This is a genomic window from Lacticaseibacillus pantheris DSM 15945 = JCM 12539 = NBRC 106106, from assembly GCF_001311175.1.
GTDB classification, from domain to species: Bacteria; Bacillota; Bacilli; order Lactobacillales; family Lactobacillaceae; genus Lacticaseibacillus; species Lacticaseibacillus pantheris.
Map to the genome: position 1 here is coordinate 1 of NZ_BBAI01000018.1, position 49,545 is coordinate 49,545.

Genomic DNA, 49,545 nt, shown 5'->3' on the forward strand with positions numbered 1-49,545 from the left:
GGAGGCCGGCACGGCCGGAGCGTGCGGGTGTAGCAACCTACGGCGTAGGCACGTAAGCCGCAGTCCCAAAGGCCACCCGCGCGTTCGCACCCACCCATCCTTCGCCCTAGCAGTGGTTACCATGGAGTACCCCACGAAAGCCGCAGCTCACCACTACGGCCTACGCTGCCGCCCACCATCACCACAGCAGCCCCCCCCCGCAACAAGGGACCATGGACACCGTACATAAGTTTGGTTAAAATCAAGGTATGTCTTCAATCTGTAACGCTGTCACACAAAGGGGTGCACAATGAAGTTTATTTCTTGGAACGTCAACGGTCTCCGTGCCGTACTCAAAAAGAACTTTTACGACGTAATTTCCGCACTTGATGCAGACTGGTTCTGCCTGCAAGAAACCAAAATGCAGGCTGGCCAAGTCGAGCTTGAGCTACCCGGTTACCACCAATACTTTAACTACGCGGAACGCAAAGGCTATTCCGGAACCGCCATCTTTACCAAGCACGAACCTGATAACGTAACGTACGGTATCGGGGTGCCCGAATACGATACCGAGGGCCGCGTGATTACCCTCTCGTACCCAAACTTTTACGTGATTACCGTGTACGTTCCCAACTCCGGAACCGAACTTAAGCGTCTGGATTTCCGTCAGGGCTTTGACGTGGCCTTCCGGGAATACACCAGCAAGCTGGCTGCTGAGAAACCTGTCATCTACTGCGGTGACCTCAACGTCGCCCACCAGATCATTGACCTGAAGAATCCCACCAGTAACCACCATAACGCTGGTTTTACCGACGAAGAGCGCACCGACTTCACGGCCCAACTCGACGCCGGTTTCACCGACACCTTCCGCTACTTTTACCCGGAACAAAAGGATATTTACTCTTGGTGGAGTTACCGTTTCGGAGCCCGTAAACGCAACGCCGGTTGGCGGATTGACTACTTTGTTACTAGCAAGGATTTGGATGACCGCATCACGGATGCCCAAATTCATACCGATATTTTGGGCTCCGACCATTGCCCAGTTGAGCTCGATACGGCCAACCTACTGGAGGGATAAACGTGAATTTTATCGCCATGGACTACGAAACCGCCACCGGTAAGCGCGCCTCTGCGTGCTCGGTCGCGATTGTCGTCGTGCGCAACGACCGCGTTGTCGATTCGTTCTATAATCTCATTAACCCCGAAACTGACTTTTCGCCGTTCAACATTCGGATTCACCACATCACGCCGGCAATGGTTGCGGACGCGCCCACCTTTCCCGAGCTGTGGCCGCACATCGCCCAATTCTTCACGCGCACCCAGTTAGTGGCCGCGCACAACGCGCAGTTTGACGTCAGTGTGCTCCGTAAGTCTTTGGAACGGTACGGCATCCCCACACCCAAGTACCAGTACATCGATACCGTCGCCACCTCGCGTAGCTTTCTGCCCACGCTTGCCAACCACAAACTGGATACCGTCAGCGACGCGTTGGGTATTACCCTCAATAACCACCACAACGCATTGGCCGACTCGTACGCGTGTGCCCGAATCCTTATGACTGAAAAAGTTCAGTTTGGCAGTCAAGCACTTGCCAACTTTATTAAACTCGCCTAAATTCGCCCAAAAATGGCTCCGCCTCTCGCTAACGCAGCTTGCGTTGTTGGAGAGGCGGAGCCTTTTCTATTACCGATCCCAAATAACGATGCGCTTATCCGGCTCAAGGTACTCCCCGTCGCTAGGCTGCACGTCATATGCACGGTACCACTCGTCAAAATTCATCACGGGCACATTGACCCGTAACGTTGCCGGGGCGTGCACATCCTGACTGAGCACCGTTTTGGCTCGCTCTGGACGCATCTTGGTTGCCCACGATTTGGCGTACGCGTGAAGAATTCTTGTAGTTCCGTTGGCGTAGCTGGTCGCCCAGCACCGCCAACGCGACATCCATGCCGGCGTTGTCCGCAATATTTTCGCTCACGGTCAGCCGACCATTAACTTGAGTACCCTCGTATAAACGGCCATCAAACTGTGCCGCCACCTCATCAACAATGTGGTCAAACGCTACTTTGTCCGCATCCTGCCACCAATTATTCATCGTACCGTGGGCGTCAAACATGGACCCGTTGTTATCAAAGGAGTGTGAGATCTCGTGCCCGATGGTTGCACCCGTTCCGCCAAGTTTAGCCGCACGGGACCAGTCGAGTGCATAAAATGGCGGCTGCAGAATACCCGCGGGAAAGGTGATGTCGTTCATCGACGGATCGTAGCAGGCGTTAACCAGGTGTCCGGGCATCTGCCACTCTGACCGGTCAACTGCCTGACCAACCGTTGACCACCGGAACTGACGGGATGCGCTAACCAGTTGCACCATTGCCGTCAGCAAGTCGTCCTCTGGATCCACGTGCAGGTGCGCGTATACCGCCGCGGCGTGATCCGGATACCCCATCTTAATGTTCATGGTCGCTAGTTTCGCAACGGCTTTGTCGCGGGTGGCTGGGCTTAACCACGTATTGTGGCGGAGCTGCACCTCGTATTGTTGAATCAACTCCCGGACCAGCCCGGTGATATCGTCCTTCGCCGCCTGGCCAAAATAAGTCCGCCCGTAGTAGATACCGATGGGCTCCGCCAGCACGCTGTTCGTCACTGCAAAGGCGTGCTTATGCCACTCTGTGGGCTCTGGTTGACCCGCAAGAAACCGCTGGTACGCACCGGCCAGTTGCCGCATCTCATCACTCAGGTAAGTCCCATTGGTAATGAGCTCCTGAATCACGGCCATGTGCTGCCATTGCTCGAAGTTGTCCTGGTTCACCAACTGGTTGAGGACGGTCACATACCGGACCGTGGGTGCATTGACGAACTTGGGTTGAACGGGCAACACCGCTCCGAGCGCGTCGCCCAAACCGGTCGCCTTGATTTGCTCAACAAAGTCGTCCCAGGCCACCGGGTGGTCCCAGTTGGTGTCAACCGCATACTCTTCGTTTGTCGGCAACACCGCACCGGCCCGCCGGTCAAAGTCGAGGGCGTCCACAACGTACTGATCCGCCTCCACGTCCGTAAAGCCCACCGCATGCAGGAGCCCGCGGGCCATATCAGACCACGCATCAAACATCGCTTGCGTGTCGGCGTTCTCCTCCGCGTACATGGCTGCATCGGGCAAAATGGTATCCGGCCCACTAACGTTCAACATGTTGACCTGAGCATCGTGGAAGTCCGGCATTACAAAGGTGCTCAGCGGCAACGGATAATCTTCGCGGAACAAAGTCGGTAACGCCAACCGCCATTGGTCAAAACTACTCAGCCGGGTCAAAGTTGCCAACCGCGCCCGAATCGGCTCCACACCCAGACGGTTACGTTGCTGCCGGTCGTCAGCCTTCACAAATAGTCGCGCCGCCGCAAGCAGCGGTTGATCAACAGTTGCCATACTGCCGTCATTGATTGCTCGCAAATCTTGCACTAAACGTTCCCGAATGTTGTCACCCAGGTCACTGTCGGCCCCAATGACCGACTTTTCGGGTGGTATCACCGTTTGGGCCTGCCAGCGCCCGTTCACCGCCATGTATAAATCATCTTGTGGTCTTGCTGTCATACCCAATCCTCCGCTATAGCCGCAGCGGTGGCAATCACCTCGTGGTTGCCACCGCCCTAATTAAGTTAAAATTCCTCGTACTTACTTGGATCCTGATCCTTGAGTCGGCCATCCGGTGTACTCAGGGCATTAATCGTCGCCATTTCCGCATCGCTTAATGCAAAGTCGAAGACGTCAATATTCTCCCGCTGTCGACTAGCATGTTGCGACTTGGGAATCGGCAGCGTCCCCAGCTGGATGCCCCACCGTAGAATGACTTGCCCGACACCTTTGCCGTGCGCATCCGCAATGGCTGAATATCCGGGTTGTGCAGAACGTCGCTGGCGCGCCCCAGCGGACTCCAATCCTCCGTGAGGATACCGTGAGCCTCGTCATACGCGCGCTGTTCGGCCTGGTTAAAGTGCGGGTGCAGCTCGATCTGGTTAATCACCGGCATTACGCCAGTTTCCGTATCCAACCGGTCTAAATACTCCGGCAGGAAGTTGCAGACCCCAATGGACCGCACCAACCCGAATTGCTGAGCGTCAATCAACGCCTGCCATGCCTCGACGTACATGTCTTTGCTTGGGTTCGGCCAATGCAACAGGTACACATCAAAGTAATCCAGGCCGGCACGAAACAGGCTTTCCTTCAAAGTGTTGATGGCGTCCCGCCGGTGGTAGTACCGACCAGGCAGCTTAGACGTGACCAACAACTCTGAGCGCGGAACTGATGACTGGCGGATTGCGGCACCCACCGTACCCTCATTCTCATAGTTATACGCCGTATCAATTAAGCGGTAGCCCTGATCAATGGCGCTACTGATGGCACGGACACCGTCCGTACCGTTGAGTTTATAAGTACCAAAACCTACTTTGGGTAGTTCTAAACCATCACGTAACGTGTAATATTCCATGAATAATCCCCCCCGAAATGTCTAGCTACACTTACTAGTTATTAGTATAGCACCACCAACCGGCATGGTTTGCGATGATAATCAACTGCGGACAAATCTTTGGCAATCATTAAAGAGGCCGTGACGAATCAACCGTCACGACCCCTCTTAAAATGCTGTTATTGTGCTAATGCGCTAATCGAAGCCAACAGGGCGTGGCCCCGCTCGCCCTCCGCCTCGGCGGTAATCGTGCGCCGATTATCGTCATGGTCGTCCTTGTGGAAATGTAGGGTTACATAATCGTACGGTGCACTAGCGCCTAAATAGTCAGGCCATTCCACCACGCTGACACCGTCACCCTCGAAGTATTCCTCCAAGCCGAGGTCCTCCGCGCCGCCGCCTTCCAGCCGGTAGAGGTCCATGTGGTACAACGGAATACGGGCCGTCGGATACTCATGGATGATGGTAAACGTTGGGCTTTTAATGGGTTGGTGAATACCCAGTGCTAGCCCCAGCCCCTTTGTAAAGCTGGTCTTGCCCGCGCCCAAGTCACCATCCAGCAACAGAACATCCCCCGCCTGTAGCAGCGGGGCAATCTGACCGGCAAAGCTCCGGAGCTCATCTTCATTGTTAAAGGTCCACGTGTTAGTCATTTTTGCTTGCCAATACTTGGGTGGCGGTGACCAAAGCCGTTTGGTATACATCTTCAGTTGACGCACCACGTGAAAGGTCGGACACCGGTTGGTTGAGTCCCTGTAAAATCGGACCAACCGCCTGGAAGCCACCTAGCCGCTGGGCAATCTTGTAGCCAATGTTGCCAGACTGCAGTTCGGGGAAAACAAAGACGGTGGCGTGCCCGGCAACCGTTGAGTCCGGGGCCTTCTGCGCACCCACGCTCGGAACGAACGCAGCGTCAAACTGCAATTCACCGTCAATCGGCACGTCCGGAGCCAACGCTTGGGCCTTGGCCGTTGCCTCCTGCACCTTGGTCACCATATCGCCCGCTGCGGAACTTTGTCGAGAAGGATAGCATCGCGACTTTGGGATCAATACCAAACGCCTTGGCCGTGCCCGCGGATTCAACCGCGATTTCTGCCAATTCGTCAGCACTGGGGTCAATGTTAATCGCAGTGTCGGCAAAGAGGTAACGCTCATCACCGCGTTGCATAATAAACGCACCACTAGTCCGGGACACCCCGGGCTTGGTCTTAATAATCTGTAGGGCGGGACGTACCGTGTTGGCGGTGGAGTGTACGGTACCGGATACTAACCCATCAACGGCACCGGTGTATACCAACATGGTACCGAAGTACGTGGCATCGCGTACGGCTTCGGCGGCCTGTTCAGCAGTGGCCTTGCCGTGACGGCGTTCCATAAATGCCGCCGCCAATTGATCATGCTCCGGGTCATCTTCGGGGTTCCGGATGGTCACACCCGTGATGTCAAAGCCATTGTCAGCAGCCACCCGCTGAATATCATCCGGATTGCCCAGCACAACGGCATTCAGAATGCCTTGCGACTGTAGTCGGGCCACGGCTCCCAGAATTCGTGGTTCTGTGCCTTCCGGGAAAACAATGCTGACGCCTTGCCCCTTAACGTTTTGTTCCAAAGTTGCGAATAAGTCCACGATGGTACCCCCTATTTTATGCGATACTTCATTTTAACAAGGCTAACCACTAAAGCCAACTAAGTTAATCGGCACGTTCCACGTGTTTGGGTAGTTGCCAGTTAATTGGCTGCTCCCCCATCTGCACAAGCGCTGCGTTGGTCCGGGAGAACGGCTTACTGCCAAAGAAGCCCCGGTACGCCGACAACGGGCTCGGATGTGCCGACGCAATCACCACGTTTTTACCCTCATCAATGAAAGGACGCTTATTCTGAGCCGAGCGTCCCCAAAGGATGAACACCACACCGCCACGCGCGGACAACGCCTTAATGGCCGCGTCGGTCAAATCCTCCCAGCCTTTGCCCCGGTGGGAGTTGGCCTGGTGGGCGCGGACGGTCAGGACCGCATTCAGCAAAAGCACCCCCTGTTCAGCCCACGACTTCAGATAACCGTGGTGGACGGGGGCAATGCCCAAATCACTTTGCAGTTCCTGGTAAATATTCACTAATGAAGGTGGTATTTGTACACCCGGAGACACGGCAAAACTGGCACCAACGCTTGGTGTTCCTCGTGGTACGGATCCTGCCCCAAGATGACCACACGGGTGGCACTGAACGGCGTCCATTCAAACGCCTGAAAAATGTGGTACATATCGGGATAAACCGTTTGACTACCGTATTCTGAACGTAAAAAAAAGCGTGCAATTGTGCATATGTAGGACTGGCAAAAACGGGAGCAAGTACCTCCTGCCAATCGTCGTGAATAATCGTTTTGGTCAAATCCATCATCCTTATTTCTTCAAACCCATAATTGGAGGGGTTATCCGGCCCCACCAAAGGAATATTGTAACGGCGGCTTCTTTTGGGCATTAGTGACAATCCTCACGCGATCCAGCGCGGCGGCCAGCAACACACCCGTCACCGCATCAGCTTCCTTGGATACTTGGACGCGCAACGTCCGGCCACCGCTAGTAATCACGGGGCCCATGCTAAACACAAAGCCGAATCCCTGAAAACCGCGATAAGAGTCACTTTTTTTCAGTGCCAGCAATCAGCCAGCCACCGTGGCGCAACAAGTACAGAGGGTGCCCACCACCGCGGGCCACCCTAACTAGGGTATTGGCGTCGTCACCAACGCGCAGTTCAAAGCGGGCCGCCTGCTCATTTTCCGCACTAATCGTACCAATCACGTCATGTTCTGGAAACGAAAACACACGAAAACCGATGGACGTGCCAAAACTACGCCGTACCCCGAGCACCGTGGCGTTATCCGCATCGCGCACGCTAGCAATACGCCCAGCTTGCAACGGAGCGGTTTCAAAGTACAAATCCACGCGTATCCGCCTCCTAACTTGACCCAATGGTGCTACTTTGTCATTGACGCCTCTTGTGCATTGACTTCAATGGCCTTGTAGATAGCCTTGGCGACACCGTCATGCACATTCGAATCCGTAGTAAACCACGCCAAATTTTTGATGGGCTGGACGGCGTTACCCATGGCGACACTATACTTTGCATCACGAATCATGGATTCATCATTAAAATTGTCACCAACCGCCATCACGTTGTCCATGGTCCAACCACGTTTTGCGGCGTAGGCGGCCACTGCCAATCCCTTTTGCGACTTAATGTTGTTAATTTCGATGTTATTGCGTGAGCTACTCGTCACCATCAACTTACCCGTCGCCAACAGGAGCTTCTTGGGTTCACTTAAAGCAACCGGGTCGGCGGTGTTAAAGGCAATAATCTTCATGACGTGGACGTTCTCGTCACCAACGATTTCACCGTAGTCCTCGACGTAATTAATATTCATAATTTCCAGGCGGGCTGAGGCCAGGGCACCGCCATTTTGTAATCAGTGTCGGGGTTCAAGTTCACCAGTAGGTCGGCCACGTTTTGAATCCGCCGCACCCGGCTGTTAGAAAAGATGCCGTGATCGGTGACCAATTCGTAGTAGAGGTTACGGTCATCGAGGGTCTTCATGGAGAGTGCGGTCATGTCGTCGTCGAGGGGAACGGAAACAACCAGGCGGCCGTCCTCGTCAAAGACTTGCGCACCATTCAGCGTGATGTATGCGGTGCGAAGTTTTTGTTCTTGTAGGAGCGGTTTAGCCTCGGTCAGGCCGCGCCCGGTGGCAACCATAAACTCGATGCCGTTTTCCTGAGCTGCACGGATGGCGGCGGCGTTAGCGTCGGACACCTGCATCTTGTTATTGAGCAGGGTACCATCCATATCGGAAGCGATAATTTTAATCATACTGGCCTCTCCTTCGTCTGTACGTTTAGGTTTATTCTAGCATGAATACGGTTACGGGGGTAGAGAGCGGAGCAGGCCGTTTAGAAGGCAGAGCATAAGTAACTCTAACCGAAAGGCCCGGGTTTGGCCTTTTGGTTAGAGTTGCTTATGCGGCGTCTTCTGGCCTGCGCAGCTCGTTTAGAGAGCGGAGCCCCGCGGTTAGAAACCAGAGTATAAGTAGCACCGGACGAGAATCCCGCACTTGGATTCTTGTTCGGTGCTACTTATACGTCGGTTTCTGCGGGGCGCAGCTCGTTTCCATACGCACGAATAACGCGGGAGCACCGTAGCATTGGCCATCAACTTAAAGGAAACCCGCACTTGTCCTTTTGGTTAGAGTTGCTTATGCGGCGTCTTCTGGCCTGCGCAGCTCGTTTGCATACGCACGAGTAACGCGGGAGCACTGAGGCATTCCCAACCAAACCAACGTTAACCAGTTTGGCCTTTTGGTTAGAGTTACCCATGCCTCGTCTCCCAGCTCTGCACTCCCACCACTACTTCAATTCCCGACTCATATGCCGATACTCATGCGTAAACAGCTGCACGCGACCATCCTCAACGAATCCTTCCCGTTCGTACAGGCTGGCGGCTTTGGGGTTGTCAAGATCGCACAGTAGCCCGACACGCAGGGCGCCATTGTGCTGCTGATGACGGCATGCGGCGCGCAGCAATTGCGTACCCACACCACGGCCGCGGGCACTGTCCTTCACCGCCAGCAGGTCTAGGTACCATTCTCCCGGAAAGCTCTCGTGATCTGGAAATAAATCCCGTCCATCGGTAATCCCAACTTCAGGCAAAAATGGCGCGAAGGCCTCATCGATATGCTCTTCATCTTCGGCAGGATACCCGACGCACACGCCCAACACTTCGTCGCCCGACACCGCAACAAGCGTGTGGGCAAAGCTGTACCGGTACGGCGCCACGCTAAAGGCGCGCGCAAACACCGCGTTGACGTCCGCATCCGCCATCGCCATAATCTCCGGTATCTCCATTTCATCAAACACCACCTTAATGAGTGGTGCGGCCTGAACACCATCTGCTGGTGTTGCTGGTCGAATCTGCATACTACCCCTCCTGCACCTTTGTGCCATCAATACTGGTAATTTGGGGCTCCACCCCGAGATTGCGTAAAAACCGTAACAAGTCCGCCGAGCTAATCACCGCAGTTCGTGCCGGGTCCCCAAAGTGGAACCCCAGCGCGGACCGGCCGGTTAGCTGACGACTGATAATGACTCGTACCGGCGTATCCTCAGCCAGTACCAGCGGACTTACGAGTCCCGGCGCTACACCCATAGCTGCGGCCAACTCCTCATTAGTAGCCATCCGGACGCGGCTGCGACTCACGCCCATAACGCTAGCCAACGTGTGTACATCAACACGGTTCTGGTCGTCCTGGAGTACCAAGACCAGTTTGCCATCCACACTAAACAGGATGTTTTTCACCACAATTACGCCCGCAAATGCCGCTTCTTGATCGTCTAGCATCCGCCGAACGGGCGCGTGCTGGATAACGCGATATTTAACTTGCAGACTGTCTAATCGCTGTAAGTATTGCTCTGGTAATGTCATTATGTTCAACCACCTATCCTTACGAACCATTTTTCACTATCAGCCGGACTGGGTCAACGGCCGAAAGTCCTAGTTTGTTAACCGTTACCTTGATCACCATTGCCGCAATTTCCTGCACCCTGCTCCCGCATCCGCACCACGTAGGCATCCAGCAAAATACGGCAAATAACCTGCAGGGGTAACCGGGAATGGACCTCGTAATCCGGGAAGTACGACTCCGCCGACTTAAACCCGGTCAACAAGATATCGGTGGAATGAGCCAGTGGTGCGTCGGGGTTCGTGGTCACCGTGACGATGGGCACCCCGCGCGCTCGCAGTCGTCGGGCTGCCGTCACCAGCTCCGGTGTTTCACCGTTGAGGGAAATAAAGATTGCGCACGCCGTCGTCGGTACCCGCTCCGCGAGCGTCACGATAATATTGGGATCATGCAACGTCTGCGTATACTTCCCCGCGAGCTGAAACTTGAGCGTCATCTCGTCAGCAATCATCTCCGAGAGGCCACGGGCAAAGATGTACAGCATCTGCGCGCCAGCAAACTGCTGCACACTGTCCTCAATGGTGGCAATATCCAGCTGGTTGATGGTTTGTTGAACCTCCCGCAGGTTGGCGGTAATCACCTGACGAATGTTGTCGTCAGCCGCCCGCAACACGGCGGGTTCCTCGTCACCTGGGTGCCCCGCCGAATGCCGAAAATCAGTGTACCCGGAATAACCCATTTTCTTCATGGTGCGGACGATGGTCGCCGTCGATACGTTCGCAAACTCAGCAAACTCAACGATCGACATCCCCATAATTTGTGCACGTTGCCGGTCAATCAAATCAACCACGTATTGTTCGCTAGCGCTGTATTTACCCATTTTGATTCCTTCCGTAAACTTTTTCAGTCATTTAGCGTGTAATCGCTGCCATTTAGAAAACATTTTCGGTCCGACCTGCGTTATTCTCAGTATGTTAACAGGAGGTGCAGCCATGATTTATACATTAACTTTGAACCCAGCAATTGATTTATTCATTGATACGCCCCGCATGGATGAAGGCGTGGTGAACCGGACCAATAGTTACGACGTCCAGGCCAACGGTAAGGGCGTCAACGTTTCATTCATTCTACAACGGTTACACGTCCCGAACCAAGCCTGGGCATTGGTGGCGGCTTCACGCTGGACTACATAAGTCAGCAGCTAACCGCCGCTGGCATCACTAACGACTTTGTCGATAGTGGTGGCACCACCCGCATTAACGTCTTTGCCCACGTTCAGGATGGCCACCGAGAGTACAAGTTGGTGAATCCCGGTCCGGTTGTCGCCAGCAGTGCCCGCCAACAGCTGGTGGACAAACTGGCGCGGTTAGGCCATGGGGACGTCCTCATTATTTCGGGTAGCTTTGCGCAAGGTATCGAGCCGGATTTCATCACTAGCGTCGGGCGCATGTCCGCCCAGCAACATTTCCGGCTCGTCATTGATACCTCTTACCCCACGGTGCTCGACACGTTGCAGTACCACCCGCTGTTAATTAAACCCAACAACGCGGAACTAACAAGTTGGTTTGGCCTCCCAGCTGATGCTGACACCGACCAGTTGGTCCGCCTAGGTCACCATCTCAGGGATCGGGGCGCACAAAACGTGCTCATTTCCCGGGGCGGTGCGGGTGCCATCCTGATTGGCGAGCACGACTACACCGGGTCGGCCCCCCGCGTCAACGTCCTCAACTCGGCGGGTGCGGGCGACACGATGCTTGGGACGTTTGTAGCGGGATTAGTCAACGGCAAAGACGCACCGGATAACCTCCGCATGGCGCTGGCAGCCGGAAGCGACACGGCCCGTTCCGCATGGATTACTGATTTCCAGCACGTTGACGAATTAGCTGAACAGGTACAAATCAAGCAACTGTCATGATCGAGTTAACTTACGGACAAGGAGGAAAAAAAAGATGGCAAATTATGATTTAATTGCCGCGACCGGTTGTGCAACGGGGATTGCGCACACCTACATGGCTGAAGAAGCACTAGAGCAGGAAGCCAAGCGCCGTGGCCTGACCATTAAGGTGGAAACGCATGGACAAACGGGGGTGGACGACCCGCTAACCCAGGAAGAAATCGACAACGCACGGGCAGTCATCATCGCTTCGGACATCGATGTGGACGCTGACCGCTTTGCGGGGATGCCCCTGATCATGGTCCCCGTCGCCGCAGGGATTCGTGATCCCGGTAAACTATTTGACGAGGCGTTAGCCAAAGACGCACCCATCTACAAAGCTAACCAATCCGCTAAGGCTGCTGCCACCGGCAATACACAAGGCGGCGGTCTGGGGCACCTAATCTACACCAGCCTGATGAACGGGGTATCACACATGTTGCCGGTTGTCGTCGCCGGTGGTGTACTCACCGCCATTTCGTTTTTCTGGGGTATCTATTCGGCTGACCCCAAGAGCGACCAATTCAACGCCTTTGCTGCCATGCTTAATTCCATCGGTGGCACCACTATGGGACTCATGGTCCCCGTACTCTGTGCCTACATTGGTGAAGCCATCGCCAAGCGTAGCGGGCTGATTGTCGGCTTTGCCGTGGGGATGATTGCCCTGAACGGGGGTACCGGCTTCCTCGGTGGTATCGTCGGTGGTTACATCGCCGGGGCCGTAGTGATTTTGCTGCAGTATTTGCTCAAGCCCCTGCCCGATAAAGAATTTCGGGGACTCAAAGCTATCTTTCTTTATCCCGTTCTCGGGGTTTTCATCGCCGGAGTAATTATGTGGGTGATTACCAAGCCAATGGCTGGCATTAACACCGGCATGATGAGCTTCCTGAAGGGGATGCAAAACTCCGATCCCATTATTCTGGGCCTCATCGTGGGGATTATGTGCGCATCTGACTTTGGTGGACCCATTAACAAAGCCGCATACCTTACCGGGACGGCGCTGTTGGCCCAGGGCAACACCCTGTTCATGGCTGGTGTGTCCGCTGCCTGCATCGCCCCACCGATTGCGACCGGTATTGCGGTCTTGCTCAATCCCAAAGCATACACAAAGGACGACCGCAGTGCGGGCTACGTCAACTTCCTGTTGGGTTCCACCCACATTACCGAAGGCGCCATCCCCTTTGCCGCTAAGAATCCGTTACTGAACATCCCGTCATTTATGTTGGGTTCCGCCATTGCGTCAATCCTCACCTACATGAGCCGCATCAAGTGCCGGCACCTCACGGGGGCTTCATCATCCTGCCGCTGGTTAACCATCCCATTTTATGGGTAGTCTACATCCTGATTGGGGCCGCGGCTTCCGGTGTGCTACTAGCGCTAATTGCCGGGCACTCCGCAAAGAAGCACGGTGTGAGCCAGAATTCCGTATCGCTAGCCGGACTTACTGGCGACGAGGCGGTCGCCGCTATCGCTCCGGAAGCGGCCACAGCAGCGCCTAGTGATGCTGAGGCGACTAATGCTGACAATAATCTGGGTGATATCCTTACCGCTGACGACGTGGTGCTGAACGTCCAAGCCGCAACCCGAGACGACGCCCTGCACCAGCTGGCTGAACTCGCGGTCCGGAACGGTATCGCCGCGGATGCGGAGGCCGTATACCAGAAGTACCTTCACCGTGAGAGTGAGGCTCAACCGGTATGGAACAAGGTATCGCCATCCCCCACGCACAGGACGCCACCATTAACCGCTCGGCCATGCTGGTAGTACGATTGCAGCAACCCGTTGAGTGGCAAACGTTCGACAATCAACCCGTCGACACCCTGATTAGCTTTCTCATTCCGGAACATGACAACGGTGCACATCTCCACTACCTGAGCAACACCGCTAAACTCTTGACGCACCAGAGCTTTATCAAGCAACTCAAAGCGGCGCACACACCAATGCAAATTTTGACACTGTTTAAGGAGTAGCACGCCAAGGTTAATCCGTAATACGCAAACACGACCCAGTGGCATTTACCCCAAAGCGGGGAACTGTTACTAGGTCGTCTTTGTGTGCTTCAAACTGGCGTTAACTAATATAGCCCGTGTACGAACGGAGTATTAGGGACATCGTAAAAACTTCCCGCGTGCAGTATAATCAGCGGGTAAGCACTTTCACGTAACATGGAGGGGAACATTCATGCCTAAACAACGGGTAATAAACGGTTTAACGCTTGTTTCGCTGTTAGTCCAACTAACCTTAATGGTCTCACTACAGGAGCAATTAGTTGCTACCATGCCTAAGATTATTACTATACTCACGGGCAACATCATCAATACCATCGGCGGCACCGGCAGCATTCTTGCGCCTGCAAGCATTTTCTTACTGCTGATGGCCGTGCTCGCGTGGGCCCTGACGGTAATTGCTCACGAAATTGCCGGACGGCCTGAGCCAAGTATCAGTATGTGGTCCGGCTTAGTCGCTGTGCTGAGTCCCTATGTAATTGCGTTATCATGGTCGGTTCTGCTTACCTTTTTCGATTTACAAAGTGGGGGCACCATCTTAGCAATCATTAGTACGGCTGTGCTGTTCGTTTGTATCTTACTCAAACTGCTGCACCACCCGACGGCCACTCAGAACGGCTAACGTGCGCACAACCGTTCCAACACCATAGATCAAACCGACACACTTACTGGGAGGCTCGCCATTGACCGAGTTTATCATCAAACCTACTGAACCCTCAACCGACTTTGCGGCCATCGCGCAAGTTTACTACCAGACCTGGATGGCGACATACCGGGGCCTAATAGCGGATGGCTATTTACAGCAGCTATCCCCATCTACGTGGCACCCTGAGCGCCGCTGGCGGAACACTATCATTGCCAGCACTACCAAGGGCGAGATTGTTGGCGTATGCAGCTTTGGGCCTAGCCGCATGGATACTCACACCGGTTGGGGTGAAATATACTCGCTCTACGTTCTGCCCGCTTACCATGGGGCGGGTTTGGGCCGGAAGTTACTGGATGCCGCCATGACGAGGTTACGGACAAAGTACGACCACATTTTCTTGCTGGTGCTGGTTGGCAACCAAGCAGCACAGGGTTTCTACCGGCACGTAGGATTTGGCGATACGGGCAAACGGCGTACTGACCAGGTTCCTGGCGCCACGCTAAAGGAAGCGTACATGGAGTGGCGTGGTGAACTGTAGTCAGACTAGCGCGAGCGCTTGCCCTGGAAAGCAGGCCACGCAACCGCGAATAGTAGCAATGCACCAACAACCCAACACAGCAATCCGCCATACGGAATTACCGGCATCAAAACTAGTACAACAATTTGCAAAATAATTAGGCTTAGCACCAAAAAGTTAATGCGCATGTTGCACCCCCAGGTCTCGTTCCAGCATCGACGACAAAACTACGGTTAAGTGTATAATGTGGTGCCAGATTCGTAAAGCGTTTTCACCGAGGACGATCAAAAAGGGTGTTCACACGCGCGGCCACCCACTTTAATTTTATAGAAACGCCGTGACGACACTACCAACAACCACCAATAGCAGTCCTAATAGCGTGAAGGTCATTGCTCGACCACGCCGCGCTTCATGCAGAACGAACATTCCACCCAGAGTCGAAATCACCACGTTCAGCTGGGTGATGACGTACGCAGTCGCCACACCGTTGGCCTTAGCAGAAAAGATGTAGGCCAATGCAGACAAGCTGAACACAATCCCGACAATTCCGTTTTTCCACGTTGCCGCCTCACTGAATGCCTTTCCCTTAGACATTACCAGAGCGTAGACCGACGCACCCAGGAAAATTCCGAGCATTTGCGGGAAGAAGTAGCTCATGCCACTCTTGTCGGCCAACAACGGTATTTTTGGGAGCACACTGTAGATCCAGTACCCGATGGTGGTAGGTAACAAAGTTGTCAGTGCCGCAGCCATAGTGCTGTTGTCCTTACCGTCCGACTTTTCACCCACAGTCGTCATCAGCACCCCAACGATAATCAGGGCAATCGCTAGGAACCCGAACACACGAGCGCCAGCTCCCTTCCACTCACCAAACATCAGCACCCCGATTAAGGAAGTACCAACAACTGGAACCCAGTGGACAAGGGCATGGTCTTCGAAACGCCGATACGGTTAAAGCTGATGTACTGACCGGTTTGCCCAATTACCCAAAAGGCACCGGACAATAAGCTCATCCAGAACGCCGCACCCGTGACCATGTTGGTCAACAGTAACGTGACTAAACCGACCAGCAACGCGCCCAGGCCGGTCCCCAAGATCTGGTTAGTTTCCCTGCCACCCATCTTGCTGATGATCATCGGCTGAATGCCCCAACCAATTGCTGGAATCAATGCAATGAGAATGTTCATTTGAAGTTTGTCATCCTTTCTGAAATTAACGTTAAAGTTAACGGTAACACTAAAGCGTATCAATGTGCCACAAAGATACCCAGGTGTCATATTTTCACAATGTCATGAGGGCCGCGTGTACGGCCCACTATTAATGATTAACCATACAATTGTACCGGAAAGGTGTATACCAATCAATTCGGTTAGCACCGTATCTGGACAAAGCCGTTATGTTTACCAATGTAGTTAACAATGTAAGCGCATAACGTTTGAACCATTGCTATTCTGAAACGGACCTGTATACATGCGTTACCAAACATTACCGCCAAAAATATTTACCGAATCGTTAGCATATAAAAAAAGCCACCGCCATCCCGGACAACATCCGTAATGACGGTGGCTTTAATTCTAGTAGCGTTCCTTTATGGCCCGCGCAATTTCCCGGTCTTGGTCCCGCCGCCTGAGCGTTTCCCGCTTATCGTAGTTGTGCTTACCAGCGGCAATGCCTAGCAACACCTTTGCGTACCCATGCTTCAAGTAAACTCGTAAAGGCACAATGGTTAGACCCTTACCGGCCGTGGCCTCGTCCAACTTACGAATTTCCTGCTTGTGCAGCAATAACTTCCGGTTACGCAGCGGATCCACGTTGAAAACGTTACCCTCTTTGTACGGGCTAATATGCACGTTCTCCAACCACGCTTCGCCATTCCGAATGCGGGCAAAGCCATCCTTAAGGTTCATCTTGCCGTCCCGGACCGATTTAATCTCGGTGCCTGTAAGCGCCAGACCCGCCTCGTACGTGTCGCCAATATTGTAATCGTGTCGCGCCTTCTTGTTCTGCGCCAGCAAGTTTGCCGGCTTCTGTTGGTGCTTTTTAGCCATGTTGACGCCCCCTTCCGGCGAAACGAGTGTATTACTTACGCTTCATGTGCATCTGGTTAAACGGTTGCTGACCCTTCTTCTGGCCACCGCGCTGCTGTCGCTGACCACCGTTGCGGTTGTTACCGTTACGGTTATTACCGCCAAAACTAGGCTTGCCACCATGGTTGTTGTTCCGTCGCGGCTGCGGCTTCTTGATGTCGCTAGTGTCAAAGTTGGCTTCAGGCGCCTTGTCGGGATCGACAATGGCAAAGTCAACGTTATGCTGTTCAACGTCCACGTTCTCCAGACGTACCCGAATTGGCTGGCCAATACGGTACATTCTGTGAGAACCAGCACCAACCAGCGCCATTTGTTGTTCAACGAACTGGTAGTAGTCGTCGGTCATGTTGCTAATGTGCACTAGGCCTTCGACCGTATTCGGCAGCTGTACGAACATCCCGAAACTCAGAACGGACGAGACCACGGCATCGAATTCCTGGCCCACTTTGTCCTGCATGTATTCGGCCTTCTTGAGGTCGTCAACCGCACGTTCGGTATCGATGCTCCGGCGTTCGGCAGTGGACGTCTGGACCGCGATATCTGGCAGTACCTGCTTCCACTTGGCCTTCACGTCCTCGCTGGTGCTGTGGGCGTACTGGCGAATCATCCGGTGCGCGACCAAGTCGGGGTACCGGCGAATTGGCGAAGTAAAGTGTGAGTAATACTTTGCCGCCAAACCAAAGTGTCCCAGTGGGTCCGGTGAGTAACGCGCCTGCTGCAGGCTCCGCAGCAACTTCACGTTCACCATGGCCTCTTCGGGTGTGCCGGCAACGTCCGTCACCACCTGCTGGAGCATCCGTGGCGTCACGTCTTTGCCCTTCACGTTATGAATCTGAATCCCAAAGGTGGCCAGGAAGTCCATGAATTCCTTCATCGAATCCTTGTCTGGCTGCTCGTGGACACGGTACAGGAACGGCAGGTGAGCATCGTAATAGTGCTTAGCCACCGTTTCGTTTGCGGCCAACATGAAGCTTTCAATCATGCGTTCCGAGGTGCCGCGTTCGCGCAGCACGATGTCGATAGGGTGACCATCATCGTCCACCACAATTTTGGCTTCGTTTTCTTCAAAGTCGATGGCACCGCGCTCATGGCGCATTTTGTATAAAATTTCGTGCAGCTTACCCATCTCGGTCAACATGGGCATCAATTCCTGGTGATCACCCAAAACTGAGGTGTCCCCATCCAGGGCCTTGTTGACGTTATTGTAGGTTAAACGCCCGTGAGAACGGATCACGCTCGGATAGATATCGTGGTTCACCACGTGCCCGTGTGCATCAATTTCCATATCACAGCTCATTGCCAGGCGGTCAACATCAGGTTCAACGAACAAATACCGTTACTCAAACGGAACGGTAGCATCGGAATCACCCGGTCCGTCAGGTAAGTGGACGTCCCACGATCGTAGGCTTCGTCATCAAGCGGCGTGCCCGGCCGGACGTAATAAGATACGTCCGCGATGTGTACACCCAGGTGGAAATTACCGTTGTCGAGGCGCCAAACCGTGACGGCATCGTCAAAGTCTTTGGAGTCATCCCCATCGATGGTCACCACTGCCTGGTCGGTAATGTCGCGGCGGCCGGCCCGGTCCGTATCCAGCACGTGGTCAGGCGTACTTTGCGCCTGATCCAGCACCTCCTGGGGGAAGTTGGCCTTCACGTGGTTGGACATCACGATGCTCATGATGTCGACACCCGGGTCATTCTTGTTTCCCAGGTTCTGGCTCATCATCCCCGTCATGCTTGCTGGATGAACGTTATCCGGGTAGTGGGTGATTTCCACCATCACCATGTCGCCCGCCTGGGGGTGCATGCCGGTGTCTTCAACCAAGATTGGGTACTTGTGAATTTTCTTGTCTGGGCTCGTCACGGTCCCGATAAAACCAGTTTGACGGGCTTCCTTGTCGGGCAGTGGCTGGAATTCGCCCACTAAGGACGTGTACTTGTGACCCGTAACCTTAGTGACTTCACCGTCAGCCCCCCGGGTATCGCCCGGTTTAGCGGGATGGAGGATGTTAATCTCCACCGTGTCCCCGTCAATCGCGTTCTTGGTGTTCGGCGGCGCGATAAACACGTCGGGATCCGTTGAATCCTCGACGCTCACAAAGCCGAAGCCCTTATCGTTACCACGGAAAGTCCCCACGATGACCGCTTTAGGGGCACCCAGCGAGTACAGTTCCTGCTCGTTTTGATGAATAAAGCTATCCTTCATCAAGCCGTTGAGCGCGGTGACCATGTTCTTGATATCGGCACTATCCTTCAACTTGAGAGCTCGTTGTAGCGAAGCGACCGAGTAGTTAACTTGGGCGTTACGTCGAAATAACCCCAGTAATTCATTACGTATGTGACCAACAGTGGTCATGTTCTACCTCCACGTGGGTCCGGATGAATCGGTACCCACTTCTTCTTTTCAAAGTATTTGATTAACAATTTTAAAGTCGCCCCAGAAAGCCCAGCACGTCGCGGCCTAACTGCACCTGACTCCGCGGATCAGCAGTCAGAATGTGATCCGCCTGCGGATACCAGACCAGGGACGCGGGTGCATGACGAAACAAGTGGAGCGATTTGAGTGCCGTACCCGGGGTAATCACCGAGTCTTGACCACCCTGGGCGAAAAATACCGGCACGTGTACGGAGCCGGCAGCCTCAATCGTCGCGTGTGCAAAGTGGCGCAGGGCCTGCCGCTGGGCATCGATTGCCGACGTCACGTCACCGTCAGCCCTTTGGCCCGACTCACGCTCGATGTAATCCACGTAGCCGTGCACGGTCCGCGCAAAGTACGGCGACCCATCCACAAGCGGCGTGGCGAAGGCTCCGCCACCGATTACGTTCGGCATGGTCTCTAAGGCACGCAAAGCAAAGTTGCCACCCATGGACAGCCCAAACGCCGCCACATAATGGTGATTGCGTTGCATAGCAGTAATGGCCGCTTGCGCCTCCCGCCACCAATCGGCGGGATGGTAGTTGAGCGGACCCAACGGGGTTTTCTCCGCATGCCCGCTAAAAATGGGGGCACTCACCGCATAACCGGCCGCGTTGAGGTCACGCGCTAATAAGCGCATGTCCCGACTACTGCCGGTAAACGAATGGAATAAAACTACACCGGGCAAGTCTGGTCGCCCAGGCAAAATAATTGGTTCGGGGTAATTCAGCAAGTGTGGTACTCCTTTCGCGTAAACACCAGTTTAAGTGAAACTCATGGGGGACGAACACCTCGTGCATGTCGGCCCCATACCCAGATGTTTAGTTATGGACGCACCTCTTCCGTTAAACACCCCACTCACCAGACCCGCTATTGCGCAGGTACCGTATCCCTAGCGGACAATATGGACGGAAATTAGCACCGTTAGTATAACAAAAGTCCCCCGGTCATAAACGGGAGACTTCGGTCGTGGCACTTAGTTTAGTGCGAAGCAATGTATGCTAACGCAATGGCCAACCCGAAGAAGACCACACCTAAAACCAACGTGACTTTTTCCATAAATGCTTCAAAGCCCCGGGACTTGGTGTGCCCTGATGGGTCCATTGACCCACCCGAGAGCGCTCAAGGCGTCCTGTTGCTTGGATGGTTGCATCATTACCGCGATAATGATCAGAACTGAGTCCGTGATCAGCAGTGTGGTCAATAGTGATTGCACGATTATTCCTCCGTGTCCGTTCAGAATACTAATAACATGCTACCACAAATGCCTTTGGTTGCATAGATAAAACGGCTCAAGTTTCCTTACAGTTCTAGGTGACTTGTACAAAATATTCTGTCTAAATCTGTAAAGACTAGTCGGCAAGTGGTTGGGCAGCCGCTCCGCCAACCACCTCACGGACGTGAACTTGGCGACTAGTGTCGGTCATCACAACGAGCGTATCCCCCGCACGAATCATGGCCGAACCTTGCGGAACAATGCGGTGCTCGCCTCGGCGAATTTCAACCAGCAGGCTTCCACTCGGCCAGGTGAAGTCACGGACCTGGTGCATGTCCAAAGTTGAACCGGCAAAGACGGGGACTTCAAACGTGACCGGATGGTGGAGGCGACTGAGATTATCCGGAACCGTCATCCGGCTTAGCAACGCGGCATATATCGGCTCCCCGCCAAAGATATCCGTGGTCACGTATGCCACCAACGCCACAACGGCGAGCGGCAACAGGTGTCCCAGGTTGCCAACCATTTCGGTAATTAACAAGATTGCGGTAAACGGGGCCTTACTAATACCGGCAAAGTAACCGGCCATGGCAAAAATCACCAGGTTAATCACGTACTGACGTGGCAGCAATCCCATTCGCGCCATCGCCACCCCGTAAATGGCGCCGATAACGGCACCCAACGTCAAAATGGGAAGAAAGATTCCACCGGGCAGGCCAGAGCCATACGCAATCATCGAGTAAACAAAGCGGACAACGAACAGTAGGCACAGTGCCGACAACACTGGCATTTTCCCGCCTAAGTTCAGAATAACGGCGTTCCCGCCGCCTAACACCCGTGGCATCCAAAACCCTAGTGGAATAATCAGCAATAACGGCACAATGCCGTGCGCCACCCTGGGCAAGGGAATGTGCGCATACCAGCGTGGTAGTGCCAATAACACCACGTTGTACAGGAGCCCGAGTAGTCCCAGGATGATTCCTAACAGCACTAGGTGCCAATACAGGTTAGCCGGTAAGCTGTGCGCGTACGCAATATGTAAGACTGGCGTGAGCCCAAACACCCGCATGGACACGTAATCAGCAGCCACTGCCGACGCCAGACTACTCATCCATACCAACGGGCTAAAGTTGTGGTAAACCTCCTCCAGCACGAACATTACGCCCGCAATTGGTGCATTGAAGCTGCGGCCAATCCTCCGGCCGCGCCGGCCGCAATGAGAACCCGGCGCTCACTGCCGCTTTCATGTCGTCCTGCGGCCACACCTTGGCCAACCGCGGCGCCCAGTTGAATTGAGGGACCCTCACGGCCTAAAAACAGACCGGAGCCAATGGCAAGGACACCCGCAACGAACTTGCGCCATAAAATCCGCCACCAGTGGAACTCCATCGTCCCCTGCAACTGGCCCTCAACTTGGGGGATACCGGAACCGCTAATGTTTGGCTCCTGATGCAGCAGTATGGCCGCAATCACGGTTGTGAGTACCCCAACACCGACTACAACGCCCACGGACAGCAGGTTCGGGTGCATATATACCGACTGAATCCACTTCAACATGGTGGCAATACATAACCGGAACGTTGCGACCACCGTGCCGGATAGAACACCGACCACGAGACCCCAGCCAATAAAATGTAATCGTGAGCCATCAACCAAGCGTCGCATCGTCACCATCATCCCCCATGAAATGTTCAATGATTTTAGTATATGCCTTGCGCGGTAGTTTAGTCGAATAAGTTAGCGAGTTGCTGCGGTAGTGGTTAGCGGCCGCGTTGGTCGAACCGGTAAGCTGCGGATTACCGATCCGACCGACGCGGCCATACGCTACTGTGGAAATTGCTTCTCTGGGCGCGGGACCAGCCCTCCAACCGGAGTCACCCCGCCAGTACGGCCAGAGCCGTCAACCAGAATCACCGCGCAAGTACATCAAGCACCCCGGTCTTAGAGGATGTTTGACCGCAAACAAATAGGCATCCCCGTTACAGTGACGCCCATCATCTATTGGAACAATTATTCGCTGTCAGCAGTAATTACTTTTGCTCACTGCCCATAAACCGGCTAGCAAAGGCTGCAAGCACCGCACCGACTTCTGGTGCCAAAATATAAACCCACAGGTCGCCTAGCGAATTCCCCTGCGCAAACAGCGCTGGGCCGATTGAACGGGCCGGATTCAGCGAAGCGCCAGTGAGGTTCAAAGCAACGATGATGAACAGCGCCAGGCTGACACCAATCACCAAACCAGCAAACTGTCCGTTGCCATGGTCGGCACTTGTCACGTTGAGGATGATGAGAACGAACAAGAACGTCATCAACGCTTCAACTACAATCGCCATCCACGGGTCAATGACCGTGAAGTCCGTCTGGCCCAGGTTGCTAACTGGTTGTCCTAACGCGTTCACGAACAAAGCCACAAACGCGCTGGCCACAATCCCGCCAAAAATCTGAGCGATGATGTAGCCCACTGCGTCTTTGCCACTCATCCGCTTGTTGATCAGCATAGCCGTCGTCACAGCTGGATTAAAGTGGCCGCCGGAGATACCCCCAAAGGCGTACGCCGAAATCGTGATGGCCAACCCAAACGCGAGGGCAATAGTCAAAACCTTGCCGTTAGCGATTACCACCGCACTGGTACCAATTAACACCAATAAAAAAAGTTCCAAGAAATTCTGCCGTATATTTACGCACAACGTTCACTCCTTCCAAAGCTCAATGAAACAATAATTGCAATTTGTGATTGCATATACATATATCATAGCGGATTACACTGGGTCACTACAAGGAATTCGGCGTTATTTATTGCGTTACACTTGACGCACGTGTTTTCGCGTGCAAAGAATCGTTTGCCACGCCCGGCTAACGATAACCCCAGTAATAAATTAAGTCTGCCCCAAAAGCCTAGCGGGACAATGGCATGATGACTTAATATAAAAATATAATTCTTACAAATAATGTTAACCATTCACAAAAGCAGTTTTATTTAGGAGGCCAATATGCCGTCATATAAACACAGCAATTTTAATAAGCATGGTCAAAATAGCCACGGCCAACGTAAGGTAGTCACGACTACTACCGCCCTAGCTACCCTATTCACCCTCGCCAGTGGCATTAGCCAATTCAAATCCACCACCGCTCACACCGTCAAGGCCAGCACGAGCAAGGAACCGAAACGGGGTCCAGTGCTACTTTGCGGGTTGCGTCAAATAGTAGTGCCGCTACTTCCACAGCTACAAGTAGTAGCGCCAGCTCAGCTGCGGACAGTGGTAGTACCGCGGCCGCAGCTACTAGTGACACCACATCTAGTGAGACGTCAGCTACTAGCAGTAGTGCGGACAGCCGCCAAGCTGCCTCGACGGCCACCAGTGACACCGATACGGTTAGTGATCGTTCCGCTGCCATTAGCGCAAACGTCCCTGACAGCAGTAGTGCCGCTACCAACAGCACAAACACCCCGGCCGCCAGTAGCGCTGACGACAACACAACCAAGCCGACAACCAGTAGTGTTAGTGTGAACGATACTGCCACGACAGCCGCTACCAGCAGCACCGCCACTACTAGTCCGGCCTCCAGCGCAACGAGTAGTGCCGCAACTTCCACTCATAACACCGCATCCAGTGGTAGCGTCGCTGTCACCACGGTGAGCGACGCGACATCCTTGACCACCGCTAAGTCTTCAGCAGCAGCCACTTACGCTACAACCGGGGTTAGTCAGGAAGTGGTCGCAATCTCCGCAACAACCGCTACCAGTACCACGGTTAGCCAACCGGTTTTCAGCTCAACTGCTAGCCTGCAAGCATTCATTGAAAGCATCGAGGACGGTGCCATCGCGGGATGGTCAGAATATGGCGTGTTACCGTCAGTCACGGCTGCACAAGCCATTTTGGAGAGTGGCTGGGGTAAATCCTCTCTGTCAACTTTGGCGCACAACCTCTTTGGTATCAAAGCCGATGCTAGTTGGACGGGAAGCTACGTTACTTACCCGACCCAGGAATACGTTAATGGTGCATACGTGACCGTGAACGCCAAGTTCCGTGAGTACGCCACGAATTCTGACAGCGTTCAGGACCACGGCGCATTCCTCGCCGAAAACTCACGGTACAGCAACATTATTGGCAACACAGACTACGCGTCAGTAGTTAACGACTTACAAAGTGATGGCTACGCGACGGATCCAGCATACGCGAGCTCGTTGCTGAGTATCATTCAACAATATAAATTAACTGCGCTCGACACGATTGCGTTTAATAATGAAACTATTAGTGGTCACCCCGCCAACAGTAGCAGCAACTCGTCATCCACGAACACCGCGACTAATGGCGGTACTGGTACGGGGCCGATAAGCACGAATGTGTATTACACCGTGAAGTCTGGCGACACGCTCAGCGCAATTGCCGACCAGTACAGTACCACGGTTGCCACTTTGGCCAGTCTCAACAGTATCAGCAACCCCAACTTGATTCACGTTGGTGACGTCCTGCTCGTTCAAAGGGGTACGAGTAGCTCAACCACCACAGCCAACACGAGTAGCACTAGTACCACGGACACGTATTACACCGTGCGGTCAGGCGACACGCTCAGCGCAATCGCGGCTAGCTACGGAACCACCGTCGCCACTTTGACATCCTGGAACGGGATCAGTAACGCCAACCTCATCATGGTTGGGCAGAGACTACTGGTGACCAAAGGGGCAACCACGACGACGGCCACCAACACCAATTCAACGAGCAGTACGAACGGGCAAAACTACACGGTCAAAGCCGGTGACACGCTTAGCGCGATTGCCAGTAAGTTTGGCACCACTGTTAACACTATCGCCACGTTGAACGGCATCAGTAACGTTAACCTTATTCACGTCGGCCAAGACCTGGTGATTAGCCGCGGAACCACGACGAGTACAAGTTCAACCAGTACCAGCACGGTGACAACTAGTAACACCACCCATACCAGTACTGGCGTAACCTACACGGTCAAGTCCGGCGACACACTGAGCGCGATTGCCGCAAAGTATGACACCACGGTTGCCAGCTTGGCCGCCAGCAACGGCATTCGCAATGCGAACCTGATCACTGTTGGCGAGCAATTGAAGGTCCGTGGCGGTACCACCTCGACGATGACCAACAACACGACCACCACAACCTACACCGTCAAATCCGGCGACACGCTGAGCGCGATTGCTACGAAGTACGGCACGTCCGTCAGCCGCTTGGCCAGCCTTAACAATATTACTAATACCAACTTGATTATCGTCGGCCAAAACTTGCGCATTAAGTAATACCAGGCGTACCAACTGTCCATGCCTAATTAAAGAATAAAAATACACGCTTGATTCAGTAGACTTTCCTCGGAGGGCTTCTACTGGACCGAACGTGTATTTTTTTTACGAATGTTTGGACTTGCGTTCAGGGGATTGTTGATGGCAATAACACATCTAGACACAATCAATAAGAGTTTGATATACCCGTAAAAAGACGCTAAAAACGAACAAATTAATTGGCCATGAAAATCTGTAATTAAATTGTAATATTGCCATTAATTATTACGCGCGCGCGGACCAAAACGTACGTTTGGTCGAGATATCCCCGCCAATTCAATGTTTTAAAAAAACAATATGGTTGTGAAATACGGAACACAAGTGACCACCAATAAATTGGGACGGTCCATTTGGTCAGAAAAGTTAAGAAAGTGCTAACGTGATTCGACTGGATGTTGTACAATTACTTTGACTATTTCTACGCGAAATGAGTTGAGGAGGGAAATCCACATGGAGAAATATAAACACGCATTCACTGGGAACGCGCACGTCCCCGACAAGAACGTTATTGCCACTACATCAACTATCGCCGCAGCTTTGGCTGTTGCTAGCGGACTCGGACTCAATCAGGTTAGTGCGCACACCAACAATGCCAGCGCGGCCACCACTACAAGTGCTTCTAGCGCTGCAACGAGTACCAGCACACTAGCAAACGCCGAAACCAGTAGCAGTGCCGCGGCCGCCACTACGGACCCGACCAACGATAGCCTTAGCACCAGCGCTAGTTCTAGCACCGCTGCAAGCGAAGCTACCAGCACCGCTACGAGTGATGCAAAGAGTCAGGCTTCTAACGCTAGCTCTAGCGAAGCAACCAGCTCAACGGCTACTACTGAGTCCAGTGCTGCTAAGAGCCAGGCTTCTAGCGCTAGCTCCAGCGAAGCTTCTAGCTCAACGGCTACTACTGAGTCCAGTGCCGCTAAGAGCCAGGCTTCTAGCGCTAGCTCCAGTGAAGCAACCAGCTCAGCGGCTACTACTGATTCCAGCGCCGCTAAGAGCCAGGCTTCCAGTGCTAGTTACAGCGAAGCTTCTAGCTCAACGGCTACTACTGACTCTAGTACCGCTAAGAGCCAGGCTTCCAGTGCTAGTTCCAGTGAAGCTTCTAGCTCAACGGCTACTACTGATTCCAGCGCTGCTAAGAGCCAGGCTTCTAGCGCTAGCTCCAGCGAAGCTTCTAGCTCAACGGCTACTACTGAGTCCAGTGCCGCCAAGAGCCAGGCTTCTAGTGCAGATTCAAGCAATGCGACTAGCAGCACCGTGACTACGGTCGTCACCAGCGACATTAGCGTCGTTGATGCCGCCAAGTCAGCGGCCGCTGCGACTTATGCTGCTACTGGCAAAGCACAAACGGTCGTAGCAGTTGCGGATGCTGTCACCGCAGCACAACCGACATTCAGTTCAACGGATCGGCTCCAAGACTTTATTGAGAGCGTCGAATCTGGTGCGATTGCAGGTTGGCAAAAGTACGGGGTACTACCGTCCGTTACGGTAGCCCAGGCCATCTTGGAAAGTGGTTGGGGTTCCTCCTCCCTTTCCACACAGGCACACAACCTCTTTGGTATTAAGGCTGACCCTAGCTGGACTGGTGCCAAAGTTAACTACCCTACTCAGGAATACGTTAACGGCCAGTACGTGACAATCAACGACTACTTCCGGGCCTACGCCAACAACTCTGATAGTGTTGAAGATCACGGTGCCTTCCTTAAGGACAACTCACGGTACAACAACCTGATTGGTAACACTGACTACCGATCAGTGGCCAAAGATTTGCAGGCCGACGGGTACGCAACCGCCCCAACATACGCCCAGTCACTGATTGGACTAATTGAGATGTACAACCTCACTGCTTTGGATAGCATCGCCCTGAGCGGTAACAGCGTGTCCGGCCACGCAACCAGCAGTACGAGTGCCAACACGGCGACTAACAGCGCTACTAATGGCGGTACCGGTGCAGCAGGTTCTGGTAATGGCAATGGCTCAACCAATGGTAACTATTACACGGTACAGTCCGGTGATACACTGTCAGGAATTGCGAACCAGTTTGACACGACGGTTGCCACCTTGGCCCAGTTAAACAGCATCCAAAATGTCAACCTGATTCACCCGGGCGATTCACTCTTGGTCAAGCAAGACACGAACGCCGCTACTACTGCTCCCTCTAGCGCGGCCACGACCACCAAAGCAGCGGCAACCGCACCATCTACCGCTGCTAAGACAGCGGTAGCGACTACGACCGTGGCAACGACAACGTCGACTACACCGACCGCCACAACCGCAAAGACGAGCGTGACTCCGGCTGCAGCCGTCACACCGCAAGTACGCATCTTCGTTGACGCAACTTCCACTACGTCCGACGCAGCCAAGTCTACTGATTCCGATTCAGCAGCAAGCACGACACCAACTAGTAGTGCGGCCGCATCACAGTCCAGCGAAGCACCATCGTCCGCAACAGACACTACGGATAAGACACCGGCTTCCTCTGCGGCCTCTAGTGCTGGTAGTAAAGCAACAGACAAAGCTACTGATGGTACCGGCGCTCCCGCAGTTAAGCCTCTGACGCAAAGTGGCACGCAGGGCGACACCACCTCTCAGTTGGACAACAAGAAACCTGAATCCACGGACGGACCGTCTGCTCAGGTAGTTCAGACAAGCAGTCGTTCATCCCAAGCAACTTACCCCCAGACTAACGACGATACGAATCGCGCTGCGGCCCTTTCCGGCGTTGGGGTCTTCCTCACCCTCTTCGGACTTGGTGCTATTAACAAGAAACGCCGTCAGGACGATTAATTCATTACATTAGTTTAATAATCTTGTATCATGTTTGGCCACGTCGTTGAGCGACGTGGCTTTTTTTTGGCCGTGCTAAAGCATTGACACCCCTGTTTCTAGGCGAAGGGCCCAGGACATGGTACATATCCCGCTCGATCTGACTACGGTGAAACCAGTAAACACTACAGTCTCTCGCACACGCTCAGCGGGTGCCCCGAGTATCAGTGAGTATCTGCTAAAGCACTAACTCTCTGCATAAAAAAAGCGCCCCGTCACCATTTAGGTGACGGGGCGCAGTCGTTAAGGATTAATCAGTGATGAAGTCTGAGACTACTTCACATTCAAGTTCTTAACGTTGTAGAAGGAATCGATCCCACGGTACTTAGCAGACTTGCCAAGCTGGTCTTCGATCCGCATCAACTGGTTGTACTTAGCGATACGGTCAGTCCGGCTCATAGAACCAGTCTTGATCTGACCCGCGTTAGTAGCAACAACCAGGTCGGCAATCGTGGAGTCTTCAGTTTCACCGGAACGGTGGGAAACAACGGCGCTGTAGCCGGCTTCCTTAGCATTTCGATTGCTTCGAAGGTTTCAGTCAAAGTACCGATTTGGTTCAGCTTGATCAGAATGGAGTTAGCAACGCCCATGTCGATACCCTTCTTCAGGTAGTCAGTGTTCGTTACAAACAGGTCATCGCCGACCAACTGAACTTTGTCACCGAGCTTAGCGGTGATCTTCTGCCAGTCTTCCCAGTTGTTTTCATCCAATGGGTCTTCGATGGAAACGATTGGGTACTTGTCAACGAAGCTGGCGATCAAGTCGATGAATTCGTCAGTGGTGTAGTGCTTGTCTGGGTCACTCCAACGCAGAACGTAAGTGCCAGTTTCAGCATCGTACAATTCGGAGGAAGCAACGTCAAAGGCCAAGGCAACATCTTCACCAGGCTTGTAGCCGGCGTTCTTGATGGCTTCAACCAGGATTTCGAAGGCTTCTTCGTTGTCCTTCAGGTTAGGAGCAAAGCCACCTTCGTCACCGACGGAAGTGATGTCACCCTTGGACTTCAGGAGTGCCTGGAGTGCGTGGAATGTTTCGGAACCCATACGGATGGCTTCGCGAACAGTCTTGGCACCAACAGGCATGATCATGAATTCCTGGAAGTCAATCGTGTTAGTGGAGTGTGCACCACCGTTGATAACGTTCATCATTGGTGTTGGTAGCACGTAGCTGTTAGGACCGCCAAGGTATTCGTACAATGGCAGGCCCAGTTCGTCAGCAGCTGCACGAGCAGCAGCCAGGGAAACACTCAAGATAGCGTTAGCGCCCAGCTTGCCCTTGTTAGGAGTACCATCCAGGTCAATCATGGCCTGGTCGATTGCACGCTGGTCGGTAACGTCCATACCGATAACAGCCTTTGCAATCTTGTCGTTAACGTTAGCAACGGCCTTCAGTACACCCTTGCCACCGAAGCGGTCCTTGTCACCGTCACGCAGCTCAACGGCTTCGTGTTCACCAGTGGAAGCACCGGAAGGAACCATACCGCGGCCAAAGCCACCGTCTTCCGTGTACAATTCAGTTTCAACAGTTGGGTTGCCACGGGAGTCCAAGACTTCGCGAGCATAAACATCTGTAATGATAGACATGTATATTGTCTCCTTTTCTGAGTATGACTACATTTTAACTAATCGGTAACACTTAGTCGAGGCATTACCGGGTCGTAACCGAAAATTAGTCTTGGAAGTGAGCCAGGGCCAAGAAGCTTTCTGTCCATGGAAGCGCCACCGACCAAACCGCCGTCGATGTCTTCCTTGCTCATCAGTTCCTTAACGTTAGCAGGCTTAACGGAGCCACCATACTGAATACGAACGTTCTCAGCAGTCTGTTCGTTGTACAGGGAAGCAACCGTCTTACGGATGTGTGCACACATCTCCTGGGCCTGGTCGGCCGTAGCGGTCTTACCAGTACCAATTGCCCAGATTGGTTCGTAGGCAATTACCAGGGAGCTAACCTGTTCAGCAGACAAACCGTCAAGGGCAGCCTTGATCTGACCTGCAACCCAACTCTCTGCGTCGCCGGCTTCGCGCTGTTCCAGCGTTTCACCACAGCAGATAATTGGGAGCATGTTGTTGCGGAAGATGGCCTTAGCCTTCTTGTTGATATCCTCGTCCGTTTCCTTGAAGTACTGGCGACGTTCAGAGTGACCAATCACAACGTAATCAATGCCCATTTCGGAGAGGGCCTTAGGGCTGGTTTCACCAGTAAAGGCACCTTCATCTTCAAAGTAGCAGTTTTCAGCCGCAGTCTTGAGGGGCTCGTCCTTGGAGAACCAAGTCAAAGCGTTCAGGTCAATGGCTGGTGCAGCAATAACAGTTTCTACTTTGCTAGCATCTGGCAGCTTGCCCTTGATACCTTCAAGAAACTCCTGGGTTTCCTGAGGGTTCTTGTTCATCTTCCAGTTACCGGCAATAATTGGGGTACGCATGGATGTAAAACTTCCTTTCGCTTGAACGTGTCGCCGCCTGTGACGGCTACACTAGTCCTACTTGTTCGAAATAGCAGCGATACCTGGCAGTTCCTTACCTTCCAGGTATTCAAGCTAGCACCACCACCAGTGGAAATGTGGGTGATCTTGTCAGCGATGCCCAATTCCTTAGCAGCGGCAGTCGAGTCACCACCACCGATGATCGTAGTTGCATCCTTCAATTCACCGAGAGCCTTACCTACTTCGTAAGTACCCTTAGCAAAGTTGCTCATTTCGAACACACCCATAGGGCCGTTCCAAACGACAGTCTTGGCACCATCAAGTGTCTTCTTGAACAGGTCAATCGACTTGGCACCAATATCAACGGCCATGTAGCCATCAGGAATGTCGCCTTCAACCGTCTGTGCTGGGGAATCGTTGTTGAATTCCTTAACGATGACGTTGTCAACAGGCAGAACCAGCTTGTCGCCGGCTTCTTCCATAATCTGCTTAGCCAGTTCAATCTTGTCCTTTTCAACCAGGGAGTTACCAATCTTCAGACCCTTAGCTGCGTAGAACGTGTAAGTCATACCACCACCAACAATAATCTTGTCAGCCTTAGGTACGAGGTTACGGATAACACCAATCTTGTCAGACACCTTGGCACCACCCAGGATGGCAACGAATGGGTGCTTAGGGTTCTGAACGGCGTCGCCCAAGAACTTGATTTCCTTTTCCATCAGGAAGCCAGCAGCCGTTTGTGGCATGTTGGACGCAATCCCCACGTTGGAGGCGTGAGAACGGTGTGCAGTACCAAAGGCGTCGTTAACGAACAGGTCGCCCAGGCTAGCCCAGTACTTGCCCAATTCAGGGTCGTTACCGGATTCCTTCTTGCCGTCCAAGTCTTCAAAACGGGTGTTTTCCATAACCAGAACGTCGCCGTCGCTCATCTTGTCGATAGCGTCTTCCAGTTCCTTACCGCGAGTAGCTGGGACAAAGGTAACGTCCTTCTTCAGCAAGTCGCCCAGGTGCTCTGCAACTGGACGCAGGCTCAACTTAGCCTTGTCGTCTTCAGTCTTAATACGGCCCAAGTGGGAAAGCAGAATAGCCTTGCCACCATGATCGATTACGTACTGAATAGTTGGCAGAGCGGCAACAACACGGTTGTCATCACCAATCTTACCGTCCTTAATCGGCACGTTAAAGTCCACGCGGATAAGAACCTTCTTGCCCTTGACATCAAGGTCAGAAACAATCAATTTTGCCACGAGATAAAGCCTCCTAAATATATTAGTTAACTATTTTAAGTACCGTCCGCAGTCGCCTACGGACGTGCATACACCACCCGTACCGAAAAAAAAGAAAGCAGAGGGAGTAAACCTCCCTCCGCTCTCGGCAGTGCGGTGTTGCTTATTTATCGCAACGCGCGACTAAATTAAATTAGTCAGCCAGCTTTGCGAAGGCAAGCAGGGTACGAACCATCTGGCAAGTAAAGCCGTATTCGTTGTCGTACCAAGCAACCGTCTTAACCAACTGGTAGTCACCGGCAGTGGTAACTTCAGTCTGGGTTGGGTCGAAGATGGAACCGTAAGTAGTACCGATAACATCGAAGATACGATTTCGTCTTCGTTGTAACCGAAGGATGGGTTGTCAACAGTGTGCTTCTTGATAGCTTCGTTAACTTCGTCAGCAGTAACCTTAGTCTTAAGGATAGAAACCAATTCAGTCAGGGAACCATCAGGAACAGCAACACGCTGTGCGTGACCCTGCAACTTGCCGTTCAGTTCTGGGATAACCAGGCCGATAGCCTTGGCAGCACCAGTGCTGTGAGGAATAGTGTTGTAGGCAGCAGAACGTGCAGCACGCTTGTTACCACCACGTACAGGGGCATCCAGAAGCTTCTGAGTACCAGTGTAGGCGTGGACAGTAGTCATAGTACCTACTTCAAGGCCGAATTCCTGGTTCAGGAAGTAAGCCATAGGTGCCAAGCAGTTAGTCGTGCAAGAACCAGCAGAAACGATCCGGTCGTCAGCAGACAGAGTGTCGTGGTTTACGTTGTAAACGATAGTCTTGATCTTGCCGGCAGGAGCAGAAATCAGGACACGCTTTGCACCAGCGTTGATGTGGGCCTGGGCCTTCTCTTCGGAGGTGTAGAAACCAGTACATTCAAGGACGTAGTCAACACCGTCGTTCTTAACCCAAGGAATGTTGTTTGCGTCTGGTTCAGCGTAAACAGGGTATTCCTTACCATCTACAACGATGGAGTGGTCAGTAGCACTGATCTCGCCAGGGAAAGTACCGTGGGTTGAGTCGTACTTCAGAAGGTGTGCCAACAGTGCTGGAGTAGTCAAGTCGTTGATAGCGACAACTTCAATATCACTGGACTTTGCACCCAATTCGTGAATCCGACGGAAAGCCAAACGGCCGATACGGCCGAAACCGTTGATACCAATCTTAACAGTCATGCCAAAATTTCCTCCTTTAGGAAATAAAAAAAGTTTTATTTTAAAGGGCGTCTAACCCATTAAAATCGATTGTGCAGCACCCGCATCCGTGATTAGCCACGTTTGCTTGGGTGCGTGTTGCATGTACGCCTGAATTGCTTGGGCCTTACTTTGCCCACCAGCAATAGCAAAGACGTACGGAATCTGATCAAGATCCTTAATTCTCAAACCGATTTTCGGGATCTTGTAAACCACGCTGCCATTCGCATCAAAGAAAGTTCCAAATGCTTCGGCGACCGCGTGATGGTCGCGCAACTTCTGCAGAATATCATCCGACATACGTCGGCGTTCCGCCATTGCTAACGCTTCCCCTACACTATGAATGACTACGGAGCTCTTGTCAATGAGTGCTAAAACTTCCTTAACACTCGGCTCATTCAACAATGGTTGGTAGGTCTCCGCACTCACATTTTCCGGGATGTACAACACCCGGTAAGTGCCGCCGGTCGACTGTGCCATCGCCGCCGCAACTGAGTTGGCCTGAATGGCAACCGTCTCACCTACACCGCCACGAGCAGGGACAAAGGTTAACTCCCGCCCCGCAGACAGCTGGTAATTCATCCGACTGGCCGCACGGGCAAGCGTGGTGCCACCCATGACGGCAATAATCTGCTCGCCCAAGGGCAACATGAGTTGCATCGTTTGTGCCAGCGCCGTGCCCATATCGTCAAGCACCCGCGCGCTTTGATCAGCATCCCCCGGCACAATCAGTACATGGTCGATACCCAAGCGTTCAGCCAACTGTTTCTCGCTGTCCTGAACTCCCAGCATCTCGTTCATGAATTGATCCATACTTGCAAAGACGTCCCGGCCCCGTGCGGTCATCACCACACCACTCTTCGAGCTGTCCAGGAGCCCCTGCTGCCGGAGAAAATCAATGTCCGTGCGCATTATTCGTTCCGATACGTGCATCTGGTCGGCAAGTGACCGTCTCCCCACCGGTTCCATCCAACTAACGTACTGAAGAATCTGATAGCGTTTCGTCACCATCGCGACCATATCGGGGGCGATTGATTCCAGCCATGCGAATTCTGAGTTCATTATGCGTTCCTTCTTCGAGTGGGACGTTATGCGTCCAATAGGCCCAAATTATGACCCATCGTTAGCAAAAAAAATTAAGGATTACCGGTCTGTATCCGCTCTCCTTACCAACGATTATTATTATAGCACGCCCGCCACCATAATCAAGCTTTTGCCGGTCAAAGCCGCTCATAAACACGCAAAGATTCGTCTTTACGTAAACTTTGTCCCCATATTCAAAAAAATAGTTCGTGTTTAATGGTACAAGTGGGGGCTTAATCGGCCATTTTGCCATTTTGAAGTTCGTTCAACCACTAATGCTGATTTAATAATTGGTCAATTCCCGCCAAGCGGGTCTCTCAGCGTCCCTAACAACAAATAGTGAGCAAAGAAAAAGCACCGCCAATGAGCGGTGCCCTGCGCTAACAACCCACAAGTGGATTGTTAACCGTGACTACTACTGATCGTTATTCTTGTTGATAAGAATGTCATCAATCAGACCGTAATCCTTCGCTTCCTGAGCGGACAGGTAGTGGTCGCGTTCAGTATCTGCACGGACCGTTTCGATGTCCTTGCCAGAAGCATCAGCCAACATCTTAGTCAGCTTTTCCCGAGCCTTCAAAATTTGCTGTGCGGCAATTTCGATTTCGGTTTGCTGGCCCTGTGCACCACCTAATGGTTGGTGAATCAGAACTTCGGAGTTAGGTAAGGCAAAGCGCTTGCCCTTCGTCCCGCATGCCAACAATACGCTGGCCATTGATGCGGCCATGCCGATAGCGATGGTCTGAACATCAGACTTGATGAAGTTCATCGTGTCCAAAATTGCCAGCCCGGAAGTAATGACCCCACCTGGTGAGTTAATGTACAGGTAAATGTCCTTCGTGTTGTCCTGGGCATCCAGGAACAGCAACTGTGCAATGATGGAATTTGCCATCTGGTCGTTAATTTCACCAGACAGCATGATAATCCGGTCCTTTAACAGACGGGAATAAATGTCGTAGGCGCGTTCGCCACGACTAGTTTGCTCAATAACTGTAGGTACAAGCATGGTTTGTCCCCCTTTGGTTGATAACCTTTATTTTAGCACTAATCGGAATACAGTGCTAAGACTACACTAAACGTCAGCAAAGGTCAAACGTTTAGTACGCAAAATTTGTACTTGCGAAGTGATGGATTGTGCGACAAAAAAAAGCCCGATTGCGCGGACTTTTTTCTTTGTACTACCTTGTGTTAAATACCTCTATACTGCGCAGCCCGGGAGTCGAACCCGGATTTCGAGAACCGGAATCTCACGTGCGATCCATTACACTAACCGCGCAAAAGTACTTAACTATATTATCGAACAAACAAGCAAAATGCAACCGTGTATTGCAATTAAGTTGCTCATAAATCAAAAACCACAACTCTACGCGATTAAGCCCCTTCGTTACGAACCCGGTCCGCCATTTCGTTAAGCTTACGTAGCCGGTGGTTGATTCCCGATTTTGAAATGACACCGCCCGGAGCCATTTCGCCCAACTCTTGTAGCGATACGTCGGGATGAGCGAGGCGCAAAGTGGCCGTTTCACGCAAGCGTGGCGGCAGGTTATCCAGTCCCACGCGTTCCTCCAGAAAATTAATGTTCTCAATCTGCCGTTGCGCGGCATCAATCATTTTGTTCAGGTTGGCTGTCTCACTGTTCACCAGCCGGTTGACCGAATTACGCATGTCGCGGATAATCCGGACGTCTTCAAACTTCAACATGGCGTTCGTCGCACCCACAACGTTGAGAAAGTCGGCAATTTTTTTTCCGCCTCTTTGAGGTAAGCAATATAGCCACTGCGCCGCTGCACCGCACGCGCGTTGAGATCAAAGTGGTTCATCATCGCCAGAATGTCATCGTTATGATCCTCATAGAGTGAATATATTTCCAGGTGGTAACTACTGGTCTCGGGATTATTGACGGAGCCCCCGGCCAGAAAGGCCCCGCGCAAATACGACCGCATGCGTTGCGGCTCCGAAGTAATTTTTGGTGACACAGCGGTGTTAATGGTTAACCCCGTCGCATCAAGGATATCCATATCCTGCAACATGGGCTGTACCCCTTGCACCAACCGCACGACGTACTGATTATTCTTCTTCAGCTTCATCTTACGTCGTACACTAAGCGTAGCCTCTTGCTGATAGACCTGCTTAATGAGCGAATAAATTCGACGAGCGATGGCCGGATTTTCAGTCACGACGTCCAACCCCAGCTGGTGCCGAATAATCGTCAGCGTTCCGTTCATACGAATTAACGCGGACAGCTCCGCCTTGGCGTGCTCCGGGTGCACCTCAAGTTGCGTTAGTTCCTTCTTAACCGTACTGGCAAAACTTGCCACGGGATCAGCCCCTTCGCTGCGAACCCACCTGCAAAGCTAGGTTCAAGATTTCTGTTGCTACCTTCCGCCCATCGTGGAACACGCCCCCATCGCGTAACTCCAGAAAGTCGGAGGAAATAACCCGGCAGCCCATCGAGCGCAAACTCGCGTAGTCAGACTGCACCGGCGTGGATATTTCCACGTACCGATCGCGATCCAAGTAGTTTGCTGGCACCGGTTCAATGTTCACCAAAACTGTGTCCACAAACTTCTTCCCCAGGTGACGCTCCAATACGCGGACATGATCGGCGTCCGTGAAGCCCTCAGTCTCACCCTTTTGCGTCATGATGTTGACGATATAAATCACTTCGGCTTTGGTCTTAAGGACCGCGTCCCCTAAATTATGAATCATCAGGTTCGGCAAAATGCTCGTGAACAGACTACCCGGTCCTAAGACCACCACGTCGGCATCCATGATGGCCTGAACAACTTCTGGCTCCGCTGCCGGTGTCTCACCGTGCGCGGGGCCTCATAGGTTTGGGTTACCCAGACGCGCCGAATGTGCTTGCCGGCGGCGGTGATTTCAGCCTCACCGGCTAGCGTAGTCCCGTCAGTAAACTCTGCATTAAGCGTCAACGCCTGCTTACTTGCGGGGTAGACGTGGCCGTCGACCTTTAAAATCTTACTCAGTTCCTGTACCGCGCCAAAGACGCCGCCGCGCATCTCAGCCAGAGCAGCGATAATCAGGTTGCCCAACGCATGGCCGCTAAAAAAACGCGTCATCGCTTTTGAAGCGGTACTGAAACAGGTCGAGGTACAAATCTGGCTGCTCGGATAACGCAGCCAACACGTTCCGGATATCGCCAGGCGGCACCACGTTAATGTAGTTACGAATAACGCCGCTCGAACCACCATCATCCGCGACGGTTACCACCGCCGTCACGTCCGCATCTTGCTCGTGGAGACTCTTCACGATGACCGGCAAACCAGTCCCACCACCAATCACAACGACTTTGGGCCGGCGACCGTGAATCACGCGTAACTTTGACTCTATTTCGCTCATGACCGGTTCACCCCCTCCTTGTGTTTATGCACGTCCCGGTGCGATACGTCCACAGTGTACTGCTCCTTGAGGTGCTCCCCAATCCGGCGGGCAAAGGCGACGCTGCGGTGCTGGCCACCCGTGCACCCAATCGCAATCGTCAGGCTGGTCTTACCCTCCTTGACGTACGCCGGCATGATGGTATCCAGCATCGTCACGTATTGCTGGTAAAACTGCTCGGCCAACGGGTTACCCATGACGTAATCATATACACCTTGATCCAATCCCGTGTGCTGCTTCAGTTCGGGAATGTAGAAAGGATTCGGCAGGAACCGCACGTCCATCACGATATCCGCATCGATGGGCAAACCGTATTTAAAGCCAAAGCTCATGACCTCAACGTGGAAAGTGGTCTGCTTCTGCGTTTTAAATTCCGTGAAGAGCCGCTCCCGCAACTCACGGGGCGTCATCGTGGTCGTATCAATGACAATATCGGCGTGGTGCTTAAGGTCAGCCAATAAATCCCGCTCCTTGGTAATGCCGTCCATGAGGCGTCCGTCCATTGCCAGCGGGTGGGAGCGCCGCGTCTCTTTATACCGTGAAACCAACTCGCTGTCGGTAGCGTCCAGAAAGACTATCCGGAGCGTTAACCCCGGCTTATCGCGCATGTCGACGAGAATGTCACCCATCTGGTCGTAAAATGCGCGGCTCCGCAGGTCGACAACCAACGCGACTTTGCTAACCTTACCCGTCTGCTGCATTAACTCCCAGAATTTAGGCATCAATGCTGGCGGCATGTTATCGACGCAAAAGTAACCGAGGTCCTCGAAACTTTGCATGGCCACCGTCTTGCCGGCACCAGACATCCCCGAAATGATGACAATTTCCATTTTTTTCTGCCAAGTTCATTTCCTCCGTATCTATCCGTCCCATAGTATACCAAATAAACCGCGTGACTACTGGAATACTCGCGGCCAGCGCACCCATAACAGTTAGTGCAACCGAATAATTAACGCGACAAGAAGGCCACCACCCGTCAGTATTAACCCTACGGATGGTGGCCGAATTCACATTAATTTTGACTAACGGGCCCGGGCAAACGCCACCACGATGGCGTTGATCCCAAAGATGATGAGATAAATGGACACGATGCTGGCCAGGGAGACGGCGGCCAGCACTGGTTGCATAAACAGCAACAGCGCGAAGAATAGCGTCAGTACGTCCAGAATAATGGAAACAAGCATCCAACCCATCCCGAAGCCGCGGAGGTGCCCCACGTTCAGTAAGTTGGTGACCGAATCGATGAGGAACCACGCGGCGAACAGCGCGGTTAGGCCGGCAATACCGGCGGGCACGTTGAACAGAAACAGAACTCCCAGAACGAGGTCAATCACACCAGAGAGCAGTGACAACCACGAGAGGCGGGGATTAAATTCCCGCAGGTGGGTGAAACCGGCCAGGATGGTGATACCCCGAATAATAGCGATGCTAGCAAATAACAACGTCAAAGTAACCAAGCCAATTTGCGGATGACGGATAAAGAAGACGCCCGCGACAATGAATAGTACCCCGGTAAGCAATTCGCCCCAGTCGAAGCCCCAGGCCCTGCGTGTGTTGAACATAACGATCCCTCCAATTTACCTTTTGCCTTTACTAGCATTGTGCAGGTATTGGGGGGAAAAGGCAAGAGAGAGCGCAGCCCCGCGGTTAGAAACCAGAGTATAAGTAAGACCGGGCTAGAATCCCGCTCTTGGATTCTTGTCCGGTTTTACTTATACGTCGGTTTCTGCGGGGCGGAGCTCGTTTAGAAGACAGAGAGCGCAGCAGGCCGTTTAGAAAGCAGAGTATAAGCAGACCCGGACGAGAATCCCGCTCTTGGATTCTTGTTCGGGTCTGCTTATATGTCGCTTTCTGGCCTGCGGAGCTCGTTTTAATAAGCACGACTAACGCAGGAGCGCCGCAGCATCCCCAGCAATTTACCGTGAGTGTACAGTTGTGCTTTTGGTGCTAATAACTTCCGTGTCGCTTTCTGTGAAGCTACACTCGTTTGAACACACAGCCCCACCCCAAGCCGCCCCCAGTCCCTCGCAACCATCGCACTAACCTCCGCGCTCCGCCCCCAAAATCCAAAAAGTGGCGGGTTCCGATTCCACCGAATCGCACCCGCCACTATCATTATTCAACTGCAGTTGCCAACGCTACTTTGCCTTTGACCCCGCCCGGGCCTTATCGCGCTCCAGCATGGGTCCGAGGTACTGGCCGGTGTAGCTCTCCTTGACCGCCGCAATATCCTCTGGCGTACCGGTGGCAACGACGGTACCACCGCCATCCCCACCTTCAGGGCCCAAATCAATCACCCAGTCCGCGCACTTAATTACGTCCAAGTTGTGCTCAATCACCAGCACCGTGTTGCCCTCATCAACTAACCGTTGGAGGACACCCATCAAACGGCCGATATCGTCCGTGTGCAGCCCCGTGGTGGGCTCGTCCAGAATGTAGAAGTTCTTACCGGTACTCTTCTTCTGTAATTCGCTCGCCAACTTCATGCGTTGCGCCTCACCACCGGACAAAGTCGTCGCCGACTGACCCAAAGTGACGTAGCCCAAACCGACATCAACGATGGTCTGCAACTTCCGCGCAATCTTCGGAATCGGCGCAAAGAACTGCACCGCTTCGTTGACCGTCATGTCGAGGACTTCCGAGATGTTCTTACCCTTGTAGGTCACTTCGAGCGTTTCGGAGTTGTACCGGCGACCATGACAAACCTCACACGGTACGTAAACGTCAGGCAGGAAGTTCATCTCAATCTTGATGATCCCGTCACCCTTACAGTTTTCGCAACGGCCACCCTTGACGTTGAAGCTAAAACGCCCCTTCTTGTACCCGCGGAGCTTGGCTTCGTTCGTCTGCGCAAACAGCCCCCGAATGTCATCAAAAACACCCGTATAGGTCGCCGGGTTGCTCCGCGGTGTCCGACCAATAGGTGATTGGTCAACGTCCACCACTTTTTCCAGGTTTTCCCAACCGGTCACCGAACGGTAAGTACCTGGCTTATTGGAGTTATGGTTCAGCTTCTGTTTGAGCACCCGCTTCAGGATGCTGTTCACCAAAGTCGACTTACCGGAACCAGACACCCCCGTCACGGCCACCAGTTTGCCCAGTGGAAAGCTGACGTTAATGTTCTTCAGGTTGTGTTCCTTAGCACCTTTGATTGTAATCTGCTCGCCGTTGCCCTTCCGGCGCTCAGTTGGTACGGGGATAAATTTGGCACCCGACAAGTACTGTCCTGTCAGGGACTTCGGGTTAGCCTCGACCTCCGCCGGCGTACCTGCGGCCATGACGTGGCCACCATTTTCGCCGGCGCCAGGGCCAATATCAATGATGTAATCCGAGGCCCGCATGGTGTCTTCGTCGTGCTCCACCACAACCAAAGTGTTACCCAAATCGCGCATCTTTTTGAGTGACCGAATGAGTCGGTCGTTGTCCCGCTGGTGTAACCCAATGGATGGTTCATCAAGGACGTACAGTACACCCGATAGGTTCGAGCCAATTTGCGTGGCTAACCGAATACGTTGGGCCTCACCACCAGAAAGCGTGCCGGCTGCACGGGAAAGCGTGAGGTAATCCAACCCGACGTTAATCATGAACGTGAGACGATCGACCACCTCTTTGACAATCGGCTGGGCGATGACGGTGTTCTGCTCGCCCAAAGTAATGTGCTCAAAGAATGGCAGGGCGTCCTTAATGGACAAGTCGCTAACCTCGGCGATGTCCTCACCCTCAACCTTCACGGACAGGGCGGCACGGTTCAGCCGCTTACCGTGACACGATGGACACGGCAAAGCGGTCATGTACATGCGCATCCGTTCCGTGTTGAACGCGCTGTTGTCGGCGTGGTAGCGCCGGTCAATGTTGTTGACCACACCCTCAAAAGTGGTGTCCAAATCACGCACACCACCAAAATCGTTTTCGTAGTGGAAATGGAAAGTCTGATCACCGTTACCGTACAAAACGATGTTCTGCTGGGCCTCCGTTAAGTCATCAAACGGGACGTCCATCGGTACGCCAAAGGCCGCGCACGCCTGCGCTAACAGGTTGGGATAATACTGCGTGCTAATTGGGTTCCACGGCGCGATTGCCCCCTGTTCCAGGGTCAGGCTACGGTCAGGGACCACCAAATCGATATCCACGTTCAACTTTTCACCCAGACCATCACAGACTGGGCAAGCACCAAACGGCGCGTTGAAACTAAACAGTCGCGGTTCAACCTCGCCAACAGAGAATCCACAGATGGGACATGAGTAATGCTCGGAAAAGATGAGCGGCTCACCGTCAATGACGTCAACGTTGGCGTAGCGTCTGACAGCCGTAGCGCGGATTCCAGGGAATCAAACAGTCGGGAGCGAACTTCGTCTTTGACCACAATCCGGTCAACCACGATATCAATATCGTGGAACTTGTTCTTATCCAGCTCAAACTGGGGGTCCACGTCAACAATCTCCCCGTCGACCCGCATCCGGACATAACCTTCCCGTTGAATCTTGGCAAAGACCTTTTTATGCGCGCCCTTCTTGTGCCGTACCACCGGACTCATCACCTGAATGCGGCTACGCTCAGGCAACGCCATCACCCGGTTGACCATCTGTTCAACCGACTGGCTTTCAATCTTCGTGCCGTCGTTCGGACAAATCGGCGTACCGACACGAGCCCAAAGTAGGCGCAGGTAGTCGTTAATTTCGGTGACCGTGCCCACGGTACTCCGCGGGTTCTTCGACGTGGTCTTTTGGTCAATCGAAATTGCGGGCGAAAGGCCATCAATGGAGTCGACGTCGGGCTTATCCATCTGCCCTAAAAACTGCCGGGCGTATGAAGACAAGCTTTCAACGTAGCGCCGCTGCCCTTCGGCATACAGCGTATCAAAGGCCAGCGAGCTCTTCCCCGACCCCGACAGGCCGGTAACCACCACCAGTTTGTCCCGGGGGATGGTCACGTCAATATCCTTTAAGTTATGACTACGTGCACCGTGAATTACAATTTGATCATTTGCCAAGTTATTTACCTCTATATATTTTACCGGGGGGCGTAACGCACCCACCATACGACGTCTTGCACCGCGACCCTACTTGGCGGCCTCGAGCTCCAGAATAGTGTCACGCAGACTAGCGGCCTGTTCAAAGTCGAGCTTCTTGGCGGCCTGCTGCATCTGTTCGCGTAGGTTCTTCACCAGCTCTGCCCGGTCCTCTTTGGACATGTCTTCCATATCCACCTGGGTCACACTCTTGCCCGCATCATCATCCGTCGACTTCGCAACCGCGCTGATGGCGTCACGAATCGGCTTCACGATGGTCTTCGGTGTAATGCCGTGGTCCTCGTTAAACTTCTCTTGAATCGTCCGTCGCCGCTGGGTTTCGTTAATCGCCGCCTCCATGGAGTCAGTCATCTTATCGGCATACATGATGACTTTACCATGCTCGTTACGGCTGGCACGACCAATTGTTTGAATCAGTGACCGCTCGGCGCGCAGGAACCCTTCCTTGTCCGCGTCCAGAATGGCAATTAACGATACTTCCGGCACGTCGATCCCTTCACGCAACAGGTTGATCCCGACCAGAACGTCAAACTTACCCAAACGCAAATCCCGGATAATCTGGGTCCGCTCCAGCGTCTTGATGTCGCTATGCAAATACTTGACCTTGATGCCCATTTCTTTGAGGTAGTCCGTCAGGTCCTCGGCCATCTTTTTGGTCAAAGTCGTGACGAAGACCCGCTCGTGCTTCTCGACCCGCACGTTGATTTCGGAAACAAGGTCATCAATCTGACCCATGATTGGTCGAATTTCAATAGTAGGATCCAGCAACCCGGTCGGCCGAATAATTTGCTCAGCAACATCCTTTTCGGGTACGCGCTCCATTTCGTACGGACCGGGCGTCGCCGAGACGTACAAAATCTGGTTGACGTGCTGCTCAAACTCGTTAATTTTCAGCGGCCGGTTGTCGAGCGCGCTAGGCAGACGGAACCCGTAGTCAATCAAAACCTGCTTCCGCGCGCGGTCACCGTTGTACATCCCCCGCACTTGCGGCATGGTCACGTGGCTTTCGTCGACCATGATCAGAAAATCCTTCGGGAAGAAGTCCAGGAGTGTATATGGTGGTTCACCAGGCTTGCGGCCGTCCATGTGCCGCGAGTAGTTTTCAATCCCGCTGGTAAAGCCCATTTCCCGCAACATTTCAATATCGTAGTTGGTGCGCTGCTCCAAACGTTCAGCTTCCAGCAGCTTCCCACCATCACGCAGCTCCTTGAGTCGCGCATCGAGTTCCGCACTGATGCTGTCAATCGCCCGTTCCATCTGGTCTTCATTCGTCATAAAGTGGGTGGCCGGGAAAATTGCCACGTGGTCGCGCGTACCCAGCACTTCACCGGTCAACGCGTCGACTTCGGTAATTCGGTCAATTTCATCCCCAAAGAACTCAACCCGGATGGCGTGATCGTCCGTGTTGGCCGGGAAGATCTCCACCACGTCACCACGAACGCGGAAGCGCCCGCGCTGAAAATCGATGTCGTTGCGGTCATACTGAATATCCACCAGTTTGCGCAACAACGCGTTACGGTCAATCTCCAAGCCAGGGTGCAAACTAATCAAGTGGTCAAAGTACTCCTTGGGGTCACCTAAACCAAAGATGGACGAAACCGACGCCACAACAATGACATCACGCCGCTCCAGCAACGCGCTGGTCGCCGCATGCCGCAGTTGGTCAATTTCATCGTTAATGGAGGAGTCCTTCTCGATGTAGGTATCGGAGCTCGGAACGTACGCTTCGGGTTGGTAGTAATCATAGTAAGACACAAAGTACTCGACCGCGTTGTTCGGGAAGAATTCCTTGAACTCACCGTACAGCTGGCCAGCCAACGTTTTGTTGTGGGATAGGATCAAAGTCGGGCGGTTCAACTGGGCAATGACGTTGCTCATGGTGAACGTCTTCCCGGTCCCGGTAGCGCCGAGTAGAATCTGCTCCTTTTCGCCCCGTTTGAAGCCATCGACCAGTTGCTTAATGGCCTGCGGTTGGTCCCCCGCAGGTTTGTATGGCGACTGTAAGTCAAATACCTGCTCGTTTTGTTCTGCCATGACAACTTCCTCCTCACGGTACCCGTCAATAAATTGTGCGCGGATAACTATTTTTATCCACCAACGGCAAAAATAGAGCGTCGCGGCAGGATGCCCTAACGCCACGCTCTATTACTTAGCCAAACTATTGGTGCCCTAATACTCTGGACTTATTTTAGCATAGCGAACATACTTTCGCTAGTCTGCTTCCACCTGCGCAATTGTCTCCGCGGTGATGGCCTTGAGGTGGCTCTTATCCGCAAAGTTTTCGTGCAACATGTCCGGCAGAATGTGGTCCAAGAAATACTGCACGGACGCCAGCTCACGAAACTGCAAAATGGTTTTCAGACTCTCACGGTATATATCCAGAAAGACCGACTCAGGATTACCCTTCTCAATCTCGCCAAAGCCTTCATACATCAGGTCCACCTTATCGGCTACGCTCAGAATCTTGCCTTCCAGGGTATCATCTTTGCCTTCGCCCAGACGGCGACGATACGTATCCTGGAACTCACTGGGGATTTCACCAACAATAAAGTTTTCCGTCATTGACTCCTCAACGTCAGCCAACATGGAACGCAACGATTTGGTCGCGTATTTGACGGGCGTCTTGATGTCACCAATGAACCGTTCTGTGTAGTCGTGGTTGAGCGACTTTTCGTAGAGCCGTTGCCAATTGACCTGATTGCCGGCGTGTTCCTCAATATCGCCCAGCATCTGGGCGATGGACGCGACTTTGAAACTGTGCGCGGCCACACTGTGCTCCTCGTACTTGAAGAACCCGGGTGCACGCCGCAAAGTTTCTAGGTTCGTCAAACCCGTAATGTATTGATGTAACCCCATATTTGTCCCTCCTCTATCCGTACCACTCTAGTATACTCTCTGCGTCCAGTCCCACAGCTAAATTGCCTCATAGGATAACACACCGCATCGCTAATTACTATTCGCGGATCAATTAGTGCGCCCCAGAGTAGCAAAAGGGCCCCACGCAAAGCAGGGCCCAATGACTATCAACATCAATTTTTATTCAGCATCAGCCGCAAAGGCGTGCAGCGCATCCGCATAGCTGGCCAACTTAGCGTTAGCCGCCTGCTCGCTGTCACCCTGGACCCCAATGTAGAACTTAACCTTGGGCTCCGTCCCGCTTGGCCGAATGGCAATCCAGGTGCCGTCGGTCAGGTAGTACTTCAACACGTCGGATTGTGGCAAAGTCAGGGTGGTTGTATCCCCCGCCTGCGTACGGGCCTGACCACTCAGGTAGTCTTCCGTCCGCTCGATTGCCGTGCCCGCAAAGTCGGTTGGGGCCTCCTCACGGAACTTCGTCATCAGTGCCGCCATCTTCTTTGGCCCGGTTAACCCGGTGAATTCAAGCGACGTGGTCCGTTCGGAGAAGTAACCGTACTGTTCGTACAGGTCGTGGAGGCCATCAGCCAGCGTCTTGCCCTGTTCCTGGTAATACGCAGCCACTTCAGCCAACAGCAACGTTGACTGAACGGCATCCTTGTCCCGAACAAACGGCTTGATCAGGTAACCGTAGCTTTCCTCGAAGCCAAAGAGGAAGGTGTGGTCGTGATTTTGTTCAAAGCCGGCGATAGCATCGCCAATGAACTTAAACCCGGTTTCTACCGTAATCATTTCCACGCCGTAGTCAGCACAAATCTTGTCGGCCAGTTCCGTAGAGACGAAACTCTTGATGACCGCGCCATCGGCTGGCAGCGTCCCCGCCTGCTTCTTTGCCTCAAGGATGTAGTGTAACAAGAGGCTAGCAATTTGGTTACCGGTCAACAGGTGGTAGTCATCGCCGATTCGTACCGCGGCGCCCAGACGGTCCGCGTCGGGGTCAGTGGCGATGAGCAGGTCCGCGCCGATGCGGCGGCCTTCCTGAATGGACAGGTCAAAAGCCTCGGGGAACTCTGGGTTCGGGTGGGTCACCGTAATGAATTCGGGATCATAGATGGCCTGTTCCTTCACCATACTGAAGTTGGCAAAGCAGCCCGTTGTAACGAACGCATAACGGGGAACTTACCGGTACCGTGAAGTGGCGTGTAGACCAGTTTCATCGTAGCGCCCACACGCTTAACCAAATCATGGTTAATTGTGACCGTGGCCACGTTGTCCAGGTAATCTTGGTCAACATCCTCACCAATCAACCGCATCAAGCCACTGGCACGCAGGTCTGACTCGTTCGCGCGTTCAATGCTGAATAAGTCGGTAACCTTACGTACGTAAGTGGTGATTTTATCTGAGGCTTCTGGTGGCAGCTGCCCACCGTCAGCGCCGTACAGCTTGTAGCCGTTGTACTGTTTAGGGTTGTGACTGGCAGTAATCATGATACCGGCAAAGGCGTGGAGGTCACGCACCGCAAATGACAGCTCCGGCGTTGGCCGTAAACTGTCAAATACGTAGGTTTTGATACCCACGGCGCCCAGTACGAGGGCTGCGACGTGCGCGAACATCTCGGAGTTGTGGCGGGAGTCAAAGCTGATGGCTACCCCAGCCTGCTTTGCGTCATCCCCCAACTCATCCATGTAACGCGCAAGGCCTGCAGTTGCTTGGGCAACGGTGTACTCGTTGAAGCGGTTGATCCCCGCACCATAAGTCCCCCGCATGCCGGCAGTACCAAAGGACATCGGTACCGCAAAGGCGTCTTCACGAGCCTCATCGTCTTTGGCCAACCGGGTCATGTCCGCGCGCAATTCCGGCGACAGGTGATCCTGCGCCGCCCACAATTTGTATGTATCTTCAAAACTCATTGAATCCCAACCTCGTTTCGTATTAGTGACGTCTAACCGCCAACTGAAATGACAACATCCTTATCATACCAGATGAATCCGCTTTCGTAACGCCGCTTTGTGCCCACAACGCTTTTTTTTAATGAAATCGAAATACAGTTTGACCATTACCATTGGTATATACCAATGGTAGCACTAACCACCCGTTGAAGGCCACACCAACAAAAAAAAGGTTGGCCCGTCATAAAACGGTCCAACCTTTAAACGTCTGTATATTGGGCGGTATTCCTACTGGGCGGTTGCCGCCAAGTCCTTATCCGCTAAGTCCTGGATGTAGGTGAAAGCGCCCTGACCGGCCAGGCCCCCTTCGCCAACTGCCGTAGCAATTTGACGCAGGTTCTTCGCCCGAACATCACCGATAGCAAAGACGCCGGGTACACTCGTCTTCATCTGGTCGTCAGTAATCACCCAACCATTGTCGTCGAGCACACCCAAACCAGCAAATGCATCCGTCATGGGCTTAATCCCCACGTAGATGAACACACCCTTGGCGTTCAGCTCGTGGTCCTCGCCCGTAACCTTGTCGCTGTATCGCACACTGGTAATAGCGTCGCCATCACCCTTAATTTCTTCAAAGTTAGCGTTCCACACAAACTTCATCTTGTCGTTAGCAAAGGCGCGCTTCTGCAGGATGGCCTGTGCGCGCAGTTGGTCGCGGCGGTGAATCACCGTCACGCTCTTAGCCATCTGGGTCAGGTAAACACCCTCTTCGATTGCGGAATCACCACCGCCGACCACGACGACGTCCTCATCCTTGAAGAAGGCACCATCACACACGGCACAGTACGATACACCCTTACCGGCGTAGTCATCCTCGCCGGGTACGCCAACATGACGGTGTTCCGCACCCGTAGCAATGATGACTGCTTGGCGGTGTAATCACCGTCGTCAGTGTGGATGGTTTTCGTGTCACCGTTGTCCTCAACGCTAGTGACGTTGCCATAACCGTACTCGGCGCCAGAATTAGTGGCGCTGGCGTACATCTTTTCACCCAAATCGGGACCGAGAATGGAGGTAAACCCCGGGTAATTCTCAATCGCAGCCGTGTTGTTCATTTGGCCGCCGTAAATACCACGGTCCAACATCAACACGGAGAGGTTTGCCCGTGAAGCGTACAGGGCGGCGGTCATCCCACCAGGGCCCGCACCGATAATAATTACGTCATATTCCTTTGCCATGCGTTTCATCCCTATCCCTTAGTAATTCCACTTACGTTTTGTAAGTTGCTAACGTTAATATACATGCATTCTACCAAAAAGTAAAGTCGTTGCCCATGCCTCGGGCTAATAAATGTTAGAGAGCGGAGCAAACCAGTGTTGGGAACAGCAGCGTAGGTCGGGACGGTGAGCTGCGGCTTACGTGGGGTGCTCCGCGGAGGTCGAAGGTTGGGTGGGTACGAACGCGTGGGTGGCTTTGGGACTGCAGCTTACGTGCCCTACGCCGTAGATTGCTACACCCGCACGCTCCGGCCGTGCCGGCCTCCCACGAATTTTTGAGCTTGAGCAT

Annotated in this window: 21 protein-coding genes, 1 tRNA gene and 21 pseudogenes; 8 read left to right on the forward strand and 35 right to left on the reverse strand. The window is 53.2% G+C overall.

What is annotated here, in order from left to right:
- Nucleotides 1-289: 289 nt before the first annotated feature.
- Entirely contained in the window at nt 290-1,057 is a 768-nt protein-coding gene (locus tag JCM12539_RS07020; RefSeq protein ID WP_054650315.1) for an exodeoxyribonuclease III, read from the forward strand.
- Between the two features lie 2 nt (nt 1,058-1,059).
- The gene (locus JCM12539_RS07025; RefSeq protein ID WP_054650317.1) at nt 1,060-1,593 is read left to right on the forward strand and encodes a 3'-5' exonuclease; all 534 of its coding nucleotides are present in this window, start codon (nt 1,060-1,062) and stop codon (nt 1,591-1,593) included.
- Nucleotides 1,594-1,662: 69 nt separating this feature from the next.
- On the opposite strand, the pseudogene JCM12539_RS07030 reads toward JCM12539_RS07025, so the two are convergent.
- From JCM12539_RS07030 to JCM12539_RS07080, 11 genes and pseudogenes are all read right to left on the reverse strand, one after another.
- Nucleotides 1,663-3,502 (reverse strand): annotated as a pseudogene (locus JCM12539_RS07030) (M13-type metalloendopeptidase).
- Nucleotides 3,503-3,630: 128 nt separating this feature from the next.
- Nucleotides 3,631-4,460, reverse strand: a pseudogene (locus tag JCM12539_RS07035) (aldo/keto reductase).
- 158 nt (nt 4,461-4,618) lie between these two features.
- Nucleotides 4,619-5,092: a tRNA (adenosine(37)-N6)-threonylcarbamoyltransferase complex ATPase subunit type 1 TsaE gene (tsaE, locus tag JCM12539_RS07040; protein WP_054650319.1), complete on the reverse strand. Its 474-nt coding sequence runs from the start codon at nt 5,090-5,092 to the stop codon at nt 4,619-4,621.
- Nucleotides 5,085-6,066, reverse strand: a pseudogene (gene pta / locus JCM12539_RS07045) (phosphate acetyltransferase). The gene tsaE and the pseudogene pta overlap by 8 nt, the downstream one beginning before the upstream one ends.
- 64 nt (nt 6,067-6,130) lie before the next feature.
- A pseudogene (locus tag JCM12539_RS07050) lies at nt 6,131-6,830 on the reverse strand (uracil-DNA glycosylase).
- A 34-nt stretch (nt 6,831-6,864) separates the two neighbouring features.
- Entirely contained in the window at nt 6,865-7,095 is a 231-nt protein-coding gene (locus tag JCM12539_RS07055) for a hypothetical protein (protein ID WP_054650321.1), read from the reverse strand.
- Nucleotides 7,073-7,378, reverse strand: coding sequence for a hypothetical protein (locus JCM12539_RS07060; RefSeq protein ID WP_054650323.1), 306 nt, complete (start codon nt 7,376-7,378; stop codon nt 7,073-7,075). Before JCM12539_RS07060 ends, JCM12539_RS07055 begins: the two co-directional genes overlap by 23 nt.
- A gap of 32 nt (nt 7,379-7,410) precedes the next feature.
- A pseudogene (locus JCM12539_RS14925) lies at nt 7,411-8,300 on the reverse strand (Cof-type HAD-IIB family hydrolase).
- A 533-nt stretch (nt 8,301-8,833) separates the two neighbouring features.
- A complete protein-coding gene (locus JCM12539_RS07070) occupies nt 8,834-9,403 on the reverse strand; it encodes a GNAT family N-acetyltransferase (RefSeq protein WP_054650325.1) in 570 nt (189 codons plus the stop codon).
- 1 nt (nt 9,404) lies between these two features.
- Entirely contained in the window at nt 9,405-9,908 is a 504-nt protein-coding gene (locus JCM12539_RS07075; RefSeq protein WP_054650327.1) for a YbaK/EbsC family protein, read from the reverse strand.
- 77 nt (nt 9,909-9,985) lie between these two features.
- A complete protein-coding gene (locus JCM12539_RS07080; RefSeq protein WP_054650329.1) occupies nt 9,986-10,765 on the reverse strand; it encodes a MurR/RpiR family transcriptional regulator in 780 nt (259 codons plus the stop codon).
- 112 nt (nt 10,766-10,877) lie between these two features.
- On the opposite strand from JCM12539_RS07080, the pseudogene pfkB reads away from it, so the two are divergent.
- The 4 genes and pseudogenes from pfkB to JCM12539_RS07100 all read left to right on the forward strand — a co-directional run bounded on the left by pfkB (nt 10,878) and on the right by JCM12539_RS07100 (nt 15,008).
- Nucleotides 10,878-11,800 (forward strand): annotated as a pseudogene (gene pfkB / locus JCM12539_RS07085) (1-phosphofructokinase).
- Nucleotides 11,801-11,834: 34 nt separating this feature from the next.
- Nucleotides 11,835-13,788 (forward strand): annotated as a pseudogene (locus JCM12539_RS07090) (fructose-specific PTS transporter subunit EIIC).
- Nucleotides 13,789-13,999: 211 nt separating this feature from the next.
- Nucleotides 14,000-14,446 carry a hypothetical protein gene (locus tag JCM12539_RS07095; RefSeq protein WP_054650331.1) on the forward strand — a complete coding sequence of 149 codons (447 nt, stop codon included), beginning with the start codon at nt 14,000-14,002 and terminating at the stop codon, nt 14,444-14,446.
- Between the two features lie 61 nt (nt 14,447-14,507).
- On the forward strand, nt 14,508-15,008 hold the full coding sequence (locus JCM12539_RS07100) for a GNAT family N-acetyltransferase (RefSeq protein ID WP_225350287.1): 501 nt from the start codon (nt 14,508-14,510) through the stop codon (nt 15,006-15,008).
- 5 nt (nt 15,009-15,013) lie between these two features.
- Here the strand turns inward: JCM12539_RS07100 and JCM12539_RS13195 are convergent, their stop codons facing one another.
- The 8 genes and pseudogenes from JCM12539_RS13195 to JCM12539_RS07135 all read right to left on the reverse strand — a co-directional run bounded on the left by JCM12539_RS13195 (nt 15,014) and on the right by JCM12539_RS07135 (nt 23,393).
- Nucleotides 15,014-15,175 (reverse strand): hypothetical protein, encoded by a 162-nt coding sequence (locus tag JCM12539_RS13195; RefSeq protein WP_156302124.1) that lies wholly within the window; start codon nt 15,173-15,175, stop codon nt 15,014-15,016.
- 136 nt (nt 15,176-15,311) lie between these two features.
- Nucleotides 15,312-16,174, reverse strand: a pseudogene (locus JCM12539_RS07105) (GRP family sugar transporter).
- 387 nt (nt 16,175-16,561) lie between these two features.
- On the reverse strand, nt 16,562-17,035 hold the full coding sequence (gene smpB, locus JCM12539_RS07110) for an SsrA-binding protein SmpB (RefSeq protein WP_054650333.1): 474 nt from the start codon (nt 17,033-17,035) through the stop codon (nt 16,562-16,564).
- Between the two features lie 31 nt (nt 17,036-17,066).
- Nucleotides 17,067-19,432 (reverse strand): annotated as a pseudogene (gene rnr / locus JCM12539_RS07115) (ribonuclease R).
- A 70-nt stretch (nt 19,433-19,502) separates the two neighbouring features.
- Entirely contained in the window at nt 19,503-20,225 is a 723-nt protein-coding gene (locus tag JCM12539_RS07120; protein WP_054650335.1) for an alpha/beta hydrolase, read from the reverse strand.
- A gap of 248 nt (nt 20,226-20,473) precedes the next feature.
- Nucleotides 20,474-20,708: pseudogene (gene secG / locus JCM12539_RS07125) on the reverse strand (preprotein translocase subunit SecG).
- A 136-nt stretch (nt 20,709-20,844) separates the two neighbouring features.
- Nucleotides 20,845-22,385 (reverse strand): annotated as a pseudogene (locus JCM12539_RS07130) (ClC family H(+)/Cl(-) exchange transporter).
- Between the two features lie 353 nt (nt 22,386-22,738).
- Nucleotides 22,739-23,393 (reverse strand): annotated as a pseudogene (locus JCM12539_RS07135) (MIP/aquaporin family protein).
- A 499-nt stretch (nt 23,394-23,892) separates the two neighbouring features.
- On the opposite strand from JCM12539_RS07135, the gene JCM12539_RS07140 reads away from it, so the two are divergent.
- Both JCM12539_RS07140 and JCM12539_RS07145 read left to right on the forward strand, forming a co-directional pair.
- Entirely contained in the window at nt 23,893-25,977 is a 2,085-nt protein-coding gene (locus tag JCM12539_RS07140; protein ID WP_156302125.1) for a LysM peptidoglycan-binding domain-containing protein, read from the forward strand.
- 489 nt (nt 25,978-26,466) lie between these two features.
- Nucleotides 26,467-28,800 carry a glucosaminidase domain-containing protein gene (locus JCM12539_RS07145; RefSeq protein WP_054650337.1) on the forward strand — a complete coding sequence of 778 codons (2,334 nt, stop codon included), beginning with the start codon at nt 26,467-26,469 and terminating at the stop codon, nt 28,798-28,800.
- Between the two features lie 312 nt (nt 28,801-29,112).
- Here JCM12539_RS07145 and eno read toward each other — a convergent pair.
- The 16 genes and pseudogenes from eno to trxB form a co-directional block, all read right to left on the reverse strand.
- Nucleotides 29,113-30,422, reverse strand: a pseudogene (gene eno, locus JCM12539_RS07150) (phosphopyruvate hydratase).
- Nucleotides 30,423-30,507: 85 nt separating this feature from the next.
- A pseudogene (tpiA, locus tag JCM12539_RS07155) lies at nt 30,508-31,261 on the reverse strand (triose-phosphate isomerase).
- A gap of 57 nt (nt 31,262-31,318) precedes the next feature.
- Nucleotides 31,319-32,508, reverse strand: a pseudogene (locus tag JCM12539_RS07160) (phosphoglycerate kinase).
- Nucleotides 32,509-32,680: 172 nt separating this feature from the next.
- Nucleotides 32,681-33,705: pseudogene (gene gap, locus JCM12539_RS07165) on the reverse strand (type I glyceraldehyde-3-phosphate dehydrogenase).
- 51 nt (nt 33,706-33,756) lie between these two features.
- On the reverse strand, nt 33,757-34,785 hold the full coding sequence (locus tag JCM12539_RS07170; RefSeq protein ID WP_054650339.1) for a sugar-binding transcriptional regulator: 1,029 nt from the start codon (nt 34,783-34,785) through the stop codon (nt 33,757-33,759).
- A 436-nt stretch (nt 34,786-35,221) separates the two neighbouring features.
- Nucleotides 35,222-35,812 carry an ATP-dependent Clp endopeptidase proteolytic subunit ClpP gene (gene clpP / locus JCM12539_RS07175; RefSeq protein ID WP_054650341.1) on the reverse strand — a complete coding sequence of 197 codons (591 nt, stop codon included), beginning with the start codon at nt 35,810-35,812 and terminating at the stop codon, nt 35,222-35,224.
- A 198-nt stretch (nt 35,813-36,010) separates the two neighbouring features.
- Nucleotides 36,011-36,082, reverse strand: a tRNA-Arg gene (locus JCM12539_RS07180).
- A gap of 95 nt (nt 36,083-36,177) precedes the next feature.
- Nucleotides 36,178-37,124, reverse strand: a pseudogene (gene whiA, locus JCM12539_RS07185) (DNA-binding protein WhiA).
- A 4-nt stretch (nt 37,125-37,128) separates the two neighbouring features.
- Nucleotides 37,129-38,166 (reverse strand): annotated as a pseudogene (mgfK, locus tag JCM12539_RS07190) (gluconeogenesis morphogenetic factor MgfK).
- The gene (gene rapZ, locus JCM12539_RS07195) at nt 38,163-39,035 is read right to left on the reverse strand and encodes an RNase adapter RapZ (protein WP_054650343.1); all 873 of its coding nucleotides are present in this window, start codon (nt 39,033-39,035) and stop codon (nt 38,163-38,165) included. The pseudogene mgfK and the gene rapZ overlap by 4 nt, the downstream one beginning before the upstream one ends.
- Nucleotides 39,036-39,227: 192 nt before the next feature.
- Nucleotides 39,228-39,767, reverse strand: coding sequence for an HdeD family acid-resistance protein (locus JCM12539_RS07200; protein WP_054650344.1), 540 nt, complete (start codon nt 39,765-39,767; stop codon nt 39,228-39,230).
- A gap of 576 nt (nt 39,768-40,343) precedes the next feature.
- Nucleotides 40,344-43,195: pseudogene (gene uvrA, locus JCM12539_RS07205) on the reverse strand (excinuclease ABC subunit UvrA).
- A gap of 69 nt (nt 43,196-43,264) precedes the next feature.
- Nucleotides 43,265-45,268 carry an excinuclease ABC subunit UvrB gene (uvrB, locus tag JCM12539_RS07210; RefSeq protein ID WP_054650346.1) on the reverse strand — a complete coding sequence of 668 codons (2,004 nt, stop codon included), beginning with the start codon at nt 45,266-45,268 and terminating at the stop codon, nt 43,265-43,267.
- Between the two features lie 177 nt (nt 45,269-45,445).
- Nucleotides 45,446-46,090: an HD domain-containing protein gene (locus tag JCM12539_RS07215; RefSeq protein ID WP_054650348.1), complete on the reverse strand. Its 645-nt coding sequence runs from the start codon at nt 46,088-46,090 to the stop codon at nt 45,446-45,448.
- A gap of 180 nt (nt 46,091-46,270) precedes the next feature.
- Nucleotides 46,271-48,000, reverse strand: a pseudogene (locus JCM12539_RS07220) (phospho-sugar mutase).
- A gap of 267 nt (nt 48,001-48,267) precedes the next feature.
- A pseudogene (gene trxB, locus JCM12539_RS07225) lies at nt 48,268-49,217 on the reverse strand (thioredoxin-disulfide reductase).
- Between the last annotated feature and the right edge of the window lie 328 nt (nt 49,218-49,545).

Coding starts and splice junctions, on each gene's coding strand:
- JCM12539_RS07095 (WP_054650331.1), top strand. CDS start 14,000: ATGCCTAAACAACGGGTAATAAACGGTTTAACGCTTGTTTCGCTGTTA.
- JCM12539_RS07020 (WP_054650315.1), top strand. CDS start 290: ATGAAGTTTATTTCTTGGAACGTCAACGGTCTCCGTGCCGTACTCAAA.
- JCM12539_RS07200 (WP_054650344.1), bottom strand. CDS start 39,767: ATGTTCAACACACGCAGGGCCTGGGGCTTCGACTGGGGCGAATTGCTT.
- clpP (WP_054650341.1), bottom strand. CDS start 35,812: ATGCTTGTACCTACAGTTATTGAGCAAACTAGTCGTGGCGAACGCGCC.
- smpB (WP_054650333.1), bottom strand. CDS start 17,035: ATGGCTAAAAAGCACCAACAGAAGCCGGCAAACTTGCTGGCGCAGAAC.
- tsaE (WP_054650319.1), bottom strand. CDS start 5,092: ATGACTAACACGTGGACCTTTAACAATGAAGATGAGCTCCGGAGCTTT.
- JCM12539_RS07170 (WP_054650339.1), bottom strand. CDS start 34,785: ATGAACTCAGAATTCGCATGGCTGGAATCAATCGCCCCCGATATGGTC.
- JCM12539_RS07145 (WP_054650337.1), top strand. CDS start 26,467: ATGGAGAAATATAAACACGCATTCACTGGGAACGCGCACGTCCCCGAC.
- rapZ (WP_054650343.1), bottom strand. CDS start 39,035: ATGGAAATTGTCATCATTTCGGGGATGTCTGGTGCCGGCAAGACGGTG.
- JCM12539_RS13195 (WP_156302124.1), bottom strand. CDS start 15,175: ATGCGCATTAACTTTTTGGTGCTAAGCCTAATTATTTTGCAAATTGTT.
- JCM12539_RS07075 (WP_054650327.1), bottom strand. CDS start 9,908: ATGACATTACCAGAGCAATACTTACAGCGATTAGACAGTCTGCAAGTT.
- JCM12539_RS07080 (WP_054650329.1), bottom strand. CDS start 10,765: ATGGGTAAATACAGCGCTAGCGAACAATACGTGGTTGATTTGATTGAC.
- JCM12539_RS07215 (WP_054650348.1), bottom strand. CDS start 46,090: ATGGGGTTACATCAATACATTACGGGTTTGACGAACCTAGAAACTTTG.
- JCM12539_RS07070 (WP_054650325.1), bottom strand. CDS start 9,403: ATGCAGATTCGACCAGCAACACCAGCAGATGGTGTTCAGGCCGCACCA.
- uvrB (WP_054650346.1), bottom strand. CDS start 45,268: ATGGCAGAACAAAACGAGCAGGTATTTGACTTACAGTCGCCATACAAA.